The organism is Novosphingobium sp. AAP1, assembly GCF_001295765.1.
Taxonomy (GTDB): Bacteria; Pseudomonadota; Alphaproteobacteria; order Sphingomonadales; family Sphingomonadaceae; genus Novosphingobium; species Novosphingobium capsulatum.
Genome location: NZ_LJHO01000010.1, coordinates 56831 through 105000, shown reverse-complemented (window position 1 = coordinate 105000; position 48170 = coordinate 56831). Strand labels below are relative to the sequence as shown.

Annotated in this window: 49 protein-coding genes and 1 tRNA gene (2 of these 50 running past the window's edge); 21 read left to right on the top strand and 29 right to left on the bottom strand. The window is 66.5% G+C overall.

Annotated features, from left to right (window positions below; all coding sequences use genetic code 11):
• A protein-coding gene (ctaD, locus tag IP65_RS16475; protein WP_022676871.1) for a cytochrome c oxidase subunit I crosses the window boundary here: on the bottom strand, positions 1–1167 show its 5' portion. Its footprint begins 522 nt before the window's first position; only the first 1167 of its 1689 coding nucleotides appear in the window; its start codon is at positions 1165–1167; its stop codon lies beyond the left edge, outside the window.
• 28 nt (positions 1168–1195) lie between these two features.
• Positions 1196–2092 carry a cytochrome c oxidase subunit II gene (coxB, locus tag IP65_RS16470; protein ID WP_022676870.1) on the bottom strand — a complete coding sequence of 299 codons (897 nt, stop codon included), beginning with the start codon at positions 2090–2092 and terminating at the stop codon, positions 1196–1198.
• Between the two features lie 284 nt (positions 2093–2376).
• Here coxB and pyrE point away from each other — a divergent pair, with 284 nt between their 5' ends.
• The 9 genes from pyrE to IP65_RS16425 are packed head-to-tail and all read left to right on the top strand — an operon-like array spanning position 2377 to position 8757.
• The gene (gene pyrE, locus IP65_RS16465; protein WP_028658009.1) at positions 2377–2961 is read left to right on the top strand and encodes an orotate phosphoribosyltransferase; all 585 of its coding nucleotides are present in this window, start codon (positions 2377–2379) and stop codon (positions 2959–2961) included.
• Between the two features lie 17 nt (positions 2962–2978).
• Positions 2979–3722, top strand: a complete 744-nt coding sequence (locus IP65_RS16460) for a pyridoxine 5'-phosphate synthase (RefSeq protein ID WP_028658008.1) — start codon at positions 2979–2981, stop codon at positions 3720–3722.
• Positions 3723–3753: 31 nt separating this feature from the next.
• On the top strand, positions 3754–4188 hold the full coding sequence (acpS, locus tag IP65_RS16455) for a holo-ACP synthase (RefSeq protein WP_022676867.1): 435 nt from the start codon (positions 3754–3756) through the stop codon (positions 4186–4188).
• A complete protein-coding gene (lepB, locus tag IP65_RS16450) occupies positions 4185–5063 on the top strand; it encodes a signal peptidase I (protein WP_054132347.1) in 879 nt (292 codons plus the stop codon). The genes acpS and lepB overlap by 4 nt, the downstream gene beginning before the upstream one ends.
• A 29-nt stretch (positions 5064–5092) precedes the next feature.
• Entirely contained in the window at positions 5093–6226 is a 1134-nt protein-coding gene (locus IP65_RS16445; RefSeq protein WP_022676865.1) for an AI-2E family transporter, read from the top strand.
• A 4-nt stretch (positions 6227–6230) separates the two neighbouring features.
• Complete coding sequence (locus tag IP65_RS16440; protein WP_022676864.1) at positions 6231–7361, top strand: DUF3089 domain-containing protein; 1131 nt, start codon at positions 6231–6233, stop codon at positions 7359–7361.
• A complete protein-coding gene (gene ruvX / locus IP65_RS16435) occupies positions 7358–7825 on the top strand; it encodes a Holliday junction resolvase RuvX (RefSeq protein WP_022676863.1) in 468 nt (155 codons plus the stop codon). Before IP65_RS16440 ends, ruvX begins: the two co-directional genes overlap by 4 nt.
• Positions 7826–7873: 48 nt before the next feature.
• Complete coding sequence (locus tag IP65_RS16430; RefSeq protein ID WP_022676862.1) at positions 7874–8335, top strand: PaaI family thioesterase; 462 nt, start codon at positions 7874–7876, stop codon at positions 8333–8335.
• Entirely contained in the window at positions 8332–8757 is a 426-nt protein-coding gene (locus IP65_RS16425; protein ID WP_022676861.1) for a PaaI family thioesterase, read from the top strand. The genes IP65_RS16430 and IP65_RS16425 overlap by 4 nt, the downstream gene beginning before the upstream one ends.
• On the opposite strand, the gene IP65_RS16420 is transcribed toward IP65_RS16425, so the two are convergent.
• From IP65_RS16420 to argH, 4 genes are read right to left on the bottom strand one after another with little or no spacing between them, the layout of a single operon-like run.
• Positions 8758–9537, bottom strand: a complete 780-nt coding sequence (locus IP65_RS16420; protein ID WP_054132346.1) for a bifunctional precorrin-2 dehydrogenase/sirohydrochlorin ferrochelatase — start codon at positions 9535–9537, stop codon at positions 8758–8760.
• Between the two features lie 31 nt (positions 9538–9568).
• Entirely contained in the window at positions 9569–10828 is a 1260-nt protein-coding gene (gene lysA / locus IP65_RS16415) for a diaminopimelate decarboxylase (RefSeq protein ID WP_022676860.1), read from the bottom strand.
• 32 nt (positions 10829–10860) lie between these two features.
• Entirely contained in the window at positions 10861–11127 is a 267-nt protein-coding gene (locus IP65_RS16410; protein ID WP_022676859.1) for a hypothetical protein, read from the bottom strand.
• A 4-nt stretch (positions 11128–11131) separates the two neighbouring features.
• Positions 11132–12508: an argininosuccinate lyase gene (argH, locus tag IP65_RS16405; protein WP_028658004.1), complete on the bottom strand. Its 1377-nt coding sequence runs from the start codon at positions 12506–12508 to the stop codon at positions 11132–11134.
• Between the two features lie 25 nt (positions 12509–12533).
• On the opposite strand from argH, the gene IP65_RS16400 reads away from it, so the two are divergent.
• Positions 12534–13130 carry a TlpA disulfide reductase family protein gene (locus IP65_RS16400; protein ID WP_022676857.1) on the top strand — a complete coding sequence of 199 codons (597 nt, stop codon included), beginning with the start codon at positions 12534–12536 and terminating at the stop codon, positions 13128–13130.
• On the opposite strand, the gene IP65_RS16395 is transcribed toward IP65_RS16400, so the two are convergent.
• The 7 genes from IP65_RS16395 to IP65_RS16365 all read right to left on the bottom strand — a co-directional run bounded on the left by IP65_RS16395 (position 13102) and on the right by IP65_RS16365 (position 20738).
• Positions 13102–14223: a PepSY domain-containing protein gene (locus IP65_RS16395; protein WP_197279269.1), complete on the bottom strand. Its 1122-nt coding sequence runs from the start codon at positions 14221–14223 to the stop codon at positions 13102–13104. The genes IP65_RS16400 and IP65_RS16395 overlap by 29 nt on opposite strands.
• A gap of 2 nt (positions 14224–14225) precedes the next feature.
• Positions 14226–16304 (bottom strand): TonB-dependent receptor, encoded by a 2079-nt coding sequence (locus IP65_RS16390; protein WP_054132344.1) that lies wholly within the window; start codon positions 16302–16304, stop codon positions 14226–14228.
• A gap of 76 nt (positions 16305–16380) precedes the next feature.
• Entirely contained in the window at positions 16381–16797 is a 417-nt protein-coding gene (locus tag IP65_RS16385; RefSeq protein WP_022675224.1) for a DUF2946 family protein, read from the bottom strand.
• A gap of 95 nt (positions 16798–16892) precedes the next feature.
• Positions 16893–17996, bottom strand: coding sequence for a VOC family protein (locus IP65_RS16380; RefSeq protein WP_022675225.1), 1104 nt, complete (start codon positions 17994–17996; stop codon positions 16893–16895).
• A gap of 98 nt (positions 17997–18094) precedes the next feature.
• Positions 18095–18343, bottom strand: a complete 249-nt coding sequence (locus IP65_RS16375) for a hypothetical protein (RefSeq protein ID WP_022675226.1) — start codon at positions 18341–18343, stop codon at positions 18095–18097.
• The gene (locus tag IP65_RS16370) at positions 18340–19929 is read right to left on the bottom strand and encodes an NAD(P)/FAD-dependent oxidoreductase (protein WP_022675227.1); all 1590 of its coding nucleotides are present in this window, start codon (positions 19927–19929) and stop codon (positions 18340–18342) included. Before IP65_RS16370 ends, IP65_RS16375 begins: the two co-directional genes overlap by 4 nt.
• Positions 19926–20738: an SDR family NAD(P)-dependent oxidoreductase gene (locus tag IP65_RS16365; RefSeq protein WP_022675228.1), complete on the bottom strand. Its 813-nt coding sequence runs from the start codon at positions 20736–20738 to the stop codon at positions 19926–19928. The genes IP65_RS16370 and IP65_RS16365 overlap by 4 nt, the downstream gene beginning before the upstream one ends.
• A 103-nt stretch (positions 20739–20841) precedes the next feature.
• On the opposite strand from IP65_RS16365, the gene IP65_RS16360 reads away from it, so the two are divergent.
• Positions 20842–21267, top strand: a complete 426-nt coding sequence (locus tag IP65_RS16360; RefSeq protein ID WP_022675229.1) for a helix-turn-helix domain-containing protein — start codon at positions 20842–20844, stop codon at positions 21265–21267.
• 6 nt (positions 21268–21273) lie between these two features.
• On the opposite strand, the gene IP65_RS16355 is transcribed toward IP65_RS16360, so the two are convergent.
• From IP65_RS16355 to IP65_RS16345, 3 genes are read right to left on the bottom strand one after another with little or no spacing between them, the layout of a single operon-like run.
• Entirely contained in the window at positions 21274–22275 is a 1002-nt protein-coding gene (locus IP65_RS16355) for a LysR family transcriptional regulator (protein WP_028657575.1), read from the bottom strand.
• Positions 22276–22293: 18 nt separating this feature from the next.
• The gene (locus tag IP65_RS16350; RefSeq protein ID WP_022675231.1) at positions 22294–23211 is read right to left on the bottom strand and encodes an NAD-dependent epimerase/dehydratase family protein; all 918 of its coding nucleotides are present in this window, start codon (positions 23209–23211) and stop codon (positions 22294–22296) included.
• A 13-nt stretch (positions 23212–23224) separates the two neighbouring features.
• Positions 23225–25705, bottom strand: coding sequence for a TonB-dependent receptor (locus IP65_RS16345; protein ID WP_022675232.1), 2481 nt, complete (start codon positions 25703–25705; stop codon positions 23225–23227).
• Between the two features lie 149 nt (positions 25706–25854).
• Here IP65_RS16345 and IP65_RS16340 point away from each other — a divergent pair, with 149 nt between their 5' ends.
• On the top strand, positions 25855–26994 hold the full coding sequence (locus IP65_RS16340) for an FAD-dependent monooxygenase (protein WP_022675233.1): 1140 nt from the start codon (positions 25855–25857) through the stop codon (positions 26992–26994).
• A gap of 17 nt (positions 26995–27011) precedes the next feature.
• On the opposite strand, the gene IP65_RS16335 is transcribed toward IP65_RS16340, so the two are convergent.
• On the bottom strand, positions 27012–28169 hold the full coding sequence (locus tag IP65_RS16335) for an MFS transporter (protein WP_231627753.1): 1158 nt from the start codon (positions 28167–28169) through the stop codon (positions 27012–27014).
• Between the two features lie 240 nt (positions 28170–28409).
• Here IP65_RS16335 and IP65_RS16330 point away from each other — a divergent pair, with 240 nt between their 5' ends.
• Entirely contained in the window at positions 28410–29204 is a 795-nt protein-coding gene (locus tag IP65_RS16330) for an SDR family NAD(P)-dependent oxidoreductase (protein WP_022675235.1), read from the top strand.
• A gap of 38 nt (positions 29205–29242) precedes the next feature.
• Here IP65_RS16330 and IP65_RS16325 read toward each other — a convergent pair whose 3' ends face one another.
• From IP65_RS16325 to IP65_RS16310, 4 genes are read right to left on the bottom strand one after another with little or no spacing between them, the layout of a single operon-like run.
• On the bottom strand, positions 29243–29998 hold the full coding sequence (locus IP65_RS16325; RefSeq protein ID WP_022675236.1) for an SDR family NAD(P)-dependent oxidoreductase: 756 nt from the start codon (positions 29996–29998) through the stop codon (positions 29243–29245).
• A 4-nt stretch (positions 29999–30002) separates the two neighbouring features.
• Complete coding sequence (locus tag IP65_RS16320) at positions 30003–30512, bottom strand: cupin domain-containing protein (RefSeq protein WP_022675237.1); 510 nt, start codon at positions 30510–30512, stop codon at positions 30003–30005.
• A gap of 19 nt (positions 30513–30531) precedes the next feature.
• Positions 30532–31191 carry an EthD domain-containing protein gene (locus tag IP65_RS16315; protein ID WP_022675238.1) on the bottom strand — a complete coding sequence of 220 codons (660 nt, stop codon included), beginning with the start codon at positions 31189–31191 and terminating at the stop codon, positions 30532–30534.
• A complete protein-coding gene (locus tag IP65_RS16310; RefSeq protein WP_022675239.1) occupies positions 31184–32128 on the bottom strand; it encodes a fumarylacetoacetate hydrolase family protein in 945 nt (314 codons plus the stop codon). Before IP65_RS16310 ends, IP65_RS16315 begins: the two co-directional genes overlap by 8 nt.
• A gap of 159 nt (positions 32129–32287) precedes the next feature.
• On the opposite strand from IP65_RS16310, the gene hisD reads away from it, so the two are divergent.
• From hisD to IP65_RS16280, 6 genes are all read left to right on the top strand, one after another.
• A complete protein-coding gene (gene hisD, locus IP65_RS16305) occupies positions 32288–33619 on the top strand; it encodes a histidinol dehydrogenase (RefSeq protein WP_028657577.1) in 1332 nt (443 codons plus the stop codon).
• Positions 33616–34392: an SDR family NAD(P)-dependent oxidoreductase gene (locus IP65_RS16300; protein ID WP_054132342.1), complete on the top strand. Its 777-nt coding sequence runs from the start codon at positions 33616–33618 to the stop codon at positions 34390–34392. Before hisD ends, IP65_RS16300 begins: the two co-directional genes overlap by 4 nt.
• A 21-nt stretch (positions 34393–34413) precedes the next feature.
• Complete coding sequence (locus tag IP65_RS16295) at positions 34414–35565, top strand: alpha/beta hydrolase (protein ID WP_022677466.1); 1152 nt, start codon at positions 34414–34416, stop codon at positions 35563–35565.
• 25 nt (positions 35566–35590) lie between these two features.
• Positions 35591–35998: a VOC family protein gene (locus IP65_RS16290; RefSeq protein WP_022677467.1), complete on the top strand. Its 408-nt coding sequence runs from the start codon at positions 35591–35593 to the stop codon at positions 35996–35998.
• 203 nt (positions 35999–36201) lie between these two features.
• The gene (locus IP65_RS16285) at positions 36202–37200 is read left to right on the top strand and encodes an alpha/beta hydrolase (protein WP_022677468.1); all 999 of its coding nucleotides are present in this window, start codon (positions 36202–36204) and stop codon (positions 37198–37200) included.
• On the top strand, positions 37200–38528 hold the full coding sequence (locus IP65_RS16280; RefSeq protein WP_022677469.1) for a glycoside hydrolase family 1 protein: 1329 nt from the start codon (positions 37200–37202) through the stop codon (positions 38526–38528). The genes IP65_RS16285 and IP65_RS16280 overlap by 1 nt, the downstream gene beginning before the upstream one ends.
• 36 nt (positions 38529–38564) lie before the next feature.
• Here IP65_RS16280 and IP65_RS16275 read toward each other — a convergent pair.
• From IP65_RS16275 to IP65_RS16265, 3 genes are all read right to left on the bottom strand, one after another.
• Positions 38565–38640 (bottom strand) — tRNA-Val (locus IP65_RS16275).
• Between the two features lie 52 nt (positions 38641–38692).
• Positions 38693–40213, bottom strand: coding sequence for a DUF4139 domain-containing protein (locus tag IP65_RS16270; RefSeq protein ID WP_082350207.1), 1521 nt, complete (start codon positions 40211–40213; stop codon positions 38693–38695).
• Positions 40214–40224: 11 nt separating this feature from the next.
• Positions 40225–41727, bottom strand: a complete 1503-nt coding sequence (locus IP65_RS16265; RefSeq protein ID WP_028658181.1) for a DUF4139 domain-containing protein — start codon at positions 41725–41727, stop codon at positions 40225–40227.
• A gap of 147 nt (positions 41728–41874) precedes the next feature.
• On the opposite strand from IP65_RS16265, the gene IP65_RS16260 reads away from it, so the two are divergent.
• Positions 41875–42264 carry a winged helix-turn-helix domain-containing protein gene (locus IP65_RS16260; protein WP_054132340.1) on the top strand — a complete coding sequence of 130 codons (390 nt, stop codon included), beginning with the start codon at positions 41875–41877 and terminating at the stop codon, positions 42262–42264.
• A 71-nt stretch (positions 42265–42335) separates the two neighbouring features.
• Here IP65_RS16260 and IP65_RS16255 read toward each other — a convergent pair whose 3' ends face one another.
• From IP65_RS16255 to dksA, 4 genes are all read right to left on the bottom strand, one after another.
• Entirely contained in the window at positions 42336–44081 is a 1746-nt protein-coding gene (locus IP65_RS16255) for a DEAD/DEAH box helicase (protein WP_022677473.1), read from the bottom strand.
• 216 nt (positions 44082–44297) lie between these two features.
• Positions 44298–45785: an ABC transporter substrate-binding protein gene (locus IP65_RS16250; RefSeq protein WP_054132353.1), complete on the bottom strand. Its 1488-nt coding sequence runs from the start codon at positions 45783–45785 to the stop codon at positions 44298–44300.
• Positions 45786–45878: 93 nt separating this feature from the next.
• Entirely contained in the window at positions 45879–46247 is a 369-nt protein-coding gene (locus tag IP65_RS16245; protein WP_022674814.1) for a PilZ domain-containing protein, read from the bottom strand.
• Between the two features lie 282 nt (positions 46248–46529).
• Entirely contained in the window at positions 46530–46988 is a 459-nt protein-coding gene (dksA, locus tag IP65_RS16240) for an RNA polymerase-binding protein DksA (protein WP_022674815.1), read from the bottom strand.
• Between the two features lie 301 nt (positions 46989–47289).
• Between dksA and IP65_RS16235 the strand changes: the two genes are divergently transcribed.
• Positions 47290–47640: a hypothetical protein gene (locus IP65_RS16235; RefSeq protein ID WP_022674816.1), complete on the top strand. Its 351-nt coding sequence runs from the start codon at positions 47290–47292 to the stop codon at positions 47638–47640.
• A 25-nt stretch (positions 47641–47665) separates the two neighbouring features.
• On the opposite strand, the gene IP65_RS16230 is transcribed toward IP65_RS16235, so the two are convergent.
• Positions 47666–48170: the end of a GNAT family N-acetyltransferase gene (locus tag IP65_RS16230; RefSeq protein ID WP_028657458.1), read on the bottom strand. Its footprint extends 626 nt past the window's final position; only the last 505 of its 1131 coding nucleotides appear in the window; the start codon falls outside the window, past its right edge; it ends in the stop codon at positions 47666–47668.

Below are 48170 nucleotides of genomic sequence, written 5' to 3'. Positions count from 1 at the left end.
GAAGATGAAGCCGATGGCCCAGACCATGGGCGACTTGAACTCGATCGACCCGCCCCACATCGTGGCGATCCACGAGAAGATCTTGATCCCGGTGGGCACGGCGATGACCATCGTCGCGGCCGTGAAATACATCTTCGTGTTCACGTCGAGGCCGGTGGTGTACATGTGGTGGGCCCACACGATGAACCCGACCAAGCCGATGGCGACCATGGCATAGGCCATGCCGAGATAGCCGAACACCGGCTTGCGCGAGAAGGTCGAGATGATCTGGCTGATGATGCCGAAGCCCGGCAGGATCATGATATAGACTTCGGGGTGGCCGAAGAACCAGAACAGGTGCTGGTAGAGGATCGGGTCACCGCCGCCGGCCGGATCGAAGAACGTCGTGCCGAAGTTGCGGTCGGTGATCAGCATGGTGATGGCTGCGGCCAGCACCGGCAGGGCGAGCAGCAGCAGGAACGCGGTGACGAGAACCGACCACACGAACAGCGGCATCTTGTGCAGGGTCATGCCCGGCGCGCGCATGTTGAAAATGGTGGTGATGAAGTTCACGGCCCCGAGAATCGAGCCAGCCCCGGCCAGGTGCAGCGAGAAGATCGCGAAATCGACCGCCGGACCGACCGAGCCCGATGTGGAAAGCGGTGCATAGACCGTCCAGCCGGTGCCCGCGCCATGGCCAGTGCCCCCGGGCATGAACGGCGAGATCATCAGCGAGCAGAAGCCCGAGAAGGTCAGCCAGAACGAAATGTTGTTCATACGCGGGAAGGCCATGTCGGGCGCGCCGATCATGATCGGCACGAACCAGTTGCCGAACCCGCCGATCAGCGCCGGCATGACCATGAAGAACACCATGATCAGGCCGTGCGCCGTGATCAGCACGTTCCACATGTGCAGCGTCTGGTTGAGATCGGCGCCATCACCGCCGACGAACCTGGTCCAGAACCCGAGGTACTGGATGCCGGGATGCGCCAGTTCGGCGCGCATGATGCCCGAGATCGCGCCGCCGACAACGCCGGCGAAGACCGCGAAAATCAGGTAGAGCGTGCCGATGTCCTTGTGGTTGGTGGACATGAACCAGCGCGCAAAGAAGCTGGGCTTGTGATCGTGATCATGCGCATGGTCGTGGTGCGCATCAAAACTTTCATGATCGGCGGGAATGGTGGCCATATCGGGCGATCCTCTTTCCGATTGTCGTTCAGGCGGCCGGAGCGGCTGCGCCGCCCACCGTACCGCCCTGGCTCTTGATCCAGGCGTCGAACTGGGGCTTGGTCACGGCTTCGACCACGATCGGCATGTAGCCGTGGCGCGCGCCGCACAGTTCGGAGCACTGGCCGTAATAGACGCCGGGCTTGTTGATCATCATCACCTTCTCGTTGATCCGGCCCGGAACGGCATCCAGCTTGAACCAGAGCGAGGGCACGGAGAACGAGTGGATCACGTCAGACCCGGTGGTCTGCAGGCGAATCGGCACCCCGGCCGGCACGACCATGCGGTTGTCGGCGGCAAGCTGCGGCGGCTCGCCGCGCTTGATGGCCTCGGCCGGCGGCAGCATGTTGGAGATCACCTCGAACCCGCCATTGTCGGGATAGGTGTAGCCCCAGTACCACTGATAGCCGGTGACCTTGACGGTCAGCGCGCCCTTGGGCGCAGGCTCGTACTGGTGGGCGAGCAGGCGAATCGAGGGGACCGCGATCACCACCAGGACCAGTACGGGAACCAGGGTCCAGATCACCTCGATCAAGGTGTTGTGGCTGGTCTTGGAGGCCACCGGGTTGGCGCGGCGGTTGAACTTGGCCATCACCGCGATGAGCAGGAACAGGACCAGCAGGACAATGACCGTGATTACCGGCATCAGCAGGTAATCGTGCATTTTCAGCGCTTCCTGGCCGATCGGCGAATACTGGTCCTGGAAGGTCCAGCCACCCGGAACGGGTTGCCCCTTGCCGGGCACCGGCTTGGCCGGGACATAAGTGGCGGCAGCCAGCGCCAGCGAAGGCGCCGCGGCTGCGGTTGTTGCTGCAATGCCTGCCAGGACATGACCGGCGGTCCGAAACGCTGTGCCCGCATGGCGGACGAATTCGATTGGACTCATCGTCGCTTGTTCCGCTCTTCCCCGCGTACACGCCAGTTTCGAGGTCTGCGTGCACTGATTGTAATTCCCTCGATTGCACCCGGCTATACGCGGCCTTGTCCTGAGCCACAAGTTGAGACGTTCACCAAGGCGACAGGAAAGCATTGCCCCTTGGTTCAAGCCCGCCCGCCGCAGGCCTGCCACTGGGCGAAAAACCCTTGCCCCGTGCCGCGCCAGCGCCCATGGCACATGGCAAACCCCAGCACGCCAAGACGGCGAACAGGCAGGACCAGCGAACCAGAGCCATGCAGGAAGAAGACATCCTTTCCGAATTCCGTGCCAGCCAGGCCTTGCTTGAAGGGCATTTCCTGCTCTCTTCGGGCCGCCACAGCGCCCATTATCTGCAATGCGCGCGCGTGCTGATGGACCCGATGCGCGCCTCGCGCCTAGCCAGTGCGCTCGCGGCCAAGCTGCCGCGCGATTTGCGCCAGCAGATCGCCAAGGTGGTGGCCCCGGCCATGGGCGGGGTGATCATCGGCCACGAAATGGGCCGCGCGCTGGGCGTGGAAGCGGTGTTCGTGGAACGGCCAACCGGCACGTTCGAACTGCGCCGCGGGTTTACCCTGACGCCGGGCGAAAAGGTGCTGATGGTCGAAGACGTCGTCACCACTGGCCTGTCCAGCCGCGAAGCGATCAAGGCCGTGGAAGAAGCCGGCGGCGTGGTGATCGCCGAGGCGGCGCTGGTCGACAGGTCGGCCGGCGCGGTGGACCTGGGCGTGCCGTTCTATCCGCTCGTCTCCCTCAATTTCCCGACCTATGCACCCGATGAACTGCCGCCCGCGCTGGCCGCTGTGCCCGCGATCAAGCCCGGCAGCCGGGCACAACCGTAAGACAGGAGAATATGGCGGTGAGCGAATTGTTCACGCCCGCCCGGCTGCGGCTGGGCGTCAACATCGATCACGTGGCCACCATCCGCAATGCGCGCGGCGGTGACCATCCCGATCCGGTTCGCGCCGCGCAGATCGTGGCCGACGTGGGCGGTGACGGGATCACGGCCCATCTGCGCGAGGACCGCCGCCATATTCGCGACGAGGACCTGGCACGCATCCAGGCGGCGACCAACCTGCCGCTGAACCTGGAAATGGCCGCGACCGACGAAATGCTGGCGATTGCCCTGCGCCACAAGCCCCATGCCTGCTGCATCGTGCCCGAGCGCCGCGAGGAACGCACGACCGAGGGCGGGCTCGATGCCGCCGGGCAGCACAACCGCCTGGCGCCGATCGTGTCGCGCCTGGCTGATGCCGGCATCCGCGTCAGCCTGTTCATCGCGCCGGACGCGCGACAGATCGAGGCGGCGATCAAGCTGGGCGCGCCGGTGGTGGAACTGCACACCGGCGAATATGCCCATGCCGAGGGCGAGGCCCGCGCCGTCGAGCTCAAGCGCCTGGCCGACATGGCCGCGCTGGCCGCCAAGAACGGCATCGAACCCCATGCCGGCCATGGCCTGACCTATGACAACGTGCAGCCCGTGGCCGCCATCCCGCAGCTGGCCGAACTCAACATCGGCCATTACCTGATCGGCGAGGCGATCTTCGTGGGTCTGGACGCGGCCGTGCGGCGCATGCGCACGCTGATGGACGAAGTGCGCTGAACCCGCCACGCGGCTGGAAGGAAGACCCCGCATGATCATCGGCCTGGGTTCCGACTTGTGCAATATCGAGCGCATCCAGCAATCGCTGGAGCGGTTCGGCGATCGCTTTGTCGAGCGGGTTTTCACCCCGGTGGAGCAGGCCAAGGCAGCGCGCCGGCCCTATACCCGCGCCGGCACCCTGGCCAAGCGCTTCGCCGCCAAGGAAGCCTATTCCAAGGCGGTGGGCACCGGCTTCAAGGCTGGGGTGTTCATGAAGGACATCGGCGTGGTCAACGCACCCTCGGGGGCGCCGACCCTGGCGCTGACCGGCGGCGCGGCGGCACGGCTGGCCGCGATCACCCCGCCCGGCCACAAGGCGGTGGTGCACCTGACGATGACCGATGACCATCCCTGGGCTCAGGCCTTCGTGGTGATCGAGGCCATTGCGCTGGACCTTGGCCACTCGGGCGAAGGAGAAACGGCATGAGCGACGGCGTTACCGGCCTGCCGCCGGAACAGGCCGAAGCCCGGCCCGCGCGCGTCAACTGGTGGGCGGAACTGCGCGGCCTGATTGGCATGCTGCTGGCTGTCCTGGTGTTCCACAGCCTGCTGGCCAAGCCGTTCTACATCCCGTCGATGTCGATGATGCCCAACCTGCTGGTGGGCGATCGGCTGGTGGTTTCCAAGTATCCCTATGGCTGGTCGTGGGTATCGCCATCGTTCCACGTGCTGCCGCGCTCGTCGGTGCGGCTGTTCCCGGCAACGCCGCAGTATGGCGATATCGTGATCGTGGTGCCGCGCGGCAGCAACGAGGACTATATCAAGCGGGTCGTCGCCCTGCCAGGTGACCGCATTGCCGTGGTCCATGGCCAGATCATCCTCAATGGCCGCCCCGTGCCGCAGGTGGTGGAAGCGCCGCTCGATCTGCCGGTCGATGCCAACGAACCGTGCGATCCCACCGATTTTCCCGGCTTGCGCTTTCGCGATGCGATGGGCCGGCAATTCTGCGAGCTGCCGATCCTGCGCGAGACGCTGCCCAATGGCGCGACCTATCGCATCATCGACCATGAGCAGCAGCCGCTCGATGACTATGCCGAGGTGACGGTGCCGGCCGGCCATGTCTTCCTGATGGGCGACAACCGCGATCATTCCGCCGACAGCCGCGAACCGCTGGCGCTCAAGGGCCTGGGTGGCCCAGTGCCGCTGGCCGACGTGGGTGGCCGGGCCGAGTTTGTGACGGTTTCCCTGGATGGCAGCGAAACGTGGAATCCGGCGACCTGGTGGCATGCGCTGCGCCACGGCCGCGGTGGAACCAGCCTGCGCGCGGAACAGGGGCTGCCACAATTCGTTCCGGCTTCCTGAACTCTTGCTGCGGGGGTAGCTTGCGCGCGATGTCCGATTCTGCCGACACCATTTCTGTCTCCGCCAACCCGCCGCCCGGCGGCACGACCAAGGCGAACGCGCCTGGCCCCACCGACATTACTGACCATACGGTTCGCCAGGAGGCCAAGAAGGCCTTTGTGTGGATCGGGATCGCTGCGCTTGTCGTGCTGGCGGTATTCCTGGCACAGCCGCTGCTGGTGATCTTTGGCGGGGTGGTGTTTGCCTCGCTGATCGAGGGTGGGCAACGCCTGCTCGGCCGGATTCTGCCCGGCCCGCGCGCGCTGCGGATCGCGCTGGTGCTGCTGGCGGCGGTCGGTTTCCTGGTATGGCTCGGCTATTTTGCCGGCAACCAGATCGCGGCACAGGCGGCGCAGTTTCCGCATATCATCCAGGGCCAGGCCCAGCGCACGCTGACCTGGCTGCACGGCCATGGCATCAACGTGGGCCAGGCTGACGTCTCCAAGATCGCCGAGCAGGTGATCGGCGGCGTCGGCCCCGTCACGCAGGCGCTGGGGGGAATTTTCGGTGGGTTCACCACGTTTTTCCTGATCGTGATCCTGGGCATCTATTTCGTGCTGGAGCCGGACATCTATCGGCGCGGCTTTGCCTGGCTGTTCCCGCTCGATCGCCGCCCGCATTTCCAGGTGACGCTGCAACGCATGGGCAAGTCGCTGCGCATGCTGCTGTTCGGGCGCATGATCGGCATGTTTACCGAAGGCCTGGCAACCTGGCTGCTGCTGGCCGTCTATGGCGTGCCGATGTCGGCGTTGCTGGGCATTCTGACCGGGCTGCTGGTGTTCCTGCCCAATATCGGCGCGCCGCTCTCGGGGCTGCTGATGGTGCTGGTGGGCTTTTCGGGCGGCACCGACATGGGGATCTACTGCATTATCGTCTACCTCGTGGTGCAGACGGTGGATGGCAACATCATCGTGCCGATGGTGGCCAAGAAGACCGCCGACCTTGCCCCGGCGATGGTGCTGGGCGCGCAGCTGATCTTTGGCGTGCTGTTCGGCATCCTGGGCCTGGCGCTGGCCGATCCGATCGTGGCGATGATCAAGATCGCCCTGGAACGGCAGGCCGAGCGCAACGACGATGAGCGGGACGAAACTGCCCCGGGCGAAACCCCCGCGCTGGCCACATGATGCCATGGTGATCAAGCGCGTGGTTCAGGCCGGCGCGCTGTTCGTGGTGCTGGCCTTGCTGTGCCTTGGCGTGTTGCGCCAGTGCTCGGCAGAAATCTCGCGCTATGCCTTTGCGCCCATCCACGCGTTCGAGCCGGGCGCACCGCCAGCGCCCAATGCCTATGCCGATCCTGCGATGTGGCTGGCGCGGCCCGGCATGGCCAATGACCCGGCACAGTGGCTGCCGCCGGGCACGCCCGCCCCGCCCAGCGGGGACACGGCAGTGTTCTTCGTGCATTCGACCACCTATCTCAGCCGCAACCACTGGAATGCGCCGCTGGCCGATATCGATTCGCAGCGGCGCGCCAACATTCTGGTGGCGGCCACGGCCAGCGCGTTCAACGCGGTAGGGCCAGTATGGGTGCCGCGCTATCGCCAGGCCGCGTTGGGTGCCTTCCTGACCGACGGTGCCGATCGCCAGCGGGCGATGGACCTGGCCTATGCAGACATTCACGCGGCCTTTGCCGCGTTCCTGGCGGCCCTGCCCCCGCAGACGCCGATCATCATCGCCGGCCACAGCCAGGGCGCGTGGGCCGTGGCCCGCCTGCTGCACGATAGTGTGCAGGGACGCCCGGTGGCGCGACGCGTGGTGGCAGCCTATGCCATCGGCTGGCCCATCGTGGCGGCAACGGCTGCGGCGGAAACCGGCTTTGCCCCGTGCACGACGCCCGATCAGGCAGGATGCCTGGTCGGCTGGCTCAGCTTTGCCGAACCGGCCGATCCCACCCTGCTGATCGGCGCCTATCACCGCTGGCCGGATCACGCGCCCGGCCAGGGCCCGCTCATCTGCGTCAATCCGCTGACCGGCACGCAAGGCGGCGTTGCCACGCGCAAGGCCAACCGCGGCACGCTGCTGCCCGATGCAAACGACAGTGAGACAGAGCGCGCCGGGCCGCTGGTGGCTGGCCTCGTGCCGGCGCGGTGCGATGCGCGCGGACTATTGCTGATCGGGCCGCCGCCGCACATCGGGCTGTTCGTGCTGCCGGGCAACACCTACCATGTCTACGATATCCCGCTGTTCTGGGCCAATCTGCGCGCCGATGCCCTGCGTCGCAGCGCCGCGTGGCACCAGGCCCGGGACGGAGGAACTCAATGATCACCCAAAATGTCGCCGACCTGCGCGCCGCCCTGCCGATGGGCGGGGTGCTGATGGGGCTTGACCCTGGCACCAAGACCATCGGCGTGGCGCTGTGCGATGCCGGCTGGCACTTTGCCACCGCCGGGCAGACCGTGATCCGCCGCAAGTTTGCCCAGGACAAGGCAGCCTTGGCTGACATCATCGCGCAGCGCGGGGTCAAGGGCCTGGTCATCGGCCTGCCGCTCAACATGGATGGCAGCAACGGTCCGCGCAGCCAATCAGCCCGCGCCATGGCGCGCAACCTGGAAGACCTGGGCCTGCCCATTCTGATGTGGGACGAGCGCTGGTCGACGCAGGCGGCCGAGCGCACGATGATCGAGCAGGATTTCAGCCGGGCCAAGCGCGCCCAGCGCATCGATTCGCATGCCGCCGCGCTGATCCTGCAGGCCGCGATCGACACGCTGGCCGGCGGGGTGCTGTGATTTAACCAATCGGTTGAACCCCGGTCGACATTGCGGCAAGGAACAGCGATGGCAGAACACGAACCTTTCACCTGGCGCAAGCAGGGCCCCTTTGATCCGGCAGTGGCGGGCGAACTGCTGAGCAAGCTGGGCCACGGCGGCTTTCTCGGCATGCGCTATGGCGACCATGGTCCCGACTGGTTCGAAGCCGAATTGCCCTGGCGCGAGGATCTGGTGGGAGCGGGCAACAATGGCGTGCTGGCCTCTGGCCCGATCATCAGCCTGTTCGACAATTGCACATCGATGGCGATCTGGACGCGGCGGGGATGCTTCGTCCCCCATGTCACGCTGGACCTGCGCATCGACTATGTCCGGGCAGCCGTACCGGGGCGCAGCGTGATCGCGCGGGCGGAATGCTATCAGTTGCGCGGCGACTTGGCATTCGTGCGGGCGCTGGCCCACGATGGGGATATGGCCGATCCGCTGGCCCACGCTGCCGCCATCTTCATGGTGCTGGGAGACAGCGAATGAGCGAGGGCCAACGCGATGGCAGCGTCCTGTTCACCCTGCCGCCCTTTGCCCTGGCCATGGGCATGACCCTGGCGGCGGACGAAGACGGCAGCCCGATCGTCACCATGCAGTTTGGCGCCCATTCGGAAGGGCGCCCCGGATTTCTGCACGGCGGCGCGATTGGCGGGCTGCTGGAAATGGCCGGGTTTGCTGCCCTCTCTGTCCATCTGGCGCGGAACGGGGTGAACCAGCGGATGAAGCCGATCAACATCTCGATCGAATACCTGCGCGCCGGGCTGCCACAGCCGGTCTACGCCATAGGCCAGGTGGTGCGCGCCGGGCGGCGCGTGGCCAATGTGCGGGTGGAAGCCTGGCAGAGCGACCGCGCCGTACCGATCGCCAGCTGCTGGATGAACTTTCACCTAGCAGCGCCCAAGGGCTGATTAGCCGGGCAGGCGCAGTTCCACGGTCAGGCCACAGGGCAACGCTGCACCGGGCGGCAGGCGTTGCGCATCGGCGCGTGCGCGCACCAGGATAGCCAGCGGCACGGCGGCATCGGCCACCACGGCATCGGCCATGCCCAGAAGGCGCGCCTCGCGCAGGGTAAGGTCTTCCGGATCGTCCGAGCGCAGCACGATGACATGGTGCGCTGCCGCTACTTCGGCCGCACCTGCCAGCCATTCCTCCACCGCGGCGGGTGCATGCTCCACCATCGGATCGAGCGGGCCGCCCTCTGCCAGGGCGCCATCAAGCGCGCGGCGCCGATCGGCGCCATCGGGAAAGCGCGCGCGCAAGGCATCGCGCGCGGCAAAGAGCGCATTGGCCAGCGCGCCCAGCCCCTGGGGCAGCGCGCGTTCCAGCCGCAGCCGCACGTGCTTGGCCAGCCCCGCCGACGCACCCGCCGTGCCGACAGCCACCACCACCGGGCTGCGATCGATCAGCGACGGCGTGGTGAAATCGCACAGCGCCGGGCGATCCACCACATTGACCAGCAAGCCGGCGCCCCGCGCGCGCAGGGCATCGGCCATGCAGGCATCGGCACTGTCATGGGCGATGAACGCCAGCCGCGCGCCGATATCGATGCCGTGGGCAAGATCATCCACCACCTGGCCGCCAGCACGCTCCACCAGCCGCGCCTTGGCCTGCGCCGCATCGCCATGGCCCAGCACGATCACCGGCTGGCCGGCGATACGGTGGAACAGGGGCAGCGCGGGCAGGCTCATGACAGCGGCTTAGCGGGTCACAGGCATGGCGTCAGGCCAGCCATTCGGGCACGCGTTCGGCCGCCAGGATCGTGGCTGGCTCGATCCGGTCGGCCACCACCGCCCACTTCGTGCCATCCACCATCACTTCGGGCACGAGGGGCCGCGAATTGTAGGTGTTGGCCATCGTCGCGCCATAGGCGCCAGCCGTGCGGAACACGGCCAGATCGCCCCGCGCCACGGCATCGATCGTGCGGCCCATGGCAAAGGTGTCGCTCGATTCGCAGATCGGGCCAACGATATTGGCCTCCATCGTTTCGCCATTCGGCGCCACCGCGGCGAAATCGTGCCAGGCATCATAGAGCGCCGGGCGCGCCAGATCGTTCATGGCCGCGTCGACGACCACCCACGGGGCGCCGACGCCTTCCTTCACCCGCACCACCCGCGTCATCAGCACGCCGGTGTTGCCGGTGATCACGCGGCCGGGTTCGAACATCGCGGTAATGTCCCAGCCCTGCGTTACGCGGGCCACCATCGCGGCATAGTCTTCGGGCTGGGGAAAGACTTCCCCGGCCTTGTAGGGCACGCCCACGCCGCCGCCGAAATCGATGTGCGTCACGGCATGGCCCGCCGCGCGGATCGCCTGCATCAGCTGGCCGATCTTGGTAAAGGCTGCCTCCAGCGGATCGAGCCGCGACAGCTGGCTGCCGATATGCAGCGCCAGGCCGCGCATGGTCAGGCCCGGCGTGGTCGCCAGCCGGGCATAGATCGCCGCAGCGCGATCATACGGCACGCCGAACTTGTTTTCCGCCTTGCCGGTGGAAATCTTGCCATGCGTGCCGGCATCGACATCCGGGTTGACGCGCAGCGCGCAGGCCGCGGTCTTGCCCAGGCGGACGGCGATTTCCGCCAGTTCCAGGCCCTCTTCCTCGCTTTCCAGGTTGAACTGGCCGATGCCCGCCTCCAGCGCGCGGGCCAGTTCGGCGTGGGTCTTGCCCACCCCGGAAAAGACGATGCCCTCGGCCGCCATGCCGGCTGCCAGGGCGCGCTCCATCTCACCGCCCGAAACCACGTCGGCGCCATAGCCTTCGGCGGCCAGGACCTTGAGCACGGCAAGGTTGGGATTGGACTTGACGGCAAAGGCCAGCTTGACGCGCGGCAGGACCGCCAGCGCATCGCGGAACACGCGGGCGTGGCGCGTCAGCGTGGCGCGCGAATAGACATAGAGCGGCGTGCCTACGGCATCGGCCAGCATGGGCAGGGCAATATCTTCGGCGTGCAGCACGCCGTTCACCTGGTGAAAGTGGTCCATCGAAACTCTCGAGAATGATCGTTGAAAACGCGTTATTCTTCGGGCGGCAGATCGAACGGGTCGTCTTCGCGCTCTTGCGAGCGGCTGCGCAATTCCACGTTGCGATCGGGCTTGGCCTGGATCGGCGCTTTCAACAGCGCGTCCGCCCCGCGGCTCTGCTCCCGGCCATAGGGCGCGGGCGGCAGGCCGTGCCCCGGCGCCGGTTTCAGCTCGCGTTTGTTGCCGCACCCGGCAAGGGCCAGGGCAGCAAGACCAACGAGCACAATGCCAGCGGCTTTGGGGGCAGTGGGGCGGATCAAGCGATTACTCCTCCAGGCCAAGCGCTGCACGCGCCTGGGCCACACGCTTCCTTACCTCGGCCGGGGCGGTTCCGCCATGGCTGCAACGCGCCGCCACCGATGCTTCGACCGAAAGCGCGGCATAGACGCGATCATCGATACGCGCATCGATGGCCTTGAGATCCTCCAGCGGCAGCTGATCGAGGGCGATTCCCCGGCTTTCGGCCAGTTTCACCGCGCTGCCGGTGATGTGGTGCGCCTCACGGAAAGGAATATTGGCCTGACGCACCAGCCAGTCGGCCAGGTCCGTCGCCGTGGCATAGCCCAGTTCGGCAGCTCCCCGCATGCGATCGGTGCGGAAACGCGCCTCGGCTACCATGCCGGTCATCGCCGCGATCGACAGCGCCAGCAGGCTGGCTGCCTCGAACACCGGCGGCTTGTCGTCCTGCATGTCCTTGGAATAGGCCAGCGGCAGCCCCTTCATGGTGATCATCAGTGCGGTGAGGCAGCCGACGATCCGGCCCGAATGGCCGCGCACCAGTTCGGCCGCATCGGGATTCTTCTTCTGTGGCATGATCGAACTGCCGGTCGACAGGCTGTCGGGCAGGGCAACGAAGCCAAAGGGCTGGCTGGCCCAGATGATGAATTCCTCGGCCAGGCGCGAGAGGTGCAGCGAGCACTGCGCGGCGGCCATCAGGTAATCCAGGGCGAAATCGCGGTCGGATACAGAATCGAGGCTGTTGTCGGTCGGCCCGTCGAAACCCAGCGCTTGCGCCGTGCGGAAACGGTCGATCGGAAAGCCGGTACCGGCGAGCGCCGCCGCGCCCAGCGGCGAGCGGTTCATGCGCGCGCGAGCATCGGCGAAGCGCGAGCGATCGCGGCCGATCATCTCGTAATAGGCCATGAGGTGGTGGCCCAGCGTTACCGGCTGCGCGGTCTGCAGATGGGTGAAGCCGGGCATGATCGAGCCGGCATGCTCGCCGGCGCGCGCCACCAGCGCGGTCTGCAAGGCGAGCAGGCCCGAATCGACCTGGTCGATCGCATCGCGCACCCACAGGCGAAAATCGGTGGCAACCTGATCGTTGCGGCTGCGCGCGGTATGCAGGCGGCCCGCCGCCGGGCCGATCAGTTCGGCCAGCCGGCTTTCGGTGGTCATGTGGATGTCTTCAAGGTCCCAGTCTTCGGGCACGCCATTGGCTTCGTATTCGCCCGCCACCTGGTCCAGCCCCTGGGCGATCAGCGCGGCATCCTGCGCTTCCACGATGCCTTGGGTGGCCAACATGTCCACATGGGCCTTTGACGCGGCGATATCCTGGCGCCACAGCGCCTTGTCGAACGGGATCGAGGCGTTAATCTCGCGCATGATGGCCGAAGGGCCGGCGGCGAAACGCCCGCCCCACATCTGGTTGGAGCCCGAATTGCCACTCATGTCCGCTCGTCCGCCCTATCTGCCGTTGATTCTGGGTGCGCTGGCCGCAGCCACGCTTGGCGGCTGCGATAGGCAAGCAAACCCGCCGGCGCAACCGTCCAGCGCCGCCGCCACCTCTGCTGACGGTGGCGAGGCAGCGCCGGCTGCCGGCAAGGTTGATCTCAGCCACAAGGGATCGGCCATGCCGGCCTTTGCCTTGGCCACGCCCGAAGGCGGCAAGATCAGCGCCAAAGACCTGGCCGGCAAGCCCGTGCTGATCAATCTGTGGGCCACCTGGTGCGGCCCCTGCGTGGTGGAAATGCCCACGCTGGACAAGCTGGCTGCCGGTGGCCTGCGCGTGCTGACCGTCTCGCAGGATACCACCGGGCAGGTCGACAAGGTCAAGGGCTTCAAGGCCGAGCATGGCCTGGCCCATGTGCAGATGCTGCTCGACCCCGACAACGACCTGTCGTTCCACTATGGCACCGGCGTCTTGCCCACGACCGTGGTCTATGACGCGAAAGGCAAGGAAGTGGGCCGCGTGGTGGGCGCCTTCGATTGGACCGGGGCAGATGCCGCCGCCCTGATCAAGGCCGCAACGCAGGGCGGCGCCTGAGCCACCAGCGCCACAGCCCGGTGACATAGAGCGCGGCCGGCACCAGCCCGGCCGCGACCACCAGCATGCGCAACGGCAGCCCGGCGGCAGAGCCGTCGTGCAACGGGTGCAGCCACTTGAGCAGCACGTCCATCGGCCCGCCCTGCGCTACATTGGCCAGGCCAAGCACGGCGCCGCCATGCCGGTCGATCACGGCCCAGCTATGCGGAAAGCGCGGGGACGGATCAGCCGCCTGGGCCAGGCGGACGCGATAGGCGCCCTGCCCCTGCCCCGGCAATTCGATCCAGACCGCCCGCGCGCCGGGCAAGACCGCCTGGGCCAGGGCCACCGCACGGGACACGGCGATATCGGGCGTGCCGGGGGCGCCATCGGCGATCTGGCCCGGCACGTCTTGCGCGCCGCCCAGCACGGGCCGCAGCAGGTGGCCGGTTTCCTGCGGCAGGGCCAGCATGACGCCGGTAAGCGTGAGCAGCAGGAGCAGCGGCGCACCGGCCAGGCCCGCCAGCTTGTGCCAGTCATAGAGCCGGCGCACCGGCGCGGCGCGCGGTTTCATGCGCAGCGCCTTGGCCCAGCCGCCGCGCGGCCACCATGCCCATAGTCCGCTGGCCAAAAGCACTGCCAGTGCCAGCCCGGCCCAGCCAAAGATCGTACCCCCGACCGGCCCCAGTTGCAGGCAATAGTGCAGGTCATAGATCCAGGTCATGCCACCATCGCCCCAGAATTCGACGCGCAGCACGCGGCGGCCATCGGGCGAAAGCCAGGCCAGCAGCGGCGCATGGCCGGCGCCAGAACGCTCCGCCGGGTGGTAGTAGCGCGCTGGAATGGCGCCCGCGCCAGCGGTCAGTTCCAGCCGCCATGGCCCGGTGCGGGCGGGAAAGGCAGTGTGCAGGGTGGCGGCGGCGCGGTCCCAATCGGCCGGGCCGGCGCGCCCTGTCACCTGCACGGCCGGGTGCAGCGCGCGGTCGATCTCGACATAGAAGACCAGCAGCGCGCCGGTGATCCCGGCCAGGACCATCAGCGCGCCGAGCGACAGCCCCAGCCACAGGTGAAGCCGCCGCACCCAGGCGCGCGGCGAAAGGGTGCGGCGGGCCACGATCAGAACCGCACGCGCGCGCTGCCGGTCAGCCCCAGCCCTTCGGCCGGGCTGTGCGCGGTGGGAGAGCGGCTTTGCGCTGCCGTGACGCTGGCATCGTACCAGACATATTCATAGCGCCGGTTCAGCAGGTTCTTGCCCGTGAGCGACAGTTCCAGCTTGTCGATCGGGCGGAAGGCCACCTCGGCATTGAACACGGCATATTGGCCGAACTTGCCCACCGCCGGATCGTTGGCCGCAGTCAGCCAATAGCTGGACTGGCCATTGCCCCAGAGCGACAGGCGCCAGCGCGCGGCCGGGGTGAGATCCACCCCGCCCGACCACAGCCAGTGCGGCACATGGTCGATCTCGTGCCCCAGATAGCCAGGCGTGACCGGATCGGCGACGCGGATGCGCGAGGTTTGCCACGACAGCGCGCCCCAGGCCGACACGCCGTTGACCGGCTTGAGGTTGACCTGCACATCCACCCCGCGCCGGCGGGTCGCCCCGACGTTTTCGCTATCGCCCAGCGGATCGTTGAGCTTGCGCTTGATCTCGCCACTGGCATCCTGAAGCCACAGCGCGACGCGGGTTTCCACCCCGGCCATGGGGCGCAGCTTGATCCCCGCCTCCCAGCCGGCGTTGATCGAGGGCGCCAGGTTGGTGGTGCGCGGCGGGATCAGGTATGCGCCCGATCCGGTGCCGATCTGGAAGCTCTTGCCATAGTTGCCATAGAGCGTGACCTGATCGACCGGCGTGATCGCCACCTGCAGCTTGGGCTGGCTGATCGTGCCATAGGCGTTGATCGGCGCACTGGTGCCGGCCAGCCGGTTGTGAAACGTGCCGCCCACCCAGTCGAGCCGCCAGGCCGGGCTGATCGTCAGCCACCGCGTCGGCGCGAGCGTAAGCATCCCATAGACCCCGCCGACATTGAGCGTGAAGGCCTGGTCGCGCGTTTGCGCCGAAACCACCCGCGCCACCGTATTGTAGCGGCGCGAGACATTGTCCTGCCACTGCATGTCGCCGCCCAGCTCGGCCATGACCGGCGTGCCGGCCACGTGCGTGTGCCAGTGCAAGGCGCCGCTGATCCCGTAGTGGTCCTCGTCCGTCACCCGCCGCTGCTGCGACGTGGTGGCCGAGAATTTGACATAGCGATCATCGCGCAGCCGGTTGGCATAGGCCTTGGCCGTAAGATCGAGGCTGTCGCTGAACGTGGCGTCGAGATGGATGCTGCCCTGGGCCACGGTGCGGGTATCGCCATCGGTCTGGTTGTAGGCATTGGTCATGCGCGGATGGGCCCCGGCGTTTTCCAGGGTGAGATAGCCCGGTTCATCGGCCGTGCCGCGATACCAGCGGGCGATCGCGCCCACGCGCAGGGTGTCATTGGGGCGGAAGAACCACTTGCCCGCCAGGCTGCCCCGCGTCAGGGCGCCATGATCGCGCCACCCGCCGGCCTGCCGCCAGGCCGCCAGATAGTTCTGGCTGAAGCCACCGCGCTCGATCCCGGCCACGGCCTGCGCCTCATAGGTATCGAAGCTGCCGCCTGAAACCTTGCCTTCCAGGTAATTGCCGCCGATCCGCGTCTGGATATTGGCGCTGCCGGCAATGGCGTGCAGGCCATAGCGCGGATCGGACGTGCCGCGCACCACCTCGATCCCGGCGATATCGAGCGGAAAGACGCTGTCGATATAGGGCATGTTGCCATCGTTGCTGTTGGCCGGCACGCCATCGATCAACAGCTTGACCGCGTTGATTTCTCCCTCGCCGTTGAAGCCGCGAAAGCTGAACTTGCCGCTGGTGGTGCCCTGGTTGAAGTTGGTCAGCATCACGCCCGGCAGGCGGCCGACCAGTTCCCAGGCATAGTTGACGTTGGCATTCTGCGCGACATCGCCGCCCATGCGATCGATCGAAGTAAGCACGTTGCGCGATGAGGCGGCCATCGATCGCGCCGACACCACGATCTGTTCACCAATCGAAAAGCCGGTATCGACGGTATCGCTGCCGGCAACCGGGCCTGGCGCGGCGTTTGGCGCAGGCGCTGCGGCCTGCGCGGGCATGGCGAAGACAAGCGCGCACGGCAGCGCGCCCAACGAAATCTGCATGAAACTATCCCCCGTCCGGCGCCAGTGGCCGGCCTGAACCTGATGATTGCGCCCGATCGCGGGCGGCACGTGTGGATCAGGCGATCAGGGGTGGGCCACGCAGTGGCGGCCAGGCATGCGCGCGCCGGCGCGGCGCAGGCACGGGGGTGGCGGCAAAGCCCAGGGCGAGAATGAAGGCCAGCGCCGCGGCCAGCAGCACGGGATCGGCCCCGCCGAGCAGGGCATGGCCCAGCGCGCCATAGGGACAGGTGCCCTGCGCCTTGGCATGGCTGGCACCGCCCTTTTCCGCGCCATCCTTCACCGGCACCACCACCTGGCGCACCAGGTCATGGCGTCCGTCGATCCCTTCGGAACAGAGCTGGATGGTAAAGCTGCGCGTCTGGCTGCCGGGCATGTAGCCAGCCGGAACCAGCGCCTTCATCGCCAACGACAGCGCGACCAGCCACAGGGCCAGCGCGGAATGCCGAAACAGAAAGGCGCGAAGGGCAATCATGCGACACGCGGCATAAGCGGCCGCCCCGCGATTGTCATCAGGACAAAATGTCGCGCCGCAATGGCAGGCGGCATTGCGGCCGCCTGCCTGCACCGTCAGATCGCGTGTTCGTCGTCTGCCGTCAGGTTGGCCAGGTCGCCCTCGATCGGCTGCTTGCCGGGCTTGGCGCGGCGATAGGCGTCAAAGCTCTTGCGATCGGCGTCGAAGGCCATGTCCCAGGGGATGTTGTCGCCGCGGAAGATCGCCGGGGCATTGGCCGCCCACAGCAGAGAGCCGAACTTGAAGTCCCACGCGCGCGGCACCCAGGCATCGTCGAGATAATCGGTATCGGCGTGGTATTCGGCCTCGCCGGCGTGGCCAGGCATTTCGCAATAATAGTAGATCGCCGAGGAGATGCGGTGGCGCGAGATGCCGCCGCTGGTGTTCATCGTGGTGTTCTTCCAGCCGCGGTTGTCCATGATATTGGCGCCGAGCATGACCTCGTCGATATCATCGCAGCCAAAGGCGATGTGCATGAACTTGAAATGGTCCGGCGCGATCGGCAGGTCGCAGTTCACCCAGAAGATCGAGTGATGCTCGAACGTGCCGCCGGCGCGGGCGAAGATGCCGGTGCCCTTGGAGTGATCGACATAGCGGAAGCCGAGGTGGCGTTCGTAGAATTCGAAGCTGCCGACATAGTCGGGCGAGAAAAAGACGACGTGGTTGATCGTCTTGGGAATGGCGCGCTTGCGCCAGATGCGGTGCTGGTTGAAGCGCGGCCAGCTCGACGGCGTATTGACCGGGCTCGCTTCCGACACGACGGCGCGCTTGGCCCAGACACGCAGCGCGATCGGCTGGCCATCGGGGCAGACGCAATGCACGGTGCCATCGGCATCGCGGGTCACGGCAACCTCGGTCGCGAGGCTGGCAGCGATGCGTTCAAGGTTTTCAGCCGTATCGACACCCCAGACGGTTTCCTTGATGCCGTCACCAGCAAACGGATCGGGCACAGGCAGGCGCGGATCGCCATGGCGCACCACGATCACGCGGCTGCCCGATTGCAGGCGGAAAACGCTTTCATGCTCGCCCGTGCTTTCGAGCGGCAGGCCGAAATCTGCCCAGAAGCGGGTGTGTTCGGCAAGATCGGCCACGCCGAAGATGACGCTTTCAACGCCAAGGATGGCGGATGTGGACGAAAGGGGGCTGGATGCGATCGGCATGGGGTCTCCGCAGAATCTGTCACTGGCCTTCATGCCGTGGATAGCTGCGGCGCGGAAACCGATGTTTCGGCAACCAAGCTATTCACCGCACGGATGGATCAGTTGCGGCGGAACAGCAGGGTGAGCAGGAACAGCACCGTCCTGAGATCGAGCAGGCGCAGCGCAGCGCGGGCTTCGGCCGGGGTGAGCCGGGCAACCATCGGCATCGCGCCGAAGATCTTGCCGCGGATCACCAGGGTGTTGCCGTCCGCCTCGATCTTGCGGATGGCCATGAGTTCCTTGTCGTTGGCGTCAAGAATCCGGGCGACGCGCGCCTTGGCCGCGCCCTTGTTCGGCAAGTTGGTCATTGCACGGCCCTTCCGCAAATCCGGTCGTAGTCCATTCCCAGGTCATCCATCATCTGGATCGCCGTGGCGCGCCCGGCCCCGAACACGCCGCCGCCGGGGTGCATGAACGGGCCGACGAGGTAGAGGCCCTCCACTTCCGGCACGCGCAGCGCGCCCAGGTCAGGCGTGGGGCGGTGGCCGGCGGATTGGTAGAAGAACGGCGCGCAGCCGTGGATATCCCCGCGCACGAAGCTTGCGGGGCTGTCACGCTCGTGGTCGAGCGGCGAGCGCACGAGGCGGCCGGTGATGTTGTCATCGCTCAGGTTGGCGTAGAACTTGCGGTATTGCGCCAGCGCGCGGTCGGCCACCTCGTCCTTGCAGGTGTCCCACGATTGCGGGCCGCCGGGATGCAGGTCATACGGCGCGAAGTTGACGCCATAGAACACCCCGGCCCCGGCCGGCGCGCGGCTGGGATCGAAGATAGTGTTGTCACCGCCCGCGATCAGGCGCGCGCTCACCTCGCCACGGCGCAGCTTGTCGTATTCCAGCTGCATGTCGCGCACGGTGTAGAAGTCCATCAACTCGGTCATCATCGCGTTGCAATCATTGCCGACGCGCAGTTGCAGGCGTTCCTTCAGCGTCAGGTGCGTGAGGTTGATCGAGAAGGTGGACTGGGTAACGCGTTCGGCGCGCTGCAAGACCGGCTCGGGCGCTTCTGCCACGAACGTGCGCAGGACATGCGGGTGGATCGCGCCGATCACGCCATCGCGGGCCATCACGCATTCGCCGTCGCGCAGTTCGAGCCCGGTGGCCCTGCCGCCCGAGACGATCACACGACGCACCTCGGCGTTGCAGCGCACTTCGCCGCCAAAATGCTCGATGGCGCGCACCAGGGCGTGGCTGAGCTGGCCCGAGCCGCCTTTCGGCATCGAACAGCCGAAGCTGTGGACGATGCCGGGCATGACGAAAGCGCCCATGCCGGTGCCGAGCTCATCGGGCATCTGCAGGTTTTCGGTGACCATGCGCACGATGTGCAGCTTGAGCAATTCGCTATCAAAGTAATGATCGACGATATCGAGCGCGCTGCGCTGCATGAGATCGAGCAGGAAGCGGCCTTCGTCCGACTGATCCATCATCGCCACGAACGCGCCGAGCGGAAACGGCGGGGCATACATCCCGCTCATCAGCATGGGCAGTGCCGTGGTGCTCATGCCGACAAAGCGGCGATAGGCTTCGGCGTCCTTTTCACCGGCGACGCGGGCGAGTTCCTCGCAGGTGCGATCGAGATCCTTGTAGGACCGGATCACGGTGCCGTCTTCCCAGATCGAGACGTGGACGAGATCGGGATAGATATATTCGAGCCCGAACTTCGCGAGCAGACCCAGCTCGTCTTCGCGCAGCATGGGGTTGCCCTGGATCATGATGTGCACGTTGGAATGTTCGTCGTGCCAGAAGCCGGGGTGCAGCAATTCCCGCGTGGACACGCCGCCCCCGTAGTGCGGCTTGCGTTCGAGCACGAGGACCTTCTTGCCGGCCTTGGCCATGTAGGCCGCGGCGACGAGGCCGTTGTGCCCCGCCCCCATCACGACGATGTCATGCTGGCTCATGCCGGCTCCTCCCCCAGAAAGGCGCGGAACCCGGCAAGCCCGGGGACATGCGATGCGCTGCCGCCATCGCAGACCAGCACCTGGCCGGTAATGTTGCGCGCAGCATCACTGGCCAGGAAGGCCACGGACTCGGCAATATCCTCTGGCTCGCCAAGGCGATCGCGCAGGGTTTCGTCCTCTACCAGTTGGCGCAGGGCCGGGGGAAACGCCTCGCGCAGCGCCGGCGTCATTGTCATGCCAGGCGCCACCGCGTTGCAGCGCACGCCGGCGCGGCCATGGCTGGCAGCAATGGCGCGGGTCAGCTGGATGACGGCCGCCTTGCTGCTGGAATAGGCTGCCTGGATGAGATGGCCCTGCAGCGCCAGGTTGCTGACGGTGTTGACGATGCAGCCGCGGCTTTCGCGCAGCGCGGGCAGCGCGGCGCGGCAGGCCATCATGGTGCCGCGCACGTTGACCGCATAGGTGCGGTCCCACAAGTCTGTGTCCATGCGTTCCACGTCGCCATCGTTGCGCGCCACCTCGGGCCCCAGCAGCGCGGCATTGTTGTGCAGCACATCGAGCCGGCCAAAGTGGGCGACAACCTGCCCGACCATCGCCTGGATCGATGCTTCGTCGGCCAGGTCGAGCGGCACCGCGATGGCACCGGGCAATTGCGCGGCGAGCGCAGTGGCGCGCGCAACGGCAATGTCGGCCAGCGCCACGCGGGCGCCGCGCGCGGTCAGCAGGCGGGCAGTCGCCTCGCCGATTCCGCCAGCCCCGCCGGTGATGATGGCAACCTTGCCGTCCATGGCAATGGCATCTGCGGTCATGCGCATTCTCTCCCTGTTCGGTTGTGTCAGGCCGTTTTATGGTGATGGTGACAAAGCGGAAGACGGCACTTTTTTGTGCCCATGACAGGCGGGGGAGGCCGAGTTGGACAGCGCGCCATTGCACCAGGCCATCGCGCGGCTGGCCGCCGAGATGACCGCGCATGGCAAGCATCGCGATGACCCCGCGCGCGAAGTGATGGGCTTGCTGGGCGACCGCTGGTCCACGCTGATCCTGCTGGTCTTGGAAACGGGCGAATGGCGCCATGCCGACCTGCGCCGAACGCTGGGCCAGCTGTCTGCCGAGCAGGCGATATCGCAGCGCGTGCTGACCCTGAAGCTGCGCACGCTGGAGCGTGACGGCTTTGTGGCGCGCACAATTACTGGCTCGGTCCCGCCGAAAGTGAGCTATCGCCTCACGCCACTGGGCCGCGACCTCCACGGCCAGGCGCGCGCCCTGATCGACTGGATCAACACCCGCGCGGACAATATCCGGCTGGCGCGCGAAAGGTTCGACGCCACAGACAGTTAGTCTGCATCAGTGCTGGGGATGGTTCATCCGGTATTGCACTTCGATTTCATCAAGAGCGATCTTGGCGGCGCTGGGCAGTGGCACGACATTGTCCGCCACATCTGCCTTCGCACCCGCGGCCGCCTGGAGGCGTTCGACCACCCAGCGCAAGGCGCGGTCGTTGTTGTTGGCGATGTTCCACTGGATCGCTTCGCGGATCGGCGGGATGTCGAACGGAACTTCGCGCATGACCAGGGGCATCGCGCCGACGACGATTTCCGCCATGCGGCGGTGCATGGTGGCGATGCGCTTGGTGCCGAGGATAAGGCCGGGCAACGACAGGAACGAGGGGGCGATGACCTCTACCCGCCGCTGCTGCTTCTGGCGCCGCATGAACCAATCCTCGAACGCGGAAACCCGCGACTTGCCGAAACGGGGCGTGACGTGGCCCAGCTCGAGATACAGGTCACGTGTCATCGGCTGCGCCATGGCCGGATTGGCGGCATCGCCCACCACGACGTAATCGTCTTCGAACAGGACCTGGCTGGGATGATCGGCCGAGATCGCGATATCGATGGTAAGCAACAGGTCGATGTGTCCGCGCTCGATGGCTTCGATCGGGCTATCGTTCATCGGCTGGATCTCGAAACGCAGATGCGGCGCATCCTTTTCGAGATCGGCCAGCACGCGGGTGAGCAGCACTTCGGTGGAATAGTCCGAGGCCATCATGCGGATGGTGCGGTCGGCAGTGGCAGGATCGAAGGGCGGCGCGACCGCCACAGTGGTGCGGATCTGTTCGAGCACGGCGCGCACCGGCTCGATCAGTTCTTCCGCCCGCGCAGTGAGGATCATCGCCCTGCCCTTCACCACCAGCAGTTCGTCCTCGAAGTACTCGCGCAGGCGGCCCAGCGCGCTGGAGGTGGCGGATTGCGACAGGCACAGCCGATCGGCCGCCAGGCTGACGCTGCGTTCGGTCAACAGCACGTCGAGCGCCACGAGCAGGTTGAGATCGAGCCTTCCGTAGCGCATCGCCATCTCCCTCGCCCCTCAGATCATTGCGAGGGCGTTGGAGACGAGTGTAGCAGCATCGCCATCGTGTGCAAAACCGGCGCGGTCCGCCGCTGCCGTGGTCAGCGGGGGCTGCGCGGCAAAGGCTGCTTCGAGCGATGGATCGGGCTGGTAACTGACCAGATCGGCCGCCACCCCGCACTGACGGGCGATTTCCCCGGCCAGATCGCCCATGGCAACGCGCAATGCCGGAAGCGTCACCGCGCGGGTGTTCGGCATCAGCCCACTGTCGAGGTTGAGGGCATGGACCAGGTTGTCGACGCAGCGCGTCACCGATTGCGCCCAGATCGTTCCCTCGGCCGAGACCGGGCAGACAAAGCGCTCGCCGGCCTTTAGCGCATGGAACAGGTTGGAAATGAAGGCCGATTTCAAGCCTGACGGTCCCTTGGGCCGGGCCAGAATGCCCGACAGGCGAACGGTGACGCCATCGATCAGGCCGCGGTTGGAAAACATCGCGACGGCATGCTCCATCATCGCCTTGTGCCCGCCGTAGATCATCTTGGGGCTGAGCGGGGTACCATCGTCCACCTGTGCCGGGAACGGATCGCCGAACACCGCGATCGAACTGGCATAGACCACGCGCAGGCCGGGATTGAGCGCGGCCGCCTCGAGCAGCAGGTCATACATCGCATCGACGTTGATGCGCCGCGACAGCGCAGGATCGGCTTCTGCCGCGCCGCCGGGCACCGTGGCGAGGTGGACCAGCGCATCGCACCCCTGCGCCAGTGCCGCCCCCCGCACGGCAGCATCGCCCATGTCCCCCACGATCAGCCGCGCCGGCGCGGGCAGATCGGCGGGCATGGTATCGAGCCCGGTAACCTCGTGGCCGGCGCCGACCAGCCTGCCGACCAATGCCCGACCGACAAAACCGCCAGCGCCCGTCACCACGATATGCATTGCGAAACGCTCCTTAGAAATTGCCGGAAAGACGCAGGCCCCAGGTCCGCGGGGCGGAAAAGTGCCCGACGGCCATGCCGAGCGGCGAGGCCTGCGGCGCAAGGTCGCGGCGCTTGTTCTCGATGTTGCGAACAAAGCCGGTAAGCGCCAGGCTTCCGTTGGCGGCGCGCACCGTCAGCGACGCGTCGGTCGTCCAGTAGGCGGGAATGCGCTCGAAATCGAGATATTCGAAAGCGCCCCACTGGCTGTCGCGCCAGGCAGTGTTGACGTTGGCCACCAGTTCGACGTCGGCGTTGAGCGGCACCACCTGCTCGGCGCCGAGGTTGACCGTCCACTTCGGGCTGAACAGCAGCGGATTGCCCGAGCAGTTGAAGTCCTTGACCGGCGCACCGCCAGCGACGGCACCGGTATAGGTGAACGGGCAACCGATGTTGTCACGCGGCGAGGCGGTATAGAGGTGGAGGTCGTTGTACTTGGTATCGAGATACTGGACCTTGGCGCTGAGCGTGGTGCCACGGGTGGGCTTGACCACGAGATCGGCGTCGAAGCCCTTGATCGTGGAACGACCGGCGTTCTCGTTCGAGCTGATCAGGGTGCCGCTGGTGTCAACGGTGAAATAGGTGATCTGCTGGTCGCGGTACTTCCACAGGAAGCCCTCGAGATTGAGCTGGACGTGATTGTCGAAGAACCGGTTCTTTGATCCGATGGTGTAGGCGGTGATGAACTCGGGCAGGTACGAGGTCTTGCTCTCGGTCATCTGCAGGCCGCCGGCGCGATAACCGGATTCCGCCGTTGCGTAGAGCAGGCTGGTGGGCGTGACATCGAATTCGGCCGAGGCCTTCCACGTTACGCGCGAATAGGTCCTGCTATCGACGACGGGGTTGTAGGTCTTGAGAATGGCGCCGACGCCATTGACCAGCGGAAATACCTGGTAGCCGGGCTGGTTGGTGCTGTTGCCAGCGATCCAGCCGTTCGACTTGAGCCAGTTGATCGTGTCGCCGGTGTTCAGGAAATTGGGGTAATAGGGCATGTTGCCCGGCGTGGCGCAGCCAGCGCCGAACGAGGCCGGCGGCGTGATCAACGCGGGGGGCGGGCCGCCGCAGAACGTGATAAAGTTGTTGATCAACCCGTCGATCGACTTCTTGTCGTGGGTATAGCGCGCGCCGCCGATCAGCCTGAACCGGTCGGACACGTGGGCGGTCAACTGGCCAAACGCGGCATAGCTGTCGGTCTTGTGGCGATAATCCACCATCGGCAGCACGAATTCCTGGTTATACTCGTCGTTGGCCTTGATCTTTTCATTGAAGTAGTAGGCGCCCAGCACATAGTCGAGCATCCCGGTCTTGCCGGAAAGGCGGGCTTCCAGGCTGGTCTGCTTCACCTTTTCGACGGTGTGGGCCACGTTGAAAGCCGGACCATAGAAGAAGGAATTGTCGCTGCTTTCGCGATAGGCCGGGATCACCGTCAGCTTGCCGATGCCAGTCTTCCAGTTGATTTCGGCATTGACGCCCCAATAGGTGCTGTCCTGCCGCTGATCCTGGTTCATTGCGCTCAGGAAGCCGAAAGCCGGCGCGCCGATGTTCTGCGCACGGAAAGCGTTGGCGGCAGGGGTGTTGAAACCCTCGCTCGAATCCAGGTTGGCGGGGAAGAAGCTATAGCCCGTGGGGCCAGGAATATACCCGCCGATATAGCTGCCGCCCGCGCCACGGCCGCCCAGGTGGGTGTAATCGGCGCCGATGCGCACCGACAGGTCGCTGCTCGGCTCGACCAGGAACTGCGCGCGCAGCGAGCCGCGCTTGGCATCGTCGGTGCCATCGCGGTTGTAGCCATCGTGGGTGGAATAGGCTCCGCTTACGCGCAACGCGGAATTGGCGCTGGTGGCCAGGTTGACGTGGGCATCGGCATCGACGGCATTGTAATTGCCGGCAGAGATGTTGAAGCCCATCGAATTGCGGCCGATTTCGGGATGGGCCGGAATGATGTTGACCGCGCCGCCGGTCGCGTTGCGACCATAGAGGATGCCCTGCGGCCCCTTGAGCACTTCCACGCGCTGCAAGTCATAGAACGCCGCGCCGAACACGCCGCCGCCGCGGCCGAGCACCACGCCATCATAGCTGGGGGTGACCGCCGGATCGTTGTAGCTGCTGGTGGTGATGTTGCCGACGCCGCGAATGAAGATCGAGGCGATATTGCCGCCGGGCTGCGGGATCGAAAGCGAGGGCACCGCCTTGGTGATGTCGGCCGACGAGGTGATGCCGCGCTGGGCCAGATCGTTGCCGGTGACGGCATCGATCGCGAGCCCAGCCTTTTGCAGCGATTCCTCGCGGCGCTGGGCGGTGACGATGATTTCGCCGATCCCGCCATTGTCCGCCGGAGCTGCGGCGGTAGCCGTGGTCGTGGCCGCTGCAGGCTGGTCCTGGGCGGGCGTTTCGGCCGCGAATGCCGGCGTGGCGACAATGGCCAGGGCGCTCGTGGCGAGCAGAAGGGTGCGCATGGTTTTTCCTCCCCGTAAATGTGGCGCTTGAATTGCTTGATCTTGCGGTTAGCCCGGCCCGCCGCAAATATCTTACCGATTGAATCGATAGATCCCTATCCACAGTTCGGATTTGTACAGTGTGTCCGCTTCGTTAGGTCATGCCCCCTATGAACCGGGAGACAATCAGCAGCATCGCAACGGCGCTTGTCGTTGGCGGCGGTATCGGCGGCATGGCAACGGCGATCAGCCTGGCCGAGCGGGGAGTGAAGGTCGACCTGATCGATCTCGACCCGGAATGGCGGGTCTATGGCGCCGGGATCACCATCACCGGCCCCACCCTGCGCGCGTACCGCCAGCTAGGCCTGCTCGAACAGATCAAACAGCAGGGCGCCATCACCAGCAAGACGCGCCTGTTCCGCTATGACGGCCACCACATCCTCGACCTGGAAGAGCCGGTAATCGAGGAAGGCTTGCCCGCAACCGGCGGGATCATGCGGCCGATCCTGCACCACATCATGCAGCGCCGGGTTACCGAACTGCAGATCCCGGTCCAGCTGGGCCTGACCGTGTCCGCGCTGGAGAACCGCGACGATGGGGTCGACGTGCGCTTTTCCAACGGAACGGAAGGCCGCTATGACCTTGTAGTGGGGGCAGACAGCGTCGCTTCGGGCGTGCGCAGCATCGCCTTTCCGCACATGGGCCCGGCACAGCCGACCGGCCAGGGATGCTGGCGCATCTCGATCGCCAAGCCGCCGGGGCTCAACGCCAGCGAGTTCTTTCTGGGCCATGCCAATCCGGCGGGGATCACCCCCTGCGCGCCCGACAAGATCTATTTGTGGATGCTTACCCCGCATGTGGAGCGCGAGCAGCACATGGACGAGGAAGAGCTGTTCGTCACGCTCAAGGAGCTGCTGCGCGACTTCGGCGGCAATGCCGGGTGGATCCGCGACACGATGACGCGCGAGGACTGGATCAACTATCGCCCGCTCGCCGCCGTGCTGCAGCCGCGCGACTGGTTCAACGGGCGGATCGTGCTGGTGGGCGATGCCGTGCACGCGACCACGCCGCACCTGGCATCAGGCGCCGGGATGGCGGTGGAAAGTGGCATCGTGCTGGCCGAAGAGCTGGCGCGGACGCCGGACGTGGCCAGCGGGCTGCGCGCCTATCAGGAACGGCGCTTTGACCGTTGCCGCGACGTGATCGAGACCAGCGTGGCCGTGGGCCAGTTGCAACTGGCAAACGGTGACCCGCAAATCCACGCCAAGATGCTGGAAGGCGCGCTGCACCGGCTGAACGCGCCCTACTGATGCCGAAGCGTAAAAAGTCAGGTGGCGGCGCGGCGTGACACCACGAGCGCCGCCACGGCAACGCCCAGCCCGGCCAGGGCCGCGTGGCCAAGCACGGCAAAGGCCGGCATCAATCCACCCCAGTGCAGCGACAGGGCCGTCACCACCAGTGGGCTGAGCCATTGGCCCAGGGCAAAGGACGATTGCCACACGCCCGTGCCCCGCGCGCGCACCTCATAGGGCAGCAGGCTGATCGACCAGACCAGCAGCGTGGGCAGCAGCATGCCCCCACCGACCTGGTTGACGAAGCAACCCGCCAGGAACATCGGCACGCTCGTGCTGTGCCCCATGATGGCAAAGCCTGCGGCGATCAGCGCGAATTCAGCACAGAGCAGGCGCAGCGGCCCCTGCCCCGCGATACGCGTGTAGACGAAGGTGCCCAGCGGCACGCCCAGGCTGGCGAGCGAGGTGAACAGGCCGATGCGCGCGGCGCTGACAAGGCCGAGTTGGACCAGACCCGACGAAGCCTGGATCTGCACGGTGTAAAAGAACACCGAGCCATAGATGGTAATCGCCACGATCACCGCGAGGCGGCCCCAGGGGCTGGACGCCGCCGCCGGCGCGGAAGATGCCTTGGGCGTAGCGGCGGCGGGCTCGGTATCCCAGGTATAGCGCCAGACCATGGCGAACATGACCAGCGCGGCGCCATAGACCCAGAACGAGGTGCGCCAGCCGAAATCGCCGAGCACGCCGCCCAGATTGAAGAACAGCAAGGCAGAGACCGAGGCAAAGGCGGTTTGCCCGGCCAGCCAGCGATCGCGCGCCGGGCCGGTAAAGTAATCGCCGATCATGGTGGTCGAGAGCACGTAGATCAACGCTTCGGCGATCCCGACCGCCACGCGCGAGGCGAGAATGGCCCACAGGCTGGTCAAGACCAGCGGCGCCATGCCGACCACCGCATAAAGCACGAACGCCATCAGCAGCAGGCGACGCCGGCCAAAGCGATCGCCCAGCAGCCCTGCGACCGGGCACAACAAGGCGACGCACAGCGACGGCAGGGTCAGGACCATGGGCACGAGATAATCGTGGCCCGGAACATGGGCATATTCCGCCATGAGGCGCGGCAGGACCGGCGCGAGCAGAACCACCGCCATGGTCGTGAGGGTAATCGGCAACAGCAGGGATATTCCCGTCATCGTACCGGCTTGCTGTTGTCTCTCCACGCGCATGCTCTTTCCTGGCTTATGAGCCCGAGACCATTCCCGGCAGCGCAGAGCGCGTCCAATTGATAGCGCAGGGCGCAATCGATCGGTCTTGTCGATAGGCGCGACAGGACCGATGGCAATGCATCCAAAAAGCGAAATCCATGCGCGGAACAGGGGATGCTAGGATCGGACAACGGCAGGGCCACACCTGCGATGGAGAGGAAAAAGACCATGACCCTTGCCGAAACGCCCTTTTCGGATCTGGCCCGCGGACAGCAGCGGTTGGCAGGGCGCGTGGCCGTGGTGACCGGCGCGGGCGCCGGCATTGGACGCGGGATCGCGCGGATGTTTGCGGCGCAAGGGGCAACCGTGCACGCGCTGGATATCGATGCGGCAGGCATTGGCGCGCTGGCCGAGGAAACCGGCGGGGCCGTACGGGCCTGGCCGATAGACCTGCTGGACGAGGCAGCGGTGCAGCAGGCGATCACGACGATCGGCAGCGAGGCGGGACGGATCGATGCGCTGGTACCGGCAGCGGCGATGGCTGTGTTCAACTGGATCGACACGATGACCTATGCGCAGTGGCAGCATACCCTGCGCGGCGAACTCGACATCGTGTTTCTCTGCACGCACGCGGCCTGGCCCTGGCTGAAGGCGAGCGGACGCGCGGCGATCGTCAATTTCGCCTCGGCCAATGCGCACGTGGCGCTCAACGGCTCCCCGGCGCTGGCGCACTGCGCGGGCAAGGGCGGCGTCATGGCGATGACGCGCCAGTTGGCGATGGAAGGCGCGCCCCACGGCATCCGCGCCAACACGATCTCGCCCGGCCTGATCCTGACCCAGCAAACCGCGCTGCACATGGCGTCAGATCCCGGGTTCGAAGCGTTTGCGCTGGAAAAGATGATGATCAAGCGCATCGGCCAGCCCGAGGATATCGCCTGGACGGCGACGTTCCTGTGTTCGGACGAGGCAGGCTATATTACCGGGGCGGATTTCCGCGTGGACGCCGGCTCGACCGCGTGGTGAAGCAGCGCGGCTGACCTTTCCCGGCAGATCGCGCGGTGTCAGCTGCCGTCGCTGATCAGGGTGCCGCCATCGGCGACGAGATTGTGGCCGGTGACGAACCCGGCAGCGGGGCTGGCAAGGAAGGCAACCGCGCCCGCGATCTCGGCAGGGGTACCAGGGCGGCGCAGCGGCGTCATGGCCATGCGGCGGGCCATGAAATCGGCGTTGTCGAGCAAGGGCTGCGACAGTTCGGTGGCGACAAAGCCAGGCGATACGGCGTTGACGCGCACACCGCGCGGCCCCCATTCCACCGCCAGGTTGCGCGCCAGCTGCGCCACCCCGGCTTTGGCCAGGGCATAGGCATTGATCCGCCCATTGCCGCGCAGGCCGGCAAGGCTGGCGACCAGCACCGCTGCACCAGCGCCGCCCGGCGCTGCGGCAATATGCGGCAGCGCCAGGTTGCACAGCACGACCTGGCTGCGCAGGTTGATCGCCATGACCTGGGCGTAATCATCCATGGCCAGATCGGCAAAGCCGCCGGGGCGGCCGGTGATCCCGGCATTGCACACCAGAATGTCGAGCCGCCCGCATCGGGCCAGCGCGAAATCGACCAGCGCCGCCTGCGCGGCATCGTCGGTAACATCGCAAGCCATGCCGGGCATGCCAAGATCGGCAGCAACGCGGGCCGTGTCGGCCGCGCTTTCGCTGGAGATGACGACCTGCGCCCCTAGCGCGATCAGCGCCTGCGCGATCGCCAGGCCGATGCCCCGGGTTGAGCCGGTGACGATCGCGCACTTGCCCGACAGATCGAACATGGCCTCAGTCCGGCTTGTCTTCGGGCAGCGGCTGGCCATTGTGGAGATAGGCCGGGGCCTCGATCAGGATGAAGGCAATGCGGCAGGGCTTGTCGGTGGTGTTGCGCCACAGGTGATTGGTGCCGCGCTGGACGATGATGCCGCCCTGCCCGATCGTGCGCTTCGCGCCGTCGTCCAGTTCCAGCTCGATCTCACCCTCCAGCACGATGCCATAGTCGATCGAGTTGGTGCGGTGCATCGGGCTTTCCTTGCCCGGCAGCATGTCGACGATGCGGATGACCGAGCCGCCGTTGAGCGTGAGGCCCGCCGGACGATGGCGACCATCGGTTTCGTCATTGTTGTCGGCCGGCACCGTCGCCGTGGTCCACACCAGCAGGAACGCGCCGTCACCCGAAGGGATCAGCTTGGTGGGCGACACGTCCTCTGACTTGAACACCGCCCGGCCATTGGCATCATGGCCGGTAACAACGCGCTGCACAGGGGGAAGACCGGAATCGGAGATTGGCGAGTTCATGGGCATGTTCCGTAGTTGATCAGATGAAACGGACGGGTTCAACCAGCAGGTGGCGCGTTGCCGCAGGGGCCAGCACCGGCTCCGCCAGATCGGCAAGAACGCCGGCAATCACGGTGGGATCGGCCCCGGCGGCAAGGCCGATTTCATCGAACTGGGTGAACGGAAAATCGCCTTCGACCACCCGGGCCAGATTGGTGACCACGCCGTGGACGTCGTCCCGCGCGGCGATCGCTGCCAGGGCCAAGGCCCACCGCTCGATATCCACGCCGCGCGCCGCACGAAATACCAGAAGCTTGGCCAGCGCATCATCAGCGCCGGGCGCCACGACGCGTTCGGCAGCGAAAAGCGCGATCGAGCCATCCCGTTCGCGGAAGTTGTCTTCATCGGGCCCAACGCGCAGGCGATAGGCTTCGCTTGCCTTGGACGCGGCCATGGCGGCGGGTTCGGCAAAGCGGATCACGGTGACCGCATCGCGATCATCGAGCAGCGGCAGGCCCGCAAGGTCTTGCGCATAGTGGTGGACATAGCCGGTGAAACCGCCCGACACCGCGGGCTCGGCCACCACCATCGGGCCGTGCACGGTTTCGAGATGACGGCGCAACCCCGCGCGGCCAAGCCCCAGCCGCGTGCGCGGCAGGATGACCAGCTTGACCGGGCCGGCGGGAGCGGCGTCAGCCACGGACCACGGTCTGGTTCAGCACGCCGAACGGCGCGCGGCCGGCCGCATCGACTGCTTCCATGCGCACGCTGTCGCCAAAGCGCATGAATGCCGTCTTGGCTTCGCCAAGATCGAGCATTTCGATGCCGCGCCGCTCGGCAATGCAGGAAGAACCGATCTCGCGGAAGTTGGGGTTGGACACGGTGCCCGAGCCGATGATCGTGCCCGCCACCAGATCGCGCGTGCGCGCCGCATGGGCGACGAGTTCGTGGAAGCCGTGGCCCATCGGCTCGCCATTGGCCGCGCCAAACCGTTGGCCGTTCCAGTCCACGCGAAGATCGAGGCAGACGCGCCCGTCGCGCCAGGCATCGCCCAGTTCATCGGGCGTGACGGCATAAGGCGCCATGCCGCACGGGGGCTTGGCCTGGACCCAGCCGAACCCGGTCTTCATTTCTGGCCCGGCGAGCGTGCGCAGCGACCAATCGTTGACCTGCACGACAAGCCGGATGTGGTTCATCGCCTCTGCGGCAGATGTGCCCATGGGCACGGCATCGACGATTACGCCGAATTCGCCCTCGAAATCGATGCCGAGCGCCTCGTCGGGGAACTTCACTTCGCTGATCGGGGCGTAGAAGCGATCCGACATGCCCTGGTACATCAGCGGCGCGCCGGTCTTGATCGGCGTAATGCCGAGCACGGCATCCATCAGATCGCCATGGGACTGGAACGCCGAGCCATCGAGCCATTGCCAGGCGCGCGGCAGGGGGGCGAGCACCTGCGCCGGGTCGAGCGGCTCAGAAAACGTGGTGATCGCCGCGAGTTGCGGCGCAACGTCGGTCCACCGTTCCAGCGCGGCTTGCAAGGTGCCCACCGGCGCGGGCGCGTGGGACCGGCCATCTGGCGATACGACCACGAGCCGTCCATCCGGCGTTCCATCCTGCAAGGTGGCAAGGCGCATCGATCGTGTCTCTCCAAGTTCTCGTTTCGCAACGACTATGCGGGAGGCGGGCCACGCACAACGGCATCTCATCGATAGCTTCGCATCGAAACTATGCGATGGTTCGGCCCCAAGGCGGCTGGCAGGGCACTGCAAAGACAAGCCGACATGGAGAGTTTGGTGGCGATTTACCTCAAGCGCGGTGCGACGGCGGAAGCCAAGGCGGACGCGGACCGCAAGGTGCGCGATACGGTGGAAGCGGCGCTCGCCGCGATCGAAGCCCGTGGCGACGCGGCCGTGCGCGAGATGAGCATTCGCTTCGACGGATGGGACCGCGACGATTACCGCCTGAGCCAGGCCGAAATCGACGCCGCGGTGGACAGCCTGACCGCGCAGGAGCGCAAGGATATCGAGTTTGCGCAGACCCAGGTGCGCAACTTTGCCCAGGTACAGCGCGAGTCCATGAAGGACGTGGAAGTGGAAACCATGCCCGGCGTGGTGCTGGGCCACAAGAACGTGCCGATCAACGCCGCCGGCTGCTATGTTCCGGGCGGCAAGTATCCGCTGCTTGCCTCGGCGCACATGTCGGTGATCACCGCCAAGGTGGCCGGCGTGAAGCGCGTTGTCACCTGCGCCCCGCCTTTCCAGGGCAAGGCAGCGCGGCATATCGTGGCAGCACAGGCACTGGCCGGGGCCGACGCGATCTATGCGCTGGGCGGCATCCAGGCGATCGGCGCCATGGCCATCGGCACGCAGAGCATCGACCCGGTCGATATCCTGGTTGGCCCCGGCAATGCGTTTGTCGCCGAAGCCAAGCGCCAGCTGTTCGGCCGCGTTGGCATCGATCTCTTTGCCGGGCCGACCGAGACGCTGATCATCGCCGACGAAGTGGGCTGCGATGCCGAACTGGCCGCCACCGATATCCTGGGCCAGGTCGAACACGGGCCCGACAGCCCCGGCGTGCTGCTGACCAATTCAGAGAAGCTGGCGCGCGAGACGATGGTCGAGATCGAGCGGCTGCTGCAGATCCTGCCCACCGCCGACCACGCACGCAAGGCGTGGGAAACCTACGGCGAAGTGATCGTGGCGGAAAGTTACGAGGAGATGGTGCGCATCGCCGACGACATCGCCAGCGAACATGTGCAGGTGATGACCGCCGATCCCGATTACTTCCTGAACAACATGACCAACTATGGCGCGCTGTTCCTGGGCCCGCGCACCAACGTTTCGTTCGGTGACAAGGTGATCGGCACCAACCACACCCTGCCGACGCGCAAGGCCGCGCGCTATACCGGCGGCCTGTGGGTGGGCAAGTTCCTCAAGACCTGCACCTACCAAAAGGTGCTGACCGACGAGGCATCGGCACTGGTGGGCGAATATTGCAGCCGGCTGTGCGCACTGGAAGGCTTTGCCGGGCATGGCGAGCAGGCCAACGTGCGGGTGCGCCGTTATGGCGGGCGAAACGTGCCCTATGCCGGGCAAGCCGCCCCCAGCGAGCTGACGCGGGCATGACGGAGCGGCCGGTGTTGCCGACCACGCCATCGTTCCGGCTGGACGGGCGGCGCGCGCTGGTTACCGGTGCGGGCCGCGGGATCGGCCTGGCGATGGCCGCCGCGCTTGCCGATGCAGGCGCGACGGTCACGCTGGCGGCACGCAGCGCCGACGAGATCGCGGCAGCCGCAGCGGCCATCCGCGATGCCGGTGGGGCTGCCGAGGCCGTGGTCCTCGACGTGGCCGACCATGCGGCGGTTGCGGCATTCTTCGTCGGCCGCCCGGCCTTTCACGTGCTGGTCAACAACGCCGGAACCAATCGCCCCATGCCGATGTGGCAAGTGGGCGAAGCCGATTACGATGCGGTGATGGATCTCAACGTGAAGGCGGCGTTCTTCGTGGCGCAGGCCTGCGTACAGGCGATGATCGCCCAGGGCGTGCGCGGCAGCCTGATCCACATCGGCAGCCAGATGGGCCATGTCGGTGGGCCCAACCGCAGCCTCTACTGCGCGAGCAAGTGGGCGCTGGAAGGCATGAACAAGGCCTTTGCGCTGGACCTTGCCCCCCACGGCATCCGCAGCAACACCATCGCCCCCACGTTCATCGAAACCCCGATGACGCGCCCGTTCTTTGCCGACGAAAGCTTCAGGGCGAGCGTGCTGGGCAAGATCAAGCTGGGGCGGCTGGGCACGGTGGAAGACCTGATGGGTGCGGTGCTGTTCCTGGCGGGCGACGCCAGCGCGCTGATGACCGGGACCAGCCTCGTGGTCGACGGCGGCTGGACCGCAGACTGATTTTTCACAAGGAATTTGCACATGTTCGAGCCGTTTCCCGGAAACTACATCTGGAACCTGGGGATCAACCTGGCGCTGATCGCCGGGGGCAACCATGGCGAACTGGACGAGGTATGCCGCCCGGTGCGCGAGGCCGCCAAGGCCGGCGCCGATGCCGGATCGGCACAACTGTTCGACAGCTGGATCGCGGTGGCAGACCAGGTGACGCGCAATGCGCAAGCCGACGAAGCGGAAGGCTTCCTGCTGTCCGCCGGAACCAAGTATCTGCGGGCATCGGGCTATTACCTGGGGGCAGAGCGACTGCAGAGCCGTGACTATGCCCCGCGCTGGGCGGCCTATGACAAGGGCCTCGAACTCTATCTGAAGGGCGCCCGGCTGCGCGGGCAGCATGTCGAAAAGGTCGAGATTCCCTACGAGGGATCAAGCTATACCGCGCTGTTCTACCACGATGGCTCGGGCACGCCGCGGCCTACGCTGGTGTCGGTCAATGGGCTCGATTCGATGAAGGAACAGGTGGCCATGGCCGGCCACGCCGCGGTAAACCTGGAGCGCGGGATGAACACCCTGTTCGTCGACCAGCCCGGCACCGGCGAGGCGATCCGCAAGCGGGGCCTGCCGGCGGTCTATGACGCGGAGCGCTGGGGCAGCCCGGCGCTGGACTATCTGCTGACACGCAGCGACGTGATCCACGATCGCATCGGCATTTTCGGGCTGTCGTTCGGCGGCTATCACGCCCCGCGCATCGCCGCCAATGATCCGCGCTATGCCCTGTGCGCGGTCATGGGGGCAAACCACGTGTGGGGCCAGCGCCAGCGCGAGCGCGTGGCCAACGAGGGCGAGAACCCGGTGCCCCACTACTGGGACCACGTCATGTGGGTGTTCGGGATCGACGACCGGGATGCCTTCCTGAACTATGCCGACAGCATCACCCTTGACGGGCAGGTGGAAAAGATCCGGGTGCCATTCCTCGTCACCCATGGCGAAAACGACCGCCAGATTCCCGCCTTCAACGCCCAGCGCAGCTATGACCAGGCGGTCAACAGCCCGAAGCGCACGCTGCGGGTGTTCACCAAGGCTGACTTCGAGGTGGAGCACTGCGGCGCGGACAACGGCACGGGGATGCGCGACTACATCGCCGATTGGTGCGCACAGACGTTTGCGGAGATGGGATGATGGCAGCCAGAGCAGCAGCGCGCTGATGGCCGACTTCGCCTTCCACCACGCCGGGGTCTCAGTGCCCGATCTGGATGCCGCGATCGCCTGGTATCAGCGGGTGCTGGGCTTCACCCTCGAAAAGCGCTTCTACATCGAAGCCGCGCGCAGCCACACCGCGATGGTGCGCAAAGGCCCGCTGCGCTTTGAAATCTTCGAGGTGGAAGGCGCGGCACCCCTGCCCGAAGACCGGCGCCACCCACCGCGCGATGTGAAGACCCACGGCAACAAGCACGCGGCGTTCCAGGTGCCAGACCTCGACGCGTTCCTGGCGGAGATGGAGCAGAAAGGCGCCGACATCGCCTTTGTCGTGCGCGAAAGCTTTGGCAAAGGATGTTTCATCCGCGATTGCGCCGGCAACCTGATCGAGTTCGTGGAAGAGCCCGAAGCCTGACGGACGTGCCACAGGCCCGCGCTGGGAAAGCAAACATCGCCAAGCGCAGGCTGCGGGGCAAGGAATATCGGCAATTTTACGCAAGCGACCACGCGCGTCACCACTGTTAATCAGTGATTGAATCGGGTTGACCCTCACTCCATGCGACCCTACTGATCGCCGCTCGATAACGGGCTGCGACCGGCGGCGAATGGAGAGATGACGTGGCAGGCTTCCGCTTCAGCGTATCGCGCTATGGTATCGTACCTCTGCCGGCTGCGCGCCGCGCCGCCATGAAATGGCGTGCGCGTGGCGTGGCGGCCACCTCGGCTTTGCTGGCGGTGGCAGCACTCCTGCCTGCTGGCCCCGCTTTTGCGCAGTCCGGGATTTCCACCGAAGTCGTAGCGGCCCCAGCCCAACCCGACACCGTGCTGCTGCCCACGGCGGAACGCGTCGACCGCGAGGTCTGGCACAAGAGCGACGGCGGCAGGCTGGCGGTGCGCAATGTCACCCGGGCAACGCTGACCCTGTTTCGCCCGGCAGAGCCACGCACGCGCGCGGCCGTCATCATTGCCCCGGGCGGCGCGTTCCTCGGGCTCGAAATGGACAAGGAGGGCTGGCTGATCGCCCGCTGGTTCGCCAGCCACGGAGTCACGGCATTTGTTCTCAAGTACCGGACATTGCCGACGCCGCCAGACCAGAAAGTGTTCGTCGCCGAACTCGACAAGATGATTGCAGGACAGCCCAGCGTTCTCGCACCGCCTGCCGATACGCCACCAGCAGCGCTGGCCGATGGCCTGGCCGCACTGCGCTATGTGCGCGGGCATGCGGCCGAACTCGGCATCGACGCAAAGCGCGTCGGTTTCATGGGCTTTTCGGCAGGCGGCTTCCTCACCCGCAGCGTGATCGAGCACGGCGGCGCCGACAAGCCCGATTTCGCCGCGCCGATCTATCCCAACATGGGGCCGATGCAGGTCCCGGCCGATGCACCACCGATGTTCGTGGCGATCGCCGCCGATGACTTTTTGCTTGCCCGGCAACAGGGCCTGCCGTTGCTGGAAAGCTATCGTGCCGCGGGGCGATCGATCGAGTTCCACCTCTTCTCAAAAGGCGGCCATGGCTTTGCCGCCGCAGCGGCCGGATCGCCGGAAGAGGGCTGGCTGGACCTGATGCTCCGCTGGATGCGCACCCAAGGCCTGCTGGCCACACGAGGAGACAAGTGATGCAAACCGATCGTCGCAGCCTGCTCGCTTCGGCCATGGCACTCGGCGCTGCCGCCGGCACGCCGGTGCTGGTCCGGGCGGCGCAGGGCGCACCGCTCAGCCCGGCTTTCCCATCCGGCTTCCTGTGGGGCGCCTCGACCGCCGCGCACCAGGTGGAAGGCAACAACCTCAATGCCGACCTGTGGGTGATCGAGAATCTGCCCAACACCATGTTCGCCGATCGTTCGGGCGACGCGGCCAACAGTCTGGAGCTGTGGCCGGTGGATCTCGACCTGGTAAAGGGCCTTGGCCTCAACACCTATCGCTTCAGCCTGGAGTGGGCCCGGATCGAGCCTGACAAAGGGCATTTCTCCAATGCCATGCTCGATCACTATAAGGCGATGATCGCCGGGTGCCGCGCACGCGGGATCAAGCCGGTCGTGACCTTCAATCATTTCACCACCCCGCGCTGGTTCGCCGCGCAGGGCGGCTGGGGCAACCCGGAATCGGTCACGCTGTTTGCCCGCTTCTGTGATCGGGCGGTGCGCCATCTTGGCGCCGGCATCGAGCTGGCCTTGACCTTGAACGAGCCCAACCTGGCCGGCTTGCTGGGCGAATTGCTGCCCGCCCAGCTGGTTGCCGGCGACAAGGCCATGCAGGAGGCCGCCGCCCGCCAGTTGGGCGTGGCGCAGTATGCGCCCGGCGTGGCGATCTGGGTGGAAGAGCCGGCCACCTACCGCGCCCACATGATGGAGGCCCATCGCCGCGGCGTGGCCGCCATCAAGAGCGTGCGGCCCGACCTGCCGGTCGGCGTCAGCCTTGCCATCATCGACGACCAGGCGATCGGACGCCATTCGCTGCGCGATCGCATGCGCGAACGCTACTATGGCGAATGGCTGCGCCTGGCCGCCCAGACCTGCGACTTTATCGGGGTGCAGAACTACGAACGCAAAGTCTGGAACGACCGTGGCGTGGTCCCCCCACCGGCCGACGCGCGCAAGAATTTCACCGGCGCCGAGGTCTGGGCGGGATCACTGGCCGGCGCGGTGCGCTATGCCTGGGAAGCAACCAAGCTGCCGGTCTATGTGACCGAGCACGGCGTCAACACCACCGACGATTCTCTGCGCCAATGGCTGATCCCCGCCGCGCTGGCCGAACTCAAGCGCGCTATCGACGATGGCGTCCCGGTCCGCGGTTATATGCACTGGTCGCTGCTCGACAATTTCGAATGGGGTTTCGGCTACGCCCACCGCTTCGGCTTGCACAGCGTCGACCCAGCCACTTTCGCTCGCACCGCCAAGCCGAGCGCTGCCGTGCTAGGCGCCATCGCCCGACGGAACAGCCTGTAATTGCCGATATCTGGGGGACGCTCTGGAGCGTGGTCCTGGTGGGCGGTGACGGGCTCGAACCGCCGACCCTCTCGGTGTAAACGAGATGCTCTACCAACTGAGCTAACCGCCCCCGTGCGGGGAAGCCGGCCTTTGCGGGATTTGGTGGGCAAGGTCAATGGGGTTCACGCGCTGTCGGTCACCCGGAAGGCAAGCCGGGCGATGCCGTGGGCCGGAACGGTGACGCGCCATAGCGGCTGGCCGTTCTTGCGGGTGAGTGGGTGCGATGGGCTAGTCAGGCGCTGACCCTCGCCCAGCGGGATGGCCAGTTCCACGATGACCGGCTGATCGCGGCCGTTGGTGACGGCGGCGATATGATCGTGCGCACGCGCGTCATCGCGCTGGCGCCCATCGGCCTCGGCCAGGTACACGGCGGTGGCTTCGCCCAGTTCGATGTCGATCTCTTCGCCCACGGCCTTGTCGTCGATACGGCCCTCGCCCACAGGCAGCGTCGTGGCGCCGTGCGGTTCGAGGACCACGACGTGGCCCGCCGGCAGGGCCAGGCCCAGCCCCGCCGCCTTGCGATTGTTCAGCCGTAGCGCCTGGCGCAGAGGCTGGTCTTCGTGTTCGTCCAGTTGCAGCGTGCCTTTGTAGAATGGCTGCACCTTGACGGCGCGGCGATCGGCAAAGGCCATCTGCTTTTGCGCGCGCGGGGCGATCATGGTCGGCAATGGCAGGCGATAGAGCTTGAGATCGCCCAGCGCCTCTTGCTGCGCCATGACCGGGGCGCGGCGCTGGGCAGTGACGACGATATACTCCTTCGCTGCTACCGGGGCGGGGGCCATGAACTCCACCATCGGTGGAGGTGGCGGCGGAGGAGGTGGCGGCAGCGCCGTCTCGCATGTAAACAACAGCGATTGGTCATCGCCAAACCGATTTTCCCACCCGCGCGTCTGCTTTTCGGGCTTGCCAGCGACCACCGCTGCGGCGGCCCCGGCAAACGCGGTATCGTCGCTGCTCGCCAGCGTGATCCAGGCGGCCAGATCAAGGTGGCGCCCGTCGCGCGCCATGGTCAGGACATAATCCGCCCGCCAATCGAATCCCCAGGCGAGATAGCTGAGCGTGACCCGGCCATGCATTGCGGCAGGCGCCCTGGTCTGCACCGACAGCGTGGGCTTGGCCACCAGCCCGGCGGGCAGATCGGCATAGCTGATATATTCATCGGGCCAGGCGCAGCGCGCGCTGCGGAAACCATCGCGCGTCTGGATCACGGCAGCGCCATCAGGCCCGGAGCGGATCACAGCCTGCTCTTCCACCACCGCGCCACTGCGGGGATCGGTATGGCGCACAATCACCGGGCGGCCAAAGCTGCGGGCATAGAGATTGCGGGCGCCGATCAGATCAGCGTCGAGGTTCTGTTCGGCCACCCCCGCCGGCAACCCACGGACCAGCGCGGTTTCCGCCAGCATGCCTGCCGCCACCCCTTCAAACCGCACCGTGGCTGGCCCGGCAGGCAGGTCCACATCGCGGGTTTCGGTGACGAGGGCATAGCCGCGCAGCCAGCCGCGATCGAATGCCGCATCGGCGGCGCGCCCCGGTTCGCGGTAGATGGTGACGGCCACGCTGGCCGGCGCCGCGGACGTCACGGCCTGCTGCGCCAGGGCCAGGCCGGGCCACAGGGCCATGGCCGCGTTCAGAGTGCGCATGATCGCGCCGCTCAATAGCGGGTGTCGATCGCGGCGGTCAGCGTTACCGCGCCGCGCGCCGGCACGGTGACATGCCAGACCCGGCTATCAAGCGAGAGCTGGCGGCCAGGCAGGCTCTCGGCCGAAACGCGGGTATCGTGCCAGCCATCGTCCAGGCCATCCTGGATCACGTCAACCTCCACCGGCACCGCGCGGGCATTGGTAACCTTCCACGCCATCTGGGTGCGCCAATACGTGGGGTGCTGTTCGATCGTGTATGTGACCGGCGCCGCATCATTACGGGTGATGCGCCATTGCGCGGTGCGTTCCCACTCGCTCGCGGTGATCTTTTCGCGCTTTTCGACGGTCGGCTGCACCTTCACGTCGAACGCCACGCCGGTTTTCAGCGCCAAATCCGATCCCATCGGCGTATGCGGCAGCGGGCTTTCACCCACGAACTGCGGATTGCCGCGCGCGTCGCGCATATAGACGCGCATCGTGCCAGCCGGCAGGGCATCACCCAGGCCGCCATCCTTGGCCGACGTAAAGGCGAGCACGGTATCGACGCTTTCGCCCTCTTCCGCGCTGTGCTGCCAGCCGTTGCGATATTGATAGACCTTGCGCGCCGGCACCCCGGCCACATTGAGGAAACTCACCTGCTTGGTCTGGGCATTGGCGACGGTGGTGCGCCCGGCCAGCGGATAGACATGGAAATCGCCCAGCGTCTCGCGCCCGTCGGCCCCGCCCGTGCCCATGCGATTGCCCATCGGGCGGCGCGGTGGACGGACATAGCGATCGCCATCGTCAGCCGCGTTGCTACCCGGCTGCCCCGCCACCAGCATGACGCGGGCATTGGGAAAGCCCGTGCCGGTCGTGTTGTTGAGCGTGATCCAGCCCTGGACATCGAGCTTGCCTGCGCTTTCATCGAACAGCGCCACATAATCGGCCTTCCAGCCGAATCCACCCGACAGATAGCGCAAGCCCACCGCGCGCGTGCCGGCGCTGGCCGCATCGAGCGTGACCGACAGCGTCGGGCGGGCGCGCAGGCCGGCAGGCAGGCCAGGGTAGACCACGCGGCCGGGCATATTGCGCAGGATCTCGATCCGGTTGCCGACCTGGACGACGGCGCCATCGTTGTTGGCCAGCACGTGCGCGCGCGTGGCCACTTCCTGGCCATCAGGCGTGGTGCGCACCACGCTCACATCCTGGCCCACCGACTTGTCGAGCAGCTTATCGGGCGTCAGCAGGTCGTAGTCGAAATTCTGTTCCACCACGGCAGCGCCGGGCGCCGAAAGGGTGACGGTTTCGGGCCGGATCTGGGCAGAGACATCGGGAAATTCCTGGCGGCTGATGCCCTTGGGCAGATCGATGCGCCGCACGTCTTCGACCAGGGCCATGTCGGCATAGATCGTCAGCGCCACATCACCCTGCGCGCTTGCGGCCTCGACCCCATTGGCGTCAGCCATCGCTGGCGCGGCGCCAAGCGCTGACGCCAGAGCCACGCCCAGCGTCGAAACCGTCAACCGTGGCCGCATCGCATTCTCTCCCGCATGGTCCGTGATGGCACGATAACCGATTGTTTCGCTTATACCATCGCCGATCGCACCAGCGCGGCGCAAAACGACGGCCATGCCTCTGCCGCCGCGCTTGAGCCAAACGGCATGCGCGCCTAAAACCCCGGCATGGCCGATGCAGCGCATATCAAGATCAAGCTACAGCTCTATTGCGGCGAGGCGATCGCCATGGGGCCGGGCAAGGCCGACCTGCTCGATGCCATCGCGCGCGAAGGCTCGATCTCGGCCGCCGGGCGCGCCATGGGGATGAGCTATCGCCGCGCCTGGCAACTGGTGGATGTGATGAACCGCTGCTGGCACGGGCCGCTGGTGGAAACCTTTCCCGGCAGCGCCCATGGTGGCGGGGCCAAGGTAAGCGACCTGGGGCAGCGCGTGCTGGCGCATTATCGCGCGCTTCAGGCACGGCTGGCCGGCGATGCCACCTGCGCCGATGCGCAGGCGCTTGCCGGCCTACTGCGGGCCGAGCCGCTGGAACGGCAGGACGAGCGCGCGGGTTAAGGAGGTAAACGCCCCCTCCGACGGCCTGCGGCCGCCACCTCCCCCACGGTGTGGGGGAGGATCTTTTGGGTTCAGCCTTCGCGGCGGCGCGGCGGGCCCTTGCGGTGCGTGCGGGGGCCATCGTTGCGCGGGCCATCACCGCGCGGCGGGAAGCCTTCGCGCGGGCGGTTGGGGCCATTGCCCTGGCGGCGGTTGGTGCGGGCCATTTCGCGCGGCGGTTCGCTCGGTTCGATGCGGATGCCGGTTTCATCCTCGGCGCCTTCGCGCGCGGTGCGCTGCAACGCGGCGCGGAAACGATCTTCCATCGCCTTGGGCACCTGGAAGTAGGTTTCGCTCGGGCCGATGCGGATCGCACCGATCTCGTTGCGGGTGATGTGGCCACGGCGGCACAACAGCGGCAGCAGCCAGCGCGGATCGGCGTTCTGGCGGCGGCCGATATCCATGCGGAACCACGACACGTCGTCAAAGCCCGTGCGGTGCGTGGCCTTGCGGCCTTCCTCGGTCGACAGGTCGATGAGGTCTTCGGGCTGCGGCATGGCCGAGCGATAGCTGCGCACCAGCGCCAGCGCGATATCGCGCACTTCCATGCGTTCCATCAGCGTGTCGGCCAGGGCCACGTCATCTTCGAGCACGTCTTCGGCGTCGACCGGGGCCAGCAGCTTTTCGAGCAGGCGCTCGCGGTCACGCTCGCGAATCTGGGCAGCGCCGGGGGCCGGCATCCATTCCGCCTCGATCCGCGCGCGGCGCAGCATTTCTTCCAGGCGGCGGCGGCGCGGATAGGGCACCACCAACACGGCCGTGCCCTTGCGACCGGCGCGGCCGGTGCGGCCCGAACGGTGCTGCAGGGTTTCCGCGTCACGCGGCACTTCCACGTGGACCACCAGGCTGAGCGAGGGAATGTCGATCCCGCGTGCGGCCACGTCGGTGGCCACGCAGATGCGGGCGCGCCCGTCACGCAAGGCCTGGATCGCCTGGTTGCGCTCGTTCTGGCTGTGCTCGCCCGACAGCGCCACGGCGGCGAAGCCGCGCTCGACCAGCGTGGCATGCAGGCGGCGCACATTGTCACGCGTGGCGCAGAACAGCATGGCCGTTTCCGCCTCGTGGAAGCGCAGCAGGTTGATCACCGCGTTCTCGATGTCGTTGGGCGAGACGGCGACAGCCTGGTAGCTGATGTCGCCATGGCCCTGGCGATCGTCGATCGTGGAGATGCGCAGCGCGTCGCGCTGATACTGCTTGGCCAGCACCGCGATCGGACGCGGCATGGTGGCCGAGAACAGCAGCGTGCGGCGCTCTGCCGGGGTGGCGTCGAGCAGTTCTTCCAGGTCTTCGCGGAAGCCCATGTCGAGCATTTCGTCGGCTTCATCGAGGACGACGAAGCGCAGGGCCGAAAGATCGAGCGCGCCGCGTTCGAGATGGTCGCGCAGGCGGCCGGGCGTGCCGACCACGATGTGCGCACCATGGTTGAGCTGGCGGCGTTCCTTGGACGGGTCCATCCCGCCAACGCAGGTGGCGATGCGCAGGCCGGCCTTTTCATAAAGCCAGGCAAGTTCGCGGCTGACCTGAAGGGCCAGTTCACGCGTGGGGGCAATGGCCAGGGCCAGCGGCGCGCCGGCCGGCGGCACGCCATCGCCAAGGAGATCGGAAGCCATGGCCACGCCAAAGGCAACGGTCTTGCCAGAGCCGGTCTGGGCAGAAACCAGAAGGTCGCGGCCGGCCGCTTCCGCTTCGAGCACGGCGGCCTGGACCGGAGTCGGTTCGGCATAGCCACGGGCGGCAAGGGATTCGGCAACGGCAGCAGGGAGAGATGAAAAGGGCATGAAACTCAACGGGTCTGGGCCGGGCCGCAACGTGGGCAGGGACCGGCTGGGGATATTACACGGGTGTTTATAAGGCCAGACGACAGTGCCACGGCCTCACCACGCGAAGCCCGATATACCATCTCTCGGCCCCCGCCCCCTAGCGGGTTGTTCCTTTCGCCGCCATGACCAAATGCGAAAAATCGCCCTGATCGCGGCAATTCTTCGAAAAACTGCCTATTTCGGCACAATGGTCAGCGGTGGCAGCGGGTGCCAACCCCACGGATTGGGGGAAAACCCGGTCACGCGGCTGCGCACCAGCGACCAGCGCAACGGCCGCGCGATCGGGATGAAGCTGTTGGCCGCCGTGACGGCGGTTTCGGCCTGCGCCAGCAGGGCCATGCGCGCCTGCGGATCGCGCTCTGCCCGGGCCTGCGCGGCCAGGGCATCGCCTTGCGGGCTGCACCCTGCCGGGCTGACCGGGCAGGCCACCTGGTTGAGGAACCAGGCAGCGCGGGTATAGCGCGCCACGCTGTCGACCAGGCGCAGATCGGCCGAAGCGCTGGCATCAACCCGTTCCAGTGTCACGCCAATCGTGGCGAAATCGGCCGCCAGGTGCGCCAGGGCCAGCCGCGTGCCCGGACCATCGGGCGCAGCCACGCGCAGGCGCGGCGCGCCCTGCCCAGTTGCCAGCCAGGCCATAACCCGTTGGCGCGCCAGCGCGCGGCGCTGGTCGAGCGTGGTGCCGACCCAGCGCTCACCCACGCTGCCATCGCTATCGGGCACTTCGGGAGAGACCAGCCGCGTCGTGCCGCTCCACCCGCCGATGGCAAAGGCGCCGACCAGGCCATCGCGGTCGATCGCCAGGGCGAGCGCCTCGCGCCGCAGCGGATCGGCCAGGAAGCCCTGCGCGCGCACCACTTGGACGCCGAACAGCCCCATGACCGGATCGAGTTGCACGTTCCCGCGCGAGAGCATGGTGGTGCCGGCAAGCGGCAGCGAATCGATCGTGCCGCCGAATGCCACGTCGACCAGCCCATCGTTGAAGCGCTGGGCGGCCACGGCCATGCTTTCCACTTCCACGCGCAACGGCCGCACGCTGCGTGAAAAGCCGTCCTGCGCCGGCAGCCCGCGGCGCTCGGGCGGGATGGGAGACAGGCGCGCGACCAGGCCTTCGCGGCGCAGGCCGAGCGGGCCAGACCCGATCCGCGCCCGCGGCAGCCCCAGTTCGGGCTGGGCCAGCAGGGTCAGGAGATCAGGCAGCGGGGCGGAAAGATCCACTTCCACCACCCGATCGGTCATCACCCGAATCTCGTCGATCGGGGCAAGATCAAGCCCCAGCGCGGTGCCGGCCAGCGCCTTTTGCGCGCGGCGTAGCGCGGCGGCAACGCTGGGCGCATCGATCGCGGTGCCATCGGGCCAGGTGCCATCGCGCAGGCGAAAGATATAGCTCAACCCGTCATCGGTCACGATCCAGCGTTCGGCAATGGCGGGCACCACGCGGCCTTGCGCGTCAAAGCCCACCAGCCCTTCGACCGTGGCGGCACGCAAGACCTGCGCGGCCGGCGTGGGACGCGGCGCGGCGGTTTGAAAGGCGCTGTCGTCACCCGCCAAGGCCACCGGCAGGGCGCCGCGCCGATCGCCCCCGCAACTGGCCAGCATAAGGGCGACACCGGGCAAAAGCACCGCCGCAGCGCGGCGCAGATGGCAAGACGGGGGAGCCATGCCCACCTGCCTAGCAGATCAGCCGTGGCAGGCCAGCAAAGATGCCGGCGCCGGCGATTTCAGTGTTTCAGCAGCAGCGCCAAGCCGAACGCGTCACAGCTTGCGCAAGCGCTTGCCCTCTGGCTGGGCGAGCGGCGGCCGGACATAGCGCGGCGCGTAATCGTCAGACGGCTGCGTGGCCACTGGCTCGCGTGCCAGCTTGGGATCGATCTGTTCGACAAAGGCAATGCCAAAGCGGGTATCCTGGACCCAGGCCACCACACCTTCGACCCAGCCGATATGGCGCAGGTTGGCCTCAAGCCGCATGCCCCGCACCACGCGCAGCGCGCCTTCGGCCATCATCCCACCGGCCGAAAGATTGCGCACGCGCACGCGATGCTCACCGTCCTGGCCGTCTAGGCGCAGGTCGGCCATCAGGAAAAGGCTGTCACGCCCCAATTGCCGATGGTCGATATCAGTCACCGTCAGGTTCCGTTTCCAACAAGGTGGGCCAAGCGGCATGGGCCCGGCGCTATGTGGCTGCCAGCGAGCAGCTTGCGCCCGCACCTGCCACCTTTCGCACCGGTCCATGTGCAAAGGGATAAACGAAAACGGCAAAGAAATCTTTAAATTTCCCGCTCGCAGCGGCAAAAAGCCCCTTGCCATCGGGGGACAGCGGCCTTGGTGGTATTTACCGCAATGCCGATGGTGCGCCTGTGCGGCCATCATGGGCTGGGCAGGACCACCTTGGCCCTGCCGGCGCCATCACATATCGCGCGAGATCTTTTCGCGACGCTCGTGCGCCTGCTGCGCTTCCACCGTCATCGTCGCGATCGGGCGGGCAATCAGACGCCCCAGGCCGATCGGTTCACCGGTCACTTCGCAGAAACCATATTCGCCTTCGTCAATGCGGCGCATGGCCGAATCGATCTTGGCAATCAGCTTGCGCTGGCGATCGCGGGTGCGCAGTTCGATGCCCCAGTCGGTTTCGCTCGATGCGCGATCGTTGAGATCGGGTTCACGCAGCGGACCATCCTGCAGGGCCGACAGGGTGCCGGCCGAGGCCGACAGGATCGACTTCTTCCACTCGAGCAAAAGGCGCCTAAAATAGTCGAGCTGCTGCTCGCTCATATAGGGTTCGTCGTCATTCGGAACGTAATCACCCGGCATGGCCCGGCGGGCCTTTGCCAACACGTCAATTTCGTCACCCAGAACCCCAGCCATCCGGCCCTCCGTGTTGCGCCTTCCGACCACCAGGGCCAAAACGCGCCGCGATCGGCGCGACCAGCCCCCGGCTTGCCGCGCCTATAGGCAGGCAGGAAAGGGCGCACAAGCACTTCCTCAACGCTATGTCACATTGCAGCTGAACCTTTGTGAAACAGCGGCATCGTACATTTCGCGGATAAAGCGGCGCACGCGCGGGCACGGCCGCAATCATGCTTAACGGTTTGTTGACCTTAATTGGCGAGCCTTGCCCTGCCACCCGATGGGGAAAGGCAGATTCGCACAGGGGGAACCAAGGACCATGCCGCACGCGCCATCACCGATCACGCTGGTGCCATCCGCACCACTTCATGCCAGCCATGCCGCAGCCGACCGCGCCGACAGCCTGATCGCCGCCTGCCTCGCCGCTGCCGCGCAGGGTGACAGCCACGCGTTTTTCGATCTGGGCGTGGCCTTTTCCACCGGCAGCTATGGTGCCGATTGCGATCTGGTCGAAGCGCACAAGTGGTTCAACCTCGCGGCCGTGGCCGGCCACGACGATGCTGCCCGCGCCCGCGCCGATGTGGCCGAGGAAATGAGCGCGCGCGATATCGCCGAAGCCCAGCGCCGCGCCCGCGAATGGATGCGCGCCGCAACCCGCCACGCCGCCTAAATTTCAGGCTGCCTGATCGCGGCGCCTAGCCCTTGCGATAGGGCGTGTGCCCGGCCAGTTCGAACTGGCCCTGCTCTATCCCGGCGCGCTCGCGCACCAGGAATTCGGCCACCGCGGCGCGAAATCCGCGATCGGCGATATAGTGCGCCGACCATGTCTGCACCGGTTCATAGCCGCGTGCCAGCTTGTGCTGCCCCTGCGCCCCGGCTTCCACCCGGCGCAGCCCCATGGCGATGGCGGCATCGATCGCCTGATAATAGCACAGCTCGAAATGCAGGAACGGCTTTTCCACCACGGCGCCCCAATAGCGGCCGTAGAGCGTATCGCGCCCGATGAAATTGAGCGCGCCGGCGACCGGCTCGCCATCCTCCAGCGCCAGCACCAGCAAGACCTTGTCGGCCATGGTCTGCCCGATCAGGTCGAACGCGGCGCGGGTCAGATACGGCCGCCCCCACTTGCGCGCGCCGGTGTCCTGATAGAACACCCAGAACGCGTCCCAGTGGTCGGCCGTGATGGCAGCGCCGGTCAGC

What these genes read in the sequence shown, in the direction of transcription:
- coxB (WP_022676870.1), bottom strand. Translation starts at nt 2,092, where the DNA reads ATGAGTCCAATCGAATTCGTCCGCCATGCGGGCACAGCGTTTCGGACC.
- pyrE (WP_028658009.1), top strand. Translation starts at nt 2,377, where the DNA reads ATGCAGGAAGAAGACATCCTTTCCGAATTCCGTGCCAGCCAGGCCTTG.
- acpS (WP_022676867.1), top strand. Translation starts at nt 3,754, where the DNA reads ATGATCATCGGCCTGGGTTCCGACTTGTGCAATATCGAGCGCATCCAG.
- lepB (WP_054132347.1), top strand. Translation starts at nt 4,185, where the DNA reads ATGAGCGACGGCGTTACCGGCCTGCCGCCGGAACAGGCCGAAGCCCGG.
- IP65_RS16445 (WP_022676865.1), top strand. Translation starts at nt 5,093, where the DNA reads ATGTCCGATTCTGCCGACACCATTTCTGTCTCCGCCAACCCGCCGCCC.
- IP65_RS16440 (WP_022676864.1), top strand. Translation starts at nt 6,231, where the DNA reads ATGGTGATCAAGCGCGTGGTTCAGGCCGGCGCGCTGTTCGTGGTGCTG.
- ruvX (WP_022676863.1), top strand. Translation starts at nt 7,358, where the DNA reads ATGATCACCCAAAATGTCGCCGACCTGCGCGCCGCCCTGCCGATGGGC.
- IP65_RS16430 (WP_022676862.1), top strand. Translation starts at nt 7,874, where the DNA reads ATGGCAGAACACGAACCTTTCACCTGGCGCAAGCAGGGCCCCTTTGAT.
- IP65_RS16425 (WP_022676861.1), top strand. Translation starts at nt 8,332, where the DNA reads ATGAGCGAGGGCCAACGCGATGGCAGCGTCCTGTTCACCCTGCCGCCC.
- IP65_RS16420 (WP_054132346.1), bottom strand. Translation starts at nt 9,537, where the DNA reads ATGAGCCTGCCCGCGCTGCCCCTGTTCCACCGTATCGCCGGCCAGCCG.
- lysA (WP_022676860.1), bottom strand. Translation starts at nt 10,828, where the DNA reads ATGGACCACTTTCACCAGGTGAACGGCGTGCTGCACGCCGAAGATATT.
- argH (WP_028658004.1), bottom strand. Translation starts at nt 12,508, where the DNA reads ATGTGGGGCGGGCGTTTCGCCGCCGGCCCTTCGGCCATCATGCGCGAG.
- IP65_RS16400 (WP_022676857.1), top strand. Translation starts at nt 12,534, where the DNA reads ATGTCCGCTCGTCCGCCCTATCTGCCGTTGATTCTGGGTGCGCTGGCC.
- IP65_RS16390 (WP_054132344.1), bottom strand. Translation starts at nt 16,304, where the DNA reads ATGCAGATTTCGTTGGGCGCGCTGCCGTGCGCGCTTGTCTTCGCCATG.
- IP65_RS16385 (WP_022675224.1), bottom strand. Translation starts at nt 16,797, where the DNA reads ATGATTGCCCTTCGCGCCTTTCTGTTTCGGCATTCCGCGCTGGCCCTG.
- IP65_RS16380 (WP_022675225.1), bottom strand. Translation starts at nt 17,996, where the DNA reads ATGCCGATCGCATCCAGCCCCCTTTCGTCCACATCCGCCATCCTTGGC.
- IP65_RS16375 (WP_022675226.1), bottom strand. Translation starts at nt 18,343, where the DNA reads ATGACCAACTTGCCGAACAAGGGCGCGGCCAAGGCGCGCGTCGCCCGG.
- IP65_RS16370 (WP_022675227.1), bottom strand. Translation starts at nt 19,929, where the DNA reads ATGAGCCAGCATGACATCGTCGTGATGGGGGCGGGGCACAACGGCCTC.
- IP65_RS16365 (WP_022675228.1), bottom strand. Translation starts at nt 20,738, where the DNA reads ATGACCGCAGATGCCATTGCCATGGACGGCAAGGTTGCCATCATCACC.
- IP65_RS16355 (WP_028657575.1), bottom strand. Translation starts at nt 22,275, where the DNA reads ATGCGCTACGGAAGGCTCGATCTCAACCTGCTCGTGGCGCTCGACGTG.
- IP65_RS16350 (WP_022675231.1), bottom strand. Translation starts at nt 23,211, where the DNA reads ATGCATATCGTGGTGACGGGCGCTGGCGGTTTTGTCGGTCGGGCATTG.
- IP65_RS16345 (WP_022675232.1), bottom strand. Translation starts at nt 25,705, where the DNA reads ATGCGCACCCTTCTGCTCGCCACGAGCGCCCTGGCCATTGTCGCCACG.
- IP65_RS16340 (WP_022675233.1), top strand. Translation starts at nt 25,855, where the DNA reads ATGAACCGGGAGACAATCAGCAGCATCGCAACGGCGCTTGTCGTTGGC.
- IP65_RS16335 (WP_231627753.1), bottom strand. Translation starts at nt 28,169, where the DNA reads ATGACGGGAATATCCCTGCTGTTGCCGATTACCCTCACGACCATGGCG.
- IP65_RS16330 (WP_022675235.1), top strand. Translation starts at nt 28,410, where the DNA reads ATGACCCTTGCCGAAACGCCCTTTTCGGATCTGGCCCGCGGACAGCAG.
- IP65_RS16325 (WP_022675236.1), bottom strand. Translation starts at nt 29,998, where the DNA reads ATGTTCGATCTGTCGGGCAAGTGCGCGATCGTCACCGGCTCAACCCGG.
- IP65_RS16320 (WP_022675237.1), bottom strand. Translation starts at nt 30,512, where the DNA reads ATGAACTCGCCAATCTCCGATTCCGGTCTTCCCCCTGTGCAGCGCGTT.
- IP65_RS16310 (WP_022675239.1), bottom strand. Translation starts at nt 32,128, where the DNA reads ATGCGCCTTGCCACCTTGCAGGATGGAACGCCGGATGGACGGCTCGTG.
- IP65_RS16300 (WP_054132342.1), top strand. Translation starts at nt 33,616, where the DNA reads ATGACGGAGCGGCCGGTGTTGCCGACCACGCCATCGTTCCGGCTGGAC.
- IP65_RS16295 (WP_022677466.1), top strand. Translation starts at nt 34,414, where the DNA reads ATGTTCGAGCCGTTTCCCGGAAACTACATCTGGAACCTGGGGATCAAC.
- IP65_RS16290 (WP_022677467.1), top strand. Translation starts at nt 35,591, where the DNA reads ATGGCCGACTTCGCCTTCCACCACGCCGGGGTCTCAGTGCCCGATCTG.
- IP65_RS16280 (WP_022677469.1), top strand. Translation starts at nt 37,200, where the DNA reads ATGCAAACCGATCGTCGCAGCCTGCTCGCTTCGGCCATGGCACTCGGC.
- IP65_RS16270 (WP_082350207.1), bottom strand. Translation starts at nt 40,213, where the DNA reads ATGCGCACTCTGAACGCGGCCATGGCCCTGTGGCCCGGCCTGGCCCTG.
- IP65_RS16265 (WP_028658181.1), bottom strand. Translation starts at nt 41,727, where the DNA reads ATGCGGCCACGGTTGACGGTTTCGACGCTGGGCGTGGCTCTGGCGTCA.
- IP65_RS16260 (WP_054132340.1), top strand. Translation starts at nt 41,875, where the DNA reads ATGGCCGATGCAGCGCATATCAAGATCAAGCTACAGCTCTATTGCGGC.
- IP65_RS16255 (WP_022677473.1), bottom strand. Translation starts at nt 44,081, where the DNA reads ATGCCCTTTTCATCTCTCCCTGCTGCCGTTGCCGAATCCCTTGCCGCC.
- IP65_RS16250 (WP_054132353.1), bottom strand. Translation starts at nt 45,785, where the DNA reads ATGGCTCCCCCGTCTTGCCATCTGCGCCGCGCTGCGGCGGTGCTTTTG.
- dksA (WP_022674815.1), bottom strand. Translation starts at nt 46,988, where the DNA reads ATGGCTGGGGTTCTGGGTGACGAAATTGACGTGTTGGCAAAGGCCCGC.
- IP65_RS16235 (WP_022674816.1), top strand. Translation starts at nt 47,290, where the DNA reads ATGCCGCACGCGCCATCACCGATCACGCTGGTGCCATCCGCACCACTT.